The following is a 57,671-nucleotide window of genomic DNA, read 5'->3' as shown; positions in this document are numbered from 1 at the left end:
ATATTGCACATCTTTTACTATTCGTTCCATTAATTTTTCTTTTTGTATAGCATCTCTGATAGCTTTTCTTGTGATAGTTTCAATATCTTCGTTTTCTAGATTTAATGAAGCTACTTCAAATGAAATAGGTATTGTTATTTCCGCCTTATATAAATCTGTGATATCATACACAAATGCCAAATCATGTCCAGAGTGAACAAAACCTAGTCCTGGTGATATTCCAAGTGCTACTATTATGCTATGGACTAATCCATACAAAGCAACATTTGCTACCGATAAAGCTTTATTTACTTGATCTGAGTTGTCAAAATCATCTGGATCATAGACTCTACCTGACCATTCTACATTATATTTTTTTGAATTATCTTTGTATATTTTACGGACTCTTGTTCCTTCTTTACCACGCAATTGTTGGATTGTTAGATTGCTTACATCTTCATTTAAAAATCTCATCTGATACATTTTTCTAGCAACAGCCGCTCTACTTCGAGTATTCGAAACTAATTTCGCTTGTTTCTCTAAATATCTTGAAGAATGGCTAAGGCTCCTACCATGGGCATATTGTCTTACACCGTTTTCTCCTACCCATACCATTGCACAACCTGTATCTCCAATAAGTTCCACTGCCCTATGGCTAATATCCGTTCCTGGACCTAGGATCAAAACACCAATCATTGCACAAGGGATTTTTACTATTCCTCGACTATCTAAAAAAATAATTGCACTATCTTGTCTATTAATTTTTGCATGCTCTACATATATAAAGCTAACCCTATCTGATATTCTAGGAAGTTCATTTATTTCTGCCTTTTTTGCTCCAAATGATTTTTTCATATTACTTATCCAAAATTATTGTCATAAGACCAAATCCATATGCTTTTTTCTTTCCTATACCAGAAATAAGAGTCTCTATCATTTTTTCTTTATCCGCTATTTTTAGTTTTCCTTCATAAGTAACTTGATCTAAATTTATTTTCTTTGAATTATTTGAATGTTTAAAAGGCACTACTTTTCTTTCTGTTATCAAAAAATCATCCTCACTTAAAGAAAAACCATTTTTTAAAGATCTATCTAATAAATATTTAGCGAATTCTGATGCTTTTAGGGGAATTATCTTGCCTCTTTGAGACTTATCCATTTGATTTTTTACGGAAACAGTTGGATTTAAAACTACTTTAAATCGTGCTATATCCCCATTTTGAAGTTTATTTAAAAATGGATCATAATCCTTACTAGAAGCTGTGCCTTCTACACCATATTTTTCCAATTTATTTAAGTCTGGTTTTATTTCACTTACAAGTAATAAATAATTTTTGCCATTAAGTTGATCTATCCTCCAAAGCTTTCTGCTGCGAATTTTGTTTTTTATTTCGTCAGGAAAACTTTCTTCAATCCAACTATGATAAGCATTTAAATTAGATAATTTTTTGAGGTTCATTCTATTATTAAAATCAATTTCTACTCTTGACATATACATAATAAATCCTCCTAAAGGCTTCCATAAGCATCATGCTCATCATAAACGGTATTATTATTTTCGCTTGATGGATCGATTAAATTTATTATTAACTGGCTTTCATTTCTATATTGGTATTTTCTTTCTTTTTGAGAAAAAGATATAACCATATCTCTTCTTTTGGATACTTTTAAATTTTTTTCAATAGAAGCATTTATATAGCAAGATACAGCATTATCATTATATTTTTTATACCAATCTTTTGCCTGCCAAGGGTAATTTTTTAATGTATCTAAAATATTATCATCAAAAATTCCAAGTAAAAAATCTACTGGCGGTGGACATGACCTTCTGCCCATATATGTTTGAAAATATGGATTCTGAATATTTTTATATATCTCATCGATAAATCTATCATCATCATGACTTAAGGCTACTACAAATATTGCATCTTCCAGATAATAACGATTAGTAACATAAGTCCTTTCAAAATTTCCGTTATTTTTAAGTTTTTGTGCTATATGGTAGTCTCTTAACAAATTTCCCTGTTGATCTATTCTTACTGCGTATGTTAGTTCGTTTAATTTTTTAATTTTACTATCTTCGTCTCTTTTGTATCCAAAACTTGCAGCTATTAGACCTATTAATGCACTTTTTGACGGATATAGATCTGTTTGCCTTGTTTCAAAATGGGAATTAGTTCCCCGTGATTGAAGAGGTCCTGCAAATTTTAATAGTATTGTTTTCAAAAAATCACCCTACCAATTTGATAACTCTGTGTCTAGGAAATTACCTAAATCATCTATTAACTCATTTAATGAATTTTCATTTTCAATTTCATCAGAAGAAAAATTATAATTATTTAAGTCTAAGATAAATGTTTTCTGAGCTTTGTTTACAAATTTTTCTACCTTTTCATTTTCATTTAACAATGCATTTACAGATTTTTCTACATAACCTTCATTTGATCTTATCGGATTCTCAAAGGCTGAGACTAAGTTTACTGGTCTATCATCTCTTAACGTAACCATTACAAATTGAGGAAGGGTTTGATTGGCAAATGTATTTACTTTTCCTGTTGGAAGACTATTTGCAAATGACTTTACAAATAACTTGCTAGTACTTAGAACAGCTTCTTTATTTTCTAATTGTTTGTATAGTTCATGGACAGCTATATTTGCATATCTATATAGGGTTGATGAATTAAATTCTACTGTTCCAAGCATGCCTGCACCGGCATTTTCTTCTGGTGCGAGGTCATCTACTGCTGTAAAGAAGTCAAATTCTGTATCTACTGAGTGAGTTGAAATTGCATGAGCTACTTGGCTTGAGGCGTCTTCGTTCAATGATGGATCATCTGCAACCATTCTACCAAACAAGGCTATATCGACGGCAGGATTATTTCTTAATATTTCTTTTAAATATTTTTTATCATTATTTCCCCCAATAGCAGCTTTTGCTAATTCTTTAGCCTGACTATCTCCCAAAAAGAAAAGAGCTTTTGCTTTTCCATCTTTGGTTTTTACACCAGCATCATTTATTATTTTTTCTGCTAAGCTAAAAGCATCTTCTTCTTTGCTAGGTTCAATTTCAGTTATTTTATCAGCTACAAACTGTACAATATCTTTTGTTCTGACTCCCACATTTTCTTGCTCACTTTGTTCATAAAAATAAGTTCTCATTGCTCTTTTCCAAGATTGGGAGCTAACTCTAGCTCTTTTTACCCCACCATATTGGCAAGTTTTTGGACTTCCTGTATCATCTCTATTTATATTTGAAGGTGGCAATGTTTGTATTGCGTGAACATCTAGGAATAGTCTATTATTACTCATTTTCTTCTCCTTTGTTATCTTTTTCTTTGTTTGTGAATTTATAGTATTCTTTAGCCCAGCTAAGCTTAATATTTTCTCTCATACTTGGTATTTGGAAATAGTATAAGTCTTGGGCTAGTTTTGCATAGTTTACCTTTTGATCTGACCTAGACTTTAATAAAGAGATTAGTTGTCTTAAGTGAAAAGTAAACTCTTCAAAAGTATCTGCACTTATCATAGCATTAAATCTTCTATCCGTTGATTTTGCATTTTCATCAGTTCTTAAAACTTTTAATGCATATCCTATATTTTTGTATTTGTTTTCATCATTAGCTTCTAATAATACACTTTGACTATTTCCTTGTTGATGAACAGCAAATATTTGTAGGCTTGTAATTATAGCTTTTTCTTGGTATGACAAATCTCCATATTCACTAATAAATGAATCTGGTAAATACTTATAAAATGTGGAAAAAACTCCAATTGTTTGTGAATAAGGTTTTGATATAGAATTTCTAAGATTTGCTAATGTTGCTTTAGTAGCTGATGAATCTAGGTCATTTGCAATTTGATTTAAGATATTAGATGTAACTCCATAAATAGATGCTTTATTTATATCATTTTTATTAGACATTTAGACCTCCTTTCTTAATTGTTTATTTAAAAAGTAATTAAAAGAATTATAAGCGGTTATAATATTGTGAGTTTTTTCATCAATTGTTACACCTTTATAGTCTCTTAGATTAGCATTTGCTAAAATTCTATCGGCTTCAGTTCTCACAATTTTTTCTAATATATTTCTCCACTCTTCTATTTTTTTATCTTTACTATCATTTAGGGTAATAGATGATAGCCAATTCTTAAATGGATTATTTAGTAAAAAATATAGATTCTCTACATTTTGTTCTACAAAATTATCTGCCTGTTGATTTCTAATTAGTTTTATTTCTTTTAAAAATCTTCTGTAAGTGATATCTACGATCTCTTTTGTTTCATTTATAGTATCTTCAATGCGGATAACCCATCCATTTTCTGATAAATCTGTCACTATAAAATCGTTAATATTTAAATAGTCATATATTTCATTCACTGGAACCCAGCTTGTAGCATTGCCATCATCTTCCATACTTATAGAATTAATAGTAAATTTGTAATCTCCAAGAGTACTCTTTATACTTTCTAAATGATCCATTAAACCTACTTTCCAAATATCACTTGTATTTGGATTTAAGGCAAGCAAACCAAACGATCTCCATAAACTAACATCTCTTTTATGTTTTTTGGGTGTAAAAGACCCCTTATTTGATCCACTTTCATTTTTTCTCCATGTTGTCATAAGTTCTAGGCTTTGATTTTGATGTTCTAAATCTAATAGTTTTACAACTTCAAATGAGAATTCTTTATCCAAATCTGTGTCTGGATCAATATATATGGCTCTAGAATACCTAGTGTAAAGCTCTGACAAATTATTTACTAAAGACTTTGATAAATCCTCGTTTACATTTTCCTGTGGAGAATATTCCCAAGCTGGTTTTTGTTTATTAGCATTAAAATCTGCTGGATGAACCAAAATTAAATTAAGCATCAAAGTCTCAAACAAATTATTTCCAGTAAAATAAATACCACCAATATCGTATAGCCATCCCTTAGATGGAGTAAATTTATCGTCAATATCTGTAAATTTTGTCTTATCACCTGTCCCAGTGTATCCGTGATATGTGATTAACCACCTTGCTATTTCTGCTTCTGTAGTTAAGTTTTTGCTAGAAGCATCTTTTCCTGCAAATAATGAAATTTTATTATTACTTTCTGTTATAGTTCTATTTATATTCTTTATACTTATGTCGGTTCCTTTTTTATTTTTAGTATTATTCCTAATAATATCTTCACTCACTTGCATAAATGGATATTTATCATCAAATAGATAAAATCTGTCATGACATTTTTCAAAATATTCATTTACGATATATGGAAATTCTCCTGCTTTCCATAGATTTTTCCATGTTCTTTTCAAATCTTTTTTATAATCTTTTAGATCTTCTTCTTCAACATCTTCTAACTGACGATAGTCTTCATCTAATTCTAAATATTCATAAGAAATACCATCAGCATCAAATCTAGAAAACACAGTCTGTAAAATTGCGAGCAATATTCTAAGAACAGCAAAATCTTGTGCTTTCATTTCACCTGCTAGATCTTTATAATTGCTTGCATTAGAAAATAATTCTTTTAATGATATTTCTTTAGTATCTCCATCATTATCTATAACTAAAATCCAATTTTCATCTATTAAATTAAAACTTGCCACTATCTCCCTTCCTTTCATAAGATAGTCCGTATTTATTTGAGTATTTTAATATATAATCACCAATCTCAAAAAAACCGTTTTCATTAAAAATTATACCCAAAGAACCCTTTAGCCATGCACTCTCTTGAAATTTAGGTAAATATTCCAAATTATATTTTTCTAGAAAATTTATTGTTTTGTTTAAATTATAATTTTCTGTAAGAATTTGCGGTAACTTTAAGGTGTTTGCAGCTATAAGTTTTGATATGTGAGGATCATCCATTTTTTCGTAAATGTCATTATCATATCCAAATAATCCTATGCCATTTTTATTTTCTTGAAGAGCTATAACTTCTATAGTTTCTTTTGTATCTCTTACTTGGGCAAATGCCGCTTCTTCAGTATTTACCTCATTACTATTATTTAACCAACCTATTATAGTTTCACCTTCATCTTCTAAAAAATCTGTATCTGGATTTCCTATTCTAAATACTTTGGCTTTTTCCTTTTGTCGCTCAATTAACCTCATATGTTCATTTCTAAAGTTTTTATAAACACTATCTAAATTTTTATCTAATTTTATTTCACAATCTGAATAGACATTTTGTACAAGTTTTGATAAATCATCTGGAATTATTATTTCATCTGGCAAAAAGTATTGGCTACGTGCTAGAAGATATGAGCTGTATACAAATGATGAACCTTCATCAAATTCTAATTTTTCTGATGTACCTGTTATATATAAAGTAGGATTTTTGTAATATTCACTTCTTTTTATATTATGTCTTTGAAGTCTTCCCGATCTTTGTAAAACCAAGTCAATTGGGGCAAGTTCTGTTATCATAACATCAAAATCTATATCTAAAGATTGTTCTATTACTTGAGTACCTATATATATTTTCTTATCGGGTCTACTAGCATTTTTCCCTATTTGTTTTAATAGTTCTTCTTCTTTTTTTATTCTATGAGTATCTATAAATCTTGAATGTATCAATTCTAATGAGTCATTGCCAAAATTTTCCTCTACTACTTTTGCTAAATCTTGAGCTTTTTTTACAGTATTAACTATAATTCCTATATTTCCACCCTGCTTATATAGGGAGCTGATTAGATTTATTAAATTATCTTCATCTTCTCTTATAACTTTTATTTTCATTGTGAAATTTCTTTTAAATCTATCTTCATATTTAATTGTTGAGCCATCAATATAGGTGATTAAGGGGTAAGTATCTTTTGCTATTTGTCTATCTTGTTTTTGTTTTCGTGGCTTTATCCCTTTGCCTGATAAATATGATTTCACAAGTTCTTCTCTTTTTTCAGCTGGTAGGGTTGCAGATAATATTATGACTGACACATTATAAGCTCCCATCCATTTTAAAGCTTGATATAGATATTGATTCATATATGCATCGTAAGCATGTACTTCATCTATAACAACTACTTTTTTACTAAAACCTAAATGTCTTAGAAAAAGATGTTTTTGCTTTAGTGATAGTAGCAAAAATTGATCAATGGTTCCTACTACAAAGTCATCTAAAATTGCAGATTTTTTTCCAGAAAACCATTCATTTACAATTACACTAGGATGATCTTCATAGTTTGCATCTGTATTTATATTTTTGGCAAGCATTTGAAAATCTTCATTCAAATATGCTTTTCCATGTACTAATCTTAAAGATAGATTTTCATCAAAATCATCTACAATATCTGTTAGCCACTTTTCAACTCTTGGAAAAATCCCATTTGTCGTAGCCTGTGTTGGCAGGGCAAAAAATAATCCGCTATCTCCTTTTTTTTGAGCAAGTAATTCTACGCCATACAAAGCAGCTTCAGTCTTTCCCATACCCATAGGTGCTTCAAATATAAAAATACCCGGATCATTTGTATCCAAAATTGTTTCTATAAATCTTTCTTGGTGTTTGTTTGGATAAAAACCAAATCTTTTATTAAAACTTTCTTTATAATCAAAGTTATAATCTGCTTGCCAAAGCTCAGTTTTAAACCATTTTGTAAATCCTTCTTCAGCACGTTTTTCTAGATTACAGTCTATGCTATCATATATAGAAAATAGGGGAAAATATTTTGTATTACTTGCTATCCAATCTGCCATAATTAAAAGCCCAGTTAATATTACTTGACCAACTTGATTTATTTCTGGTAGATCACTAACACTTTTAAAGCCACTTGCTTGTAGGGCCCAGTCAAAAATATCTTTCTGCACTTGCTCCCACTTTTTATATATTGGATTTGTATTTTTTTCTTCTTGATAATAATTTGCTTCATAAGCAGCTTGATTTTTAATTATAGTGAATGAGTCAACAGGCTTCCCATGATGAGCACCGATAATAGCTGCTATATCTTCATTTACACCATATTTAAATAATATATATTGACTTGCTAAGCTATGATGGGATTTATTTATAGAAGAAAGGTGGGTATTTGCTATACCTAAAAATCCTGCTTGCTCTAATTTTTCTTTTAAGATTGTATCTAAATCATCTGAATTGGCAAAACTTTTTTTTATTTGAAAGGCTGGAGTAGCTTTTCCTAAATCATGGCTAGCTCCTAAAAACATTACAAGATTTTTTGCAAGGAATTCATCTCCATTTTCTATAGAGTTTATAACTATATTTTTTTGTGAATCACTCAGCCAATGTTCCCACAACATTGCTGATACATTTTTACTATCAGAAAGATGAATATATAGGGGCATCCATTCAAAATTTCCATTAGTTTCTTGTTTTTTTGCCCACAAATTTTTATAAGATTCCATTTATATTCTCCTTAGCTCCATATAGCAAGTTTTTTATTTTTTGCACTTTTCTCAATTTTTTTTAATTCATATTGATATTTTGTATCTGGTTTGTATGTTTTTGCTCTTGCATAACCATCTCTTACTAGTATTCCATTAATCATTAGATTTTCTATTTCTTCATATGTGGGATTACTCAGATCTTGTGGTGGTTCTAACCAAATATATCTTAATAATCTATTATATTTATCAGTTTCTGACACATCTTTTTCTAAGTATACTATTTGATCTTTTAATAAATTTTTGCTAAATTCTGATGCTTCTTTTCCCCAAGGCTGAGATATATTTCTTTTTGGATTATATTCTGGGGTGTCTACACCTATAAATCTTACTTTTTGATTTTCATTTTTTATTTTAACTACTGCCGTATCTCCATCTACAACTCTTACTATCCTACCTGTTTCATAATCACTATTCGTATTGTTAAAGAAATCTATATTATTTATTAATGCGATACCTAGTATTATAAAAATAGCTAGTATGTTAGAAATTTTTTTATTATTCTTCATTCTACTCTCCTTTTTTTGCGCATATATAGATTATAACTAAATAGACAGTAAAATGTAAGTAATACATTTTTTAGGAGGTTTTATGAAATATTCTGTAAAAGATTTTGATGAAAAAGCACAAAATATATATCAAAATGATAATCAAGTGGTGACTCACTTAAATATAAAAGCTGATCAAATAATACCTACCCATGATACTTCTATGTCTGTTGTAGTTGTAATTTATGAGGGAGAAGTAATATTTACTGAAGAAGATAAAGAATTTACTATAAAACCAGGGGATATCATCCAGTTAGATCCAGGTATTGCTCATAGTTTAAAGGCTATTAAGGATAGTAAGCTAATGGTTATAAAATCAGATTTAAAATAAAAAAACCAGGGAGTTATTCCCTGGTTTAAAAATTCTAGATTTATCTTCTAGACATGCAGCCTACTTTATTATCAGCATTGTTATTTTTTAAGTAGTTGCGGCACATATTATAAAGTTTTGCTTGATCTTTTAGACCAAATGTTTCTGGGTCTACATTATTTTCTAACATATAATTTCTGCAAGAATTATATAGATTGTTCATATCATCATAGGTAAAGTTATCAGTTTCAAAGCCTAGTTTATTCATAGCTTCTAGGCAAGCATTATAAATATATGATTTTTCCTCTTGACTTAGATCATCATATTCGTTTGATTTAACATAGGCTACACCAGTTTGGGCTATAGCATTTATATCACTCTTATCTAAGGATGTTAAATCAAAGTTTTCAAAGTTATTTTCATTTTTTTCTACTGTATTTTCAGCTTGTACATCTATAATTTGTGGGTTTAAGTCTTGCTCAGCCTTTTGAGAATTAACTCCAAAACCTGTAAATAAGGCACCTGATAAAATTATTGGTAATACTTTTCTCATATTTTCCTCCTTTAAGTTATTGGACTATTATACCATTTTTTTATTTTATTTTAAAGTAAAATAAAAATCGACCATGATTATGGTCGACTGCTTAATAGTTTTTTAGAGCTCTGTCTATCCTACGATCTACTTCTTTTCTTTTTATAGTTTCACGCTTATCATATTGCTTTTTACCCTTAGCTAGGGCTATTTCCATTTTAACTAGGCCATTTTTTTCATAAACACTTAGTGGCACTATAGTATAGCCATCTTGAGTTTTTTTTCCTATGAGGGTATCTATTTCTTTTTTATGAAGTAATAGCTTTCGGGTTCTGGTTGGGTCTATTTTTTGATCGTAAGCTTCCTTAAATGGAGTTACGTGCATACCGTATATATACATTTCTCCATTTCTATCTCCTACAAAACTTTCTTTTATGCTAACTTTCCCCTGTTTTATACTTTTTACTTCGCTTCCTTGTAATTCTATGCCTGCTTCATATTTTTTTTCTATAAAATAATCATGAAAGGCTTTCTTGTTGTTCGCTAACTGTTTCATTTTCCTCCAATAAATCAAAGTCAATATTTCTTTGGTAAATATCAACATCTAGTACTCTTATTTTTACTTCATCTCCAATAGAGTATATCTTCTTATTATCTACATTTATGGCTTTTAAGATTTCTTCTTGGTATTCAAATCTATCTGGTGAGAACTTATACATAAATAGTCCTTCTACCGTATTTTCAAGCTCAACGAAGATTCCAAAGTCTGTTACTGATGAAATTGTCCCCGTAAATTCATCTCCTATAAACCTACGCATATACTTACATTTCATCAAATCTTCTACATCTCGCTCTGTATCTTCTGAACGTCTTTCAGTCATTGACAAGTGTTCGCTTGATTTTTCTAGGCTCATTTCTAAACTTGCTTGATTAAACTTTGTCAATTTATTTTCAATGTATGATTTTAAAAGTCTATGAACAATGAGGTCGGGATATCTACGTATAGGACTAGTAAAGTGAGTGTAAAATTCGGTGGATAATCCAAAGTGGATATCTCTCTTTTTGCTGTATTTTGCTTTTTGCATGGTGCGCAGCATCAGCATATTTATAACATTTTCTTCATTTTCTCCTTCTACTTCCTCAAGGATTCTTTGAAAGTCCTTTGGGTGTAGTTCACTTCCTCGAATATTGTAACCCATGGTATTTAGTGCACGCTTAAATCCATCAAGCTTTTCTTTGGATGGCTGCTCGTGGATACGGTACATAAATGGAAAATCCATATATCCAAATAGGGTTGCAACAGTTTCATTTGCTGCAAGCATAAATTCTTCTATCATCTTATTTCCTGAACCACGCTCGTGAACAGAAATATTTAATACCTTACCATCATCTGTAACATCTATCTGGCTTTCTTTAAAGCTAAAGTCTATAGCACCCCTATCTTCTCTTTTTTCTCTTAAAATTTTGTGTAATTCATTGAATAATAGGAGTTTCTCTTTTAAAAGTTCATCTTCGTAGACACTTTGGTCTTTACCATCTAAAAAATTATTTACATCATCATAAACCAGTCTATAGTCTGAGTTTATAACTGCCTTGTAAAAGTCATTTGCTATTACTCTACCTCTTCTATCAATAGTCATTTTTAGTGATAAGGATAATCTATCTACATTTGGATTTAATGAACAAATGCCATTAGATAATTCTTTTGGTAGCATTGGTATAACAACATTATATAGGTATGTAGAATTTCCCCTGTCGTAGGCGTCATAATCTAGGGCTGTACCTTTTTTTACATAATGGGACACATCTGCTATATGGACATATAAATCGTAATTATCTCCATTTTTATCTATTGAGATAGCATCATCAAAGTCTTTTGAGTCCCTACCATCAATTGTTACTGTAAATAAATCTCTAAAATCTGTACGATTTTCTGTATCTTCATCTTTTACTTCCTTATCTATATATAAAACTTCTTTTTTGGTTTCTTTAGAAAATAGATAAGGAACCCCATGTTGGGCTGCAAGGGAATAGATATCAACGTTCTTATCATTTTTATGGCCGATGATGTCAACTATTCTCCCCTCAGGATTGCCTTTTTTAGGGAAGTTTATTATTTCTGCTACTACTTTATCTTTATTTTTTGCATTCTTGGAGAATTTTTTGTCTATATAAATATCTTGGCCTATGGATTTATTATCTGGAATTACAAAACCAAAACCTTTGGATTGTTGATAAGACCCAACTATTTTTGTATTGCCACGCTCTATTATTTCTAAAACACGACCCTCAGCATTTCTTCCTTTTTCTGCAGGTTTTGTAATTTCTATCTTTACCCTATCTCCATCAAAAGCCTTATTTAAATTATCTTTTGAAATAAATACATCTTTAAAATCTTTATTTTCAGAAATAAAAAAACCATAACCTGATTGAGCTAATTGTATCTGTCCTACTAAAGATAGTTCTTCATCACTTAATGGCATTATGCGTTTTTTATGGGAAATGCGTAGTTTATTTTCTTTTTCAAGTTCTCTTAATACATCATAAACAGCATTTCTTGTATATTTATCAGCTTGTAAATATTTTTCAAGCTCTTTTATTGTAATGGGTTCATAACTTTCTTCATTTACAATGTTTAGTATTAGTTCTTTTAGATTCATATCTTATCCTTTTCTACAAAAAAAGAGGCTAGATAGCTTAAGTCTATCTATAGCCCCTTACATAACTGCTAGCATTATGATACTTCCTAAGAAAAGTAATACTCCTCCAGCAATTACAACTTTATCTAACATTTCATTCTTTGTTCTATGAGCACTTCTACCAAATACGTTTGTTTCTTGGCCAGTTAGTGTTCCTAGTCCATCAGTCTTTGGATCTTGCATTGTTACAGACACTACTATAATTAGTGATGCAAGCATTAGAATAACTGCAAAGATATTTTCCATCTAGACACCTCCATTTTCATCACTCTATATGATACCACAGGAAATGTCTTTTCGCAATTTTTAGTTTATAGATTAAGCTAATATTATGATACCCAAAAATATGTAAATAAAAAAGCAGGGAATATTTTCCCTGCAATTATTATATTAGCCGTTGAATCTTTCTTTAAGGTTGTAGAATGCTTCTAGTCCTTTAAACTCAGCATTTTCCCAAAGTTCATCTTCGATTCTTAGTAATTGGTTGTATTTTGCAACACGATCAGTTCTTGATGGTGCACCTGTTTTGATTTGTCCAGCATTTACTGCTACTACAAGATCTGCTATTGTAACATCTTCTGTTTCACCTGATCTATGAGAAACTACTGCTGTGTATCCAGCTTCTTTTGCCATTTCGATAGCATTTAGTGTTTCTGTTAGAGAACCGATTTGGTTTACTTTGACAAGGATTGAGTTACCGACATTTTCTTTGATACCTTTTGAAAGTTTTTTGGTATTTGTTACAAATAGGTCATCACCTACAAGTTGAACTTTTCCACCAAGTCTTTCTGTAAGTTTTGCCCAACCTTCCCAGTCATTTTCATCTAGACCATCTTCGATTGAGATTATTGGATATTTTTCTACAAGACTTTCTAGCCAGTCTATCATTTCTTCTTCTGAGTAAACTGTTCCTTCACCTTCTAGGTGGTATTTACCGTCTTCTTTATTATAGAATTCTGAACTTGCACAGTCCATTGCTATAAATACATCTTTACCTGGTTCATATCCTGCTTTTTTGATAGCTTCTACAATGATTTCTAGGGCTTCTTCATTTGATTTTAAGTTTGGAGCAAATCCACCTTCATCACCTACAGCTGTGTTATATCCTTTTTCTTTTAGAACTGATTTTAGGCTATGAAATACTTCTGTACCCATTTGTAGAGCATGTGAGAATGTATCTGCACCTAGTGGGAAAATCATAAATTCTTGGATATCTACTGAGTTATCAGCGTGTTCCCCACCATTTAGTATATTCATCATTGGTGTTGGTAAAAGTTTTGCATTTGGTCCACCAATGTAAGCGTAAAGTGGTAGTCCTAGTTCATCTGCTGCAGCTTTTGCTACTGCAAGTGATACTCCAAGGATAGCATTTGCACCTAGATTTCCTTTATTTTCTGTACCGTCAAGTTCAATCATTCTATTATCAATGCCAACTTGGTCAGTAACATCATAAACTAATACTAATTCATCAGCGATTTTTTCATTTACATTTTCAACTGCTTTAAGAACTGATTTACCTAAATAGTAATCATTATCTCCATCACGTAGCTCTACTGCTTCCCACTCACCTGTTGATGCACCAGATGGTACTGACGCACGTCCGTAACCGCCTAGTTCTGTTTCAACTTCTACTTCTACTGTTGGATTTCCTCTTGAGTCTAGGATTTGTCTTGCGTATACACTTGTAATTAAGCTCATTATTAATTCTCCTTATCTTTTTATTATCTTTCGTATTTTTTAATAAGCATTATGAACAGATAACTCTATTTATTATTGTGTATTAATTCTTCAATTTCTTCTTTAGTAGATATTACTAGTTCACCATATTTATCTAATAGTGGAGTAATGGCAACCCCTTCACTAGATCTAGAAGCAATAATATAATTTACACCTGTCTGTGTATCTACTACTGTAGATAATGAAGTTGCAAATAAAATATTTTCATCTTCAATTTTTACAATAAATCTTTTATCTGCTTTCTCCATATTTAACCTCTATGATTTACTAAAGCTTCAAAATCGTCTGCTTTAAGGCTTGCTCCACCTACTAAGGCACCATCTATGTTTTCTTTTGCCATTAATTCTTTTACATTCGCTGGTTTTACAGATCCACCATATTGGATGCGTACTGCTTCAGCTGCTTCTTTTGAGTAAAGTTCAGCTACTAGATTTCTAATGAACGCACACATTGCTTCTGCATCATCAGCTGATGCTGTTTTTCCAGTACCTATTGCCCAGATTGGTTCGTAAGCTATAATTAATTTTTTAATATCACTTTCGCTTATATCTTTAAGGTCAGCTTCTAGTTGTGCTTTTACTCTTTCTTCCTGCTTATTAGCTTCTCTTTCTTCTAAAGATTCCCCGCAACAAAGTATTGGTGTTAGGTCATGGTCAAAGGCTGATAATAATTTTTCATTGATTAATTTATCATCTTCACCAAAGATATCACGACGTTCAGAATGGCCTAGGATAACATATGTTGCTCCAACATCTTTTAACATCGTTGGAGATATTTCTCCAGTAAATGCTCCAGATTCTTCAAAGTACATATTTTGTCCACCAAATCCAATATTGGTTCCTTCTAAAATCTCAGCTGCTATTGGTAGGTCTATAGCTGGCGTACAAACGCCTGCTTCTACTTCAGTATCTAATCGCTTTTCTTTTAAATCAGCAAGCAAATTTTTAGCTTCACTTACTGTCATATTCATTTTCCAGTTTCCAACTATTACTGGTTTACGCATTTTAACTCCTTATTTGTCTTCAATTGCTGAAATACCTGGTAGGTCTTTTCCTTCTAAAAATTCTAAGCTTGCCCCACCACCTGTTGATACATGGGTGATTTTATCTTTTAAGTCAGCCATTTCTATTGCAAGGGCTGAGTCACCACCACCAACAATAGTAGTTGCGTCAGCTTCTGCTAGGGCATGGGCTACTTTATTAGTTCCATTTGAAAATTCTTTAATTTCAAATACACCCATTGGTCCATTCCAAACTACTGTCTTAGCATTTTTAATTTTTTCTGCATAAATTTCTGCTGTTTTTGGACCAATATCTAAAGCTTCTTTGTCAGCTGGGATATTGTCAATATCTACAATCTCAGTTTCAACGCCTGGTGCAATATCATCAGCAATTACCACATCTACTGGCAATAGAATTTCTACATTATTTTCTTTTGCTCTTTCAAGTAACTCTAAAGAAAGATCCATCTTATCTTCTTCTAGTAATGATTTACCTATTTCTTTGCCTTGCGCTTTTAGGAATGTGTAAGCCATACCCCCACCGATAAGGATTGTATCTACTTTTGTAATTAGATTTTCAATTACACCAATCTTATCAGAAACTTTTGCTCCACCAAGGATAGATAAAAATGGATGTTCTGGATTTTCTAGAGCTTTTCCCATAACATCTATTTCTTTTTCTATTAAAAGTCCTACCGCCGATGGTAAAATACTTGCAACACCTACATTTGAAGCATGGGCTCTATGGCTAGTACCAAAAGCATCATTTACATATAGGTCAGCAAGAGAGGCTAATTCTTTTGCAAAGGCTTCATCATTTTTAGTTTCACCAGCTACAAATCTTGTATTTTCTAAAAGTGCTATTTCGCCATCCTTAAGCTCATTTACTTTTTCTTTAACATCTTCGTTCACTACTTCATCAGCAGCTATGAATTCAAATTTTTCGCCGTAATGGTCCGATAACCAATTTGCAACTGGTTTTAGTGTAAATTCTTGGTTTGCTTCTCCTCCTGGTCTACCCAAGTGACTTATTAAAATAACTTTAGCACCATTTTCTAATAAATAATCTATAGTAGGAAGAGCTGCTCTAATTCTAGAGTCATCTGCAATCTTGCTTCTATCTTCTTTTGATAAAGGAACATTGAAGTCTACTCTAACTAAAACTTTTTTGCCCTTAACATCTAAGTCTTTTAATGTTTTTTTGTTCATAATTCACTCCAAAATTAAAAGGGCAAGAGATAAATATCCCTGCCCCTTCTATCTCTTAAAGTTTAGCTAAATAATCTAATGTTCTAACTAAGTTAGATACGTATCCTGCTTCGTTATCATACCATGCAACTGTTTTTACTAATTGGTTGTCCCCATTTTCTACAACCTTTGTAAGTTGTGAGTCAAGTACTGATCCTGCTGGGTAACCAATGATGTCGCTTGAAACAATGTCTTCTGTTTCGTAAGCAAATGCATCATTTGAGTATTTTTTCATTGCTTCATTTACTTCTTCTTCAGTTACTTTTTTCTCAAGAACTGAGTAAAGTTCTGTAATTGAACCTGTGATAACTGGTACTCTTAAAGCTGTACCGTCAATTTTACCTTCAACTTCTGGAAGTACTTTACCAACTGCCTTTGCAGCTCCTGTTGAAGCTGGAATTGTGTTTTGAGCAGCTGCACGTCCACCTCTAAGGTCTTTTTTAGAAGCTGGTGTATCTTGGATAGCTTGTGTTGCTGTATATGCGTGGATTGTTGACATTTGTCCTGTAACAAAACCAAATTCTTTGTTTAATACATTTACCATTGGTGCTAAACAGTTTGTTGTACAGCTTGCAGCTGATACTACTGTTTCAGAACCATCTAAAGTTTCATGGTTTACACCGTAAACGATAGTTTTCATATCACCCTTACCTGGTGCTGAAATTAGAACTTTTTTAGCTCCAGCTTTTAAGTGAGCTTCTGCTTTTTCTTTTTCTGTAAAGAATCCTGTACATTCTAATACAACATCTACTCCAAGATCTCCCCATGGTAGGTCTTCTGGATTTCTTTCGGCAAAGATTTTGATTTCTTGACCATTTACTTTAAAACCATCATCAGTTTGTTCAAAGTCTCCGTTAAATCTTCCTTGTGCTGTATCATATTTGAAAGCATAAGCTAGACCTTCTTTATCAATAAGGTCATTGATTGCTACTACTTGGATGTCATCTTCTACTTCTGCTATTCTTCTAAGTGTTAGACGACCGATTCTACCGAATCCATTAATTGCTACTTTAGTTGTCATTGTTGCCTCCTTATTCTTCCTAAAAGTTATTACAATAACATTTTACTAAATTATAAGACATTGTCAATAGATTACCAGACTTGTCCTTCTAAGTATCTATTTGCTACAACAGCGGCTATACAACCATCTCCAGCTGCAGTGACCATTTGTCTTACAGACTTTTCACGGTTATCTCCTACTGCAAAAACTCCTTCGATATTTGTTTTCATATCGCTATCAGTAACTATATACCCATAATTCATTTCTATTTGATCTTTGAATATATCTGTTTGTGGAATATATCCTACAAATATAAATACCCCTATTGGGTCATTATTATCACTTTTTAACTCTTTTTTATCACCAGTTTTTACATTTTCTATAATAAGGGAGGTTGTTTCCTTATCTCCTCTGATTTCATTTACTACAGAATCTAGTTCAAATTTTATTTTTTCATTAGCACGTGCCTTATCTACAACTACTTGGCTTGCTCTAAATTCATCACGTCTGTGAATAATGGTTACAGATTTACCAAATTTTGTAAGATAAATTGCCTCTTCTACTGCACTATCTCCACCGCCAACTACAAAAATGTCTAATCCATTATAAAATGGCCCATCACAAGTTGCACAATATGACACACCCATGTTTGCAAATTCACTTTCTCCTGGGATATCGAGTTTTCTTTGGCTAGCACCTGTCGAAATAATAATTACCTTGGCTTCCAATGTTTTGCCATCTTCAGTATGAACTTTTTTAACTTCTCCTTCTAGCTCAACGCTAGTTACATTTGTAGTTAAAAATTCGCAAAATTCTTTGGCTTGCTCATACATTCTATCTGATAAGCCCATACCCGTAGCATCTTCCATTGATCCAGGGTAGTTGTCCACAAATGCAGTTGTTGCAATTTGTCCACCTGGTATATTTTTTTCAATTATGAGTGTTTTTAACTTTGATCTACCTGCATATAGCCCAGCTGTAAGTCCTGCTGGACCAGCTCCTAAAATTATAATATCGTACATATTCTCTCCTAAAAATTAAAATTATTTTGCCTTAAGGCTTCGTATAAAACTATATTTACTGAATTGGCTAAATTTAAAGACCTATCAATCTTTGTTGTCATGGGGATACTGATTATTTTTTCTCTAAATTTCTCCAAAATATCCGAGTCTATCCCTTCTTTTTCCCTACCAAATATCAAAAAATCACCATCTTTAAAAGAAACATCAGAGTATTTTGTATCTGTACCCGTTTCAACTAAATAAAAGTTTTTATCAATTATGAAGTCCAAAAATTCCTCAATACTATCATGGATAGTTAGATTTACCTTATCCCAATAGTCTATTCCAGATTTTTTTAAGGCCTTATCTGAGAAATCGAATTTAAAAGGCCTTACTAAATGCAAATGAGACTCGGTAAGGACACATGTTCTACCAATATTTCCAACATTGCCAGGATATTCTGGCGCGAGTAAAACTATATTAAACACTTGGATTTTCCTTGTTAAAATTTAAAATTATTTCTGCAGCTTCTTTTATGCCATTACCGTTATTATCAGCAACCACATAGTCTGCAACTGATTTTACTGTATCATTAGCATTTCCCATAGCAAAGCCTATTTTTGCATTTTCCACCATTGGCAAATCGTTGTAAGAATCACCAATTGCAGCAATTTCATCAAGTTTTATACCCAAAAAGTCGGAAAGTTCTTTTACCCCTTCCCACTTATTAACATGAGGCTCCATTATTTCTATCGCACCAGGACCTGATGATGTGACATAAAGCTTATCTTCAAAGGCTTCCTTGATAATTTTTACCGCTTTTTCTTCACCATAGGCATGGCTATTTAAACATCCTATTAAAATCTTATAAGCTGGTTTACCTCTTTGCTTTAAATCCTTATATGGATTTTCTGTAATAGAAATGTTGCATTGATAATTTAGCCCATAATCATTATTAATTTTTAAATGCTCTAATCTCTCTTCATCTAGCCTGTTAGAGTAAAAAGTATCTTCATCGTAAAAATGATAGATAAATTTATGTTCTTCACAAAACTTAACTAATTCTTTAATGTGACTATCTTCAAGCGGATGTTGACCTAAAATTTTATCAGCATTTGCCATAATTAAGGCTCCATTATTTGCCACCATTGGATTGTCTTCTCCAAGTTCTTCTATAGCAAATTTAATGGAAGACATTAATCTGCCACTTGTTAAAACCGTTTTTATTCCTGATGCATTTAATTGGTTAATGGCTTCTTTTGATGATGGATTAATCTCATGATTAGTATTTAAAAGGGTGCCATCCATATCAATTGCAAAAAGTTTAATCATTATCTCTCCTATAATATAAACATAACTTATTCAAATCACATTCTTCACAAAGTGGACCTCTTGCTTTACAAATTGCTCTACCATGGCTAATTAGTCTTTTATGGGTTATATTCCACTCATCTTCTGGCACATTTTTTGTAAGTTGTGCCTCGGTTTGACTAACGTTTTTTGCATCAACTAGCCCAATCCTGTTTGCTACTCTAAAAACGTGAGTATCCACTGCAAAGGCTGGAATATCAAAAGCATTAGCAAGTACAACATTTGCTGTTTTATTGCCAACTCCTGGCAATTTTATTAATTCAGCCTTATCTTTTGGGACCTCACTGTTAAAATCATCTACCAATATCTGGCTTGTTGCCTTTATATTTTTTGCTTTATTTTTATAAATACCGATTGATTTTATCCAATTTTCTAAGTCTTTTATATCCATATTCACAAAATCTTTTGGTGTATTTGCTACTTTAAAAAGCTCAGATGTGACCGCATTTACCCTTATATCTGTACTTTGGGCTGAAAGCATAGTTGCTATCAAAGCTTCAAATGGCGTTTCAAAATTAAGAAGATTTTTGTTTGGATCCTCATACATCCTAGATAAAATGTCTAATACCTCTCGGATTTGATTTTTATTTAAAATATTATCACCTTATCCTTTACTACTACTATACTATTTTTATACTATTTTTTATTATTTTATTTATCATATTTAATTAAAATGGTATAATAAATCATTAGATACGGAGTGATTTAATGTTTAATATAAAGAAGAAAAATTTAAAAGAATTGGATTTGATTTTGCTTTTTGCAACTCTAATCCTAAGTATTTATGGGCTGGTCATTCTCTACTCAGCCTATGGTGGAGACTTTGAGGCAATAAAAACTCAAATCGGAGCTACTGTTCTAGGTTTTTTATTGATTGCTGTTTTATGTACTATTGATTTAGAAGTTCTAAAAAGATTTTATCGATGGATTTATGGAATTGGTCTTGGACTTTTAATTATTACCCTTATATTTGGTAGAGGCCTTGATGAATGGGGTGCTAAATCTTGGGTTTATATTGGATCTTTTTCTTTTCAACCATCTGAATTTGTAAAAGTAGGATTAATATTTGCTTTTGCAGCTTATCTTGATAGATACAAATATGAAATCAATGAACCAAAAAGACTTATCCAAGCATTAGTATTTGTCGCAGTTCCAGTAGTCTTAATTTTATTACAACCAGACTTTGGTACTGCCATGGTATATTTGTTTTTCATAGCTGCAATGCTCTTTGTAGCAGGCTTATCTTGGAAATGGATTTTGTTTTTTGCAGTTGGTGGACTAACTGTTGGATACTTGGTTTTGACAAATCTATCTGGTTATAGGGCTGATAGAATAGAAAACTTTTTAAATCCTACAAGAGACACTTCTGGGTCTAACTGGCAACAACAACAAGGTATGATTGCAATTGGATCTGGCATGTTAAATGGACGTGGATATTTAAACGGGACACAATCTCAATATGGTTATGTTCCTGAAAAAGAGACTGACTTTATTTTTTCAGTTTTAGCTGAAGAACTTGGATTTATAGGTGCAGTATTTTTAGTCTTATTATTTACAATTATAATTTTAAGATTAGCAAGGTTAGCAAAAAAATCTAACAACACCTTTATTTCTCTTATGGTAACTGGTATTGCAGCCATGCTTTTTATCCATATTTTTGAAAATATAGGTATGACAATTGGCCTTATGCCAGTAACTGGTATTCCCCTTCCATTCTTATCAGCTGGGGGTACTTTCCAGTTAATATGCTTATCGATGGTAGGACTTGCCTTATCAGCATCTATGCAAAAATCTTACAAAGACGATGATGTTTTAGACTATGAAACTATAAAATTTATCGATCCAAATAAATTAAGAGCATCAAAGAAAAGAGAAATTAAAAACACCGCAACAAATTAATTTGCGGTGTTTTTTTCATCTCGAATTTTTTTATCCTTAACCATCTTTGTTTTAGAAAATTCTTCTCTTTCCTTTTCTTCTATCAAGGATGATATTGTTTTTATTCTCTCCTCAGTTTTTGGTATCTGAACTTTTTCTAGAGAATTTACTTTTTTGCTAGTTTTTTTAATTTGCCTATCAAGGTTATTAATTGTAGTATCTAGCTCAGCTAGTTTATAAATTTTATATTTTAATTCATTAAATGATAGCAATGCAATGTCAAAAGCCTCATTTGTTTCATAAAATGAATAAGACAGATTTAGCATCGTTGGTACAAAATTTATATCATAAACCTTTGTTTGCATGAATTCATTTTCTTTTAGCTCAATGCTATTATCGACGGGTACAATTCTTGAAATATCATCAAGCTTTGACTCTCCCATAGTGATCATGGCTTTTTTGAAGTTTTTTGATACTTTTTTTATTGTATCATTAACATCATCATTTAATTCATCTCTTTGTTTGATTTTACTATCGTGAGCTTGGATTAGTGCTTTTCTTGATTTATCAAGGATATCAAGACCACCATTTAATAATTTTAAGTGGTCTTTTGCTGCAATTAAATTTGCCTTGGTAGGAGCAGTTGATTTAATTTCCATCTTTATTTCCTATGAATTTATCAAGATTTTCAGGACTTACTCTGTGTAACTCTGTTCTAGGTAAGATATTTAAAATCTCCCAACCTAAATCTAAAGACTCATCAAGCTCTCTATTTTCAGTTGGATCTTGAGATAAGAATCTTTTTTCGAATTCATCCCCAAATTCTAGGTATTTTTTATCAATATCAGATAAATCATCCTCACCAACTATTTGAGCAATATTTCTTACTTCACCTACGTGAGAATAAGATTCATAAATTTGATTCATCAAGTCTTCGTGGTCAGCTCGTGTATATCCTTCACCAATCCCATCTTTCATAAGACGAGAAAGTGATGGCAGTACATTGATCGGTGGGTATATTCCTTTGTTAAATAATCCCCTATCAATTACAATTTGCCCCTCTGTGATATAACCTGTCAAGTCAGGAACTGGGTGGGTTATATCATCATTTGGCATTGTTAAAATCGGAATAAGAGTTACAGATCCATTTCTTCCACGAATCATACCGGCCCTCTCATATAAAGTAGCTAAGTCAGAATATAAGTATCCGGGATAACCCTTACGTGATGGAACTTCTTGTCTAATAGATGAAACTTCACGCAAAGCTTCTGAATATGATGTCATATCAGTGATTATTACTAAAACATGGTAGCCTTTTTCATAAGCCAAGTATTCAGCTGCAGTTAAGGCACATTTTGGCGCTATTAATCTTTCCATAATTGGGCTATCGGCTAAGTTTTGATACATTACAACCTTATCGCGGACTCCTGCTTTATTAAAGGCGTCCTCAAAAAACATAGCCTCATCTTTTTTAATCCCCATTGCTGCAAAGACAAAGGCAAAGTCTTCATCTGTTTTAAGTTTTGCTTGTCTAACTATTTGAGCTGCAATTTGATTATGAGATAAACCATAACCTGAAAAAATAGGTAGTTTTTGTCCACGGATTAGGGTTGTTAGAGTATCAATGGCTGATATTCCTGTTTGGATAAAGTCCCTTGGATACTCACGAGCTACAGGATTTAGCGGTTCACCTTCAACTGAATATGATTTTTCAGCATATATTTCACCACCATTATCGATTGGCCTGGCAAGCCCATCAAAGCTACGACCAAGAATTTTTTCGCTTAAAGGGATTGCAAGTGGTTTTTCTTCAAATGAAATTACTATATCATCTAAAGAAAAATCTTGGGTATTACCAAAAACTTCTATATATATAGTTTCTTCATCTATTTTTACAACTTGTCCTACAAAATCCATTCCTAGGGCATTAACAGAAACTACGGCGTTGTATGTTACATCTGCTACGTTTTCTATTTCAATGATTGAGGATTCGATTCTTTTAACTTTTGTATATTCTTTACGCATTAATATTCGCCTCCTCTAAGTCCTAAGAAATGAGATTCTAGTTTGTTATTTAAAATAGTAAATTTATCTAGTTCATCATTTTTTATGGTGTATTTCATTTGTGTAATGTCATTTATAAGTTCTGAGTCATAGGCCTTGTTATATGGCACACCATTTACAATTGCTTCTGCTGATTTATGATAATAATTTCTAATTACATTTAGCATTTCAATTTGTTTTTCTAATGGTACGTACTTATCAGTATCGTTATAGGCATTTTGTTGTAAAAATCCTACTCTAATCAGTTCTGATACATCTAAAATATTTCTTTGAGCATCTGATAGAGCATCCTTACCTACAAGCATAAGGATAGAACGTACCTCATCTTCTTGTAATAGAACATTCATAAGTTCATTACGAACTGCAATGATATCTTCTCCAGTTTTTTCTTGGTAGTAAGATCTCATAGTATCAACGTAGTTTGAGTATGATGTTAGCCAGTTAATCGCTGGGTAATGGCGTGAGTAAGCCAGTTTCCTATCAAGCCCTAAGAATACATTTACAGATCTTCTTGTATTTTCAGTAACTGGTTCTGAGAAGTCCCCACCTGATGGAGAAACTGCACCGATAAGAGTAACTGATCCTTCAGATCCATTTAAGTTTGTAAAGTATCCTGCTCTTTCATAAAATTGAGATAGTCTTGATCCAAGATATGCTGGATATCCTTCTTCAGCTGGGATTTCTTCCAAACGACCAGAAATCTCTCTTAAGGCCTCTGCCCATCTAGATGTAGAGTCAGCCATTAGGGCTACGTGATAGCCCATATCTCTAAAATATTCAGCAATTGTAATTCCAGTATATATCGATGCTTCACGGGCAGCCACTGGCATGTTTGATGTATTTGCTATAAGAATTGTACGCTCCATCAAACCATAACCAGTATTTGGGTCAATAAGTTCTGGGAACTCTTCTAGTACTTGAGTCATTTCGTTTCCACGTTCACCACAACCGATATAGATAATGATATCAGCATCTGCGTATTGGGCAAATTGGTGTTGAAGCATAGTTTTTCCAGTACCAAATCCGCCTGGGATTGCTACTGTACCACCCTTAGCTACTGGAAAAAAAACATCAAGGACTCTTTGTCCAGTATTTAACAATAGCTCAAGTGGTCTAACCTTTTTAACTGGACGTGGATTTCTAACTGGCCAATATTGGTAAAGTTTTAATTCTTCTTCGCCCTTATTTGTTTTTACTTTTACAATAGTATCTTCTAATTTATATGTGCCTGATGGTTTTACTTCTGTAATTTCACCATCCACAGTAGACATTAGTCTATGTTCGATAGTTTTTGTTTCCATAATTGTGGCGTATATATCACCTACATTTATAGTATCACCCACCGCTACTTTTATATCTACTTCCCATGACTTTTCTTCATCCAGGTTTTCAAAACCGATCCCCGATGGAATAAAAGCACCATTTTCATCCATAATTTTTTTAAGTGGTCTTTCGATACCATCAAACATATTTTTAAGTAGTCCAGGCCCAAGTCTTACTGAAAGTGGTCTACCTGTTGAAATTATTTCTTCATTTGCAGCAAGTCCTGATGTATCTTCATAAACCTGGATAGTAGCATTTTCACCATCTACAGAAATGACTTCACCAATAAGTTTTAATTTTCCTACTGAGACCATTTCTCGTATTTTTAGCGAGCTTGCATTTTTTGCTACAACTACTGGACCATTTATTGTTTTAATTGTTGGATTCATTAAAACTCTCACTTTCAAACAGATTGTATAAGGTTTTTCCTATTTCATATTGTTTCTCTTCGATTTTTTTTAGATAAGTTTGGTTGTATTGAAATGATTCATCTTTTGCTTTTAAGATAAATCCACCAATATACTTATCATCTAAAGTTTTTATATTAGGATAGTTTACTAAATCCTTATCAGTTTCTCTTAATAAAATATCAAAATTATCTGCACTTTCATTTAATTCACTAAGCGCATTCTCAATCTTTTCTCCTAGAGAATTTTTATATCCATCTGTTTTTGTATAATCATTAAGCTTATCTTTAATTTCTCCTACTAGGTCATTTAGTAAGAGTTCTTTGTGAGCATAAAAATTTGTTTTCTGTTCTTCTTCAAGTTTTGATACTCTTTCATTGCTACGAATAGTTGCAAAACTTTTACGGTTTTCTAAAGTTGATTTTAGCTCTTTTTCCAGACTAGCTTTTTTTTCATCAATTTGTTCACTATTTATATTTGTAGAATTATATAATTCTTCGTTACTTCTTGCTTTTTCTTCATCCCAAACCATTTTTCTAAAGGTTGTTAGTTTTTGATTTATATCAAGCATAATACCTCCAATTAACCATCAATGACTACAATTAAAGGAGTTGCCTCAGCTTCCCTATGAGTTCTGACTTCTTCCTCAATCCAAGATTCTACTGTTTTAGTCAAAATTAGAACCGCAAGATTATTATCTTTTAATGAAGCCTTAAAGTCTTCATCGGCCTCATCAGGGTCAGCAACTAGCTTTCCTTCAATAGACCCAAGTCTAAACATTACAATAAGACTTGGGTCGTTAGTTAATATTTTTGCCTTCATTTTATGCGTATAAAATAAGGATTGAGATGATAACACCGAAGATTGCTATACCTTCAGCAAGACCTACGAAGATGATTGTACGTCCTAAGATTGATTGGTCTTCTGAGATTGCTCCAAGTGCTGCAGATCCTACTGTACCTACTGCATAACCAGTTCCTATTGTTGCAAGACCTGTTGATAAGGCAGCACCAATGTATTTTAGTCCTTCTACATTTGAAGCAGTTGCTGATGCAGCTTCACTTGCAGCTGCTTTTGCATTTGCTGGTAAAAGTAAAACTATTATCATAGCCATAAGTGGCACAAATGTTGTTAAGTTTATTTTAAGTGCTTTTTTTATTTTATCTTTTGATGGGTCATCATTTGTTTTTAATAGGTAAATACCTGAATAAATTGTAATTACTACTACTGCTAGTGCTAATAATCCTATGTTTTTAATCATAACTTTTCCTTTCCAATTTAGTTATTTGATTTTTTTCCGATTGGTTTAAATAATCGACCGTTACCTTCATAATACTTGCTAAACATTTCATAAAATTCTAGTCTTAAGCCCTGAATGAATACTATCATTCCTTCAAGACCGATAATTAAAGCATTACCTAAAACTAAAATTATGAAACCAATTATGCCTCCGCCCGCAAGTTTGGCCATAACTTCAAAGGCCATGTATAAACCAACGTGGTTTATAGCAAAGGCACCTACTCTAGTAAAGGATACTAGGTTTGAAAAAACTGAAAGAAGTGCTTCTATAATAGAAAATGAACTTTCTACATAGTAATCTCCTTTAGATTGCTCATATAGACGTTTTTTACCTTCAAGTTTTCTCGCTATAGGTTGTTTAAATATCATCATAACAATAGATAATATTAGTAAAACTAGTCCGACTGGCATAGGTATTGGGCTAATGTTTACTATATTTAAAACAATGATGATAAAGGAAAGCATCATCATAAGGCCTGCTAAACCTTCCTTACCAAATATACCTTCTTCAATATTGTGTTGTTTAGAAACCTTATTGTAAATACCTATTAGATAAGAAATTACCATAAGGCTAACACCGAAGGCAACGGATGCTATTAAAACAGTCATAATATTATCAAATGGTTTGATAAGTAAGGCTGGAATTAAGTCCTCACGACCAAAAAATGAACCATACATAAGTCCAAAAATTGATGCAGAAATGCCTATTCTTTTTATCAATCCACCAAATATTTTATTTTTCTTTGACAACCACAAACCTATAGCTATAAATACTAAACCTTGTCCCAAATCCCCAAACATTAATCCATATAAAAGTAAATAGGTGATTGCAAAAAATGGTGTAGGATCAATCTCATCGTAGTTTGGAGCACCATACATATTAACCAAAAATTCAAAAGGTCTAAATAGTGAATTGTTTTTCAACCTAGTCGGTGGTGATTGGCTAATACTTTCAACGTCTTTTGTATTTAAAATTGTATTATCATATTTGTTTTCTAAAGCCTTAAATTTGTTAACTTCAGATTCTGGAACCCAGCCTGATAGGTAAAAGTATTTATCCCCTTGAGCCATTGTAGTTTTTAATTCTTCTGACTTTTGCGCATAATTTAGTGAATAAGAAATATTATCCATTACATCTTCATATTGTCTGTTAATTTCGTTAATTTGCTGATTGATGCTTAAAAGTTCTTTATTTACATCTTTATATTCTTGATCAATACTATTTATATTAGCATTTTCAGGAATTTCATTATCAACAAATCCCAAGGTATTTATAGAACGAGATACGTCTTTTTTTACCTTTTCTGGATAAACAAGCAAATAACTTTCTTCATTTTTGTTTGTTTGCTTATTATCATTCTTTTTGTCATCATTTTTTTTCTTAGAGAAATCATTCATTAAGTCTTTTGAAATAATATTAGTGTCTGAATATTTTTTCTCTATAGCTTCCATATTTTTAAGTTTGGATTGTCCAACAATGGCAGAAAAATAAAAATATTTTTCACCAAAAGCCATGCTATTTTGATAGTCACTAGCTTCTTTTTCGTAAGCTATATTATAAGTTATTGAATCAATCAGATTCTTATTATCGGCCATTAAATTATTTATTTCATCATTTATTTGCTCAATTTTATTTTTTGTATTATCTATTTCAATGTCTATATTGTCTAGATTAATTTCTCTTGGAACTTGGTTATCTACAAAACCTAAAGTATTTATTGTTCTAGTTAAATCTTTATTAACTTTTTTAGGATATACTAATAAATAGCTTTGATTATCCAGTAAATCATAATTATTAATTCTTGGATCATGAGATTTTTTTGAATGATTATTATTTATAGAATTTGATTTCTTATCATTATCAATCAATTCAGCATCTATGTAACTATTCTTACTTGTATTTTCTAAAGATTTACTCAGGTGTATCTTAGATTTTTCGTATATTTTAAAATTTTCTTTGATATTTTTAGCCCTATTCTGTAGATAATCTTTACCATTCGCTAATTTAATGTTATCAAGTTTTTGATTACCTTCCATTTTCATTCCTTTTGATTAACTCTCAGCATCTACTAAAAAATCAACTATTTTTTCTACAACTTCATCTTTATATTTGCTATAAATCTTATCCATATTATTAATTCTAGATTGATAATCTACATTGATTTTATTTTCTCTTTCTGAAGCAGCTTGCATAATTTCGTTATAAATGAGATTTGATTCATTTTTTGTTCTTAATGAGTACTCTTGATCAAGTTTTAGCGAAACATTTCGAGTGTTCTCTCTCTCATTTTCTAAAATTGCATTAGTTTTCTCATTTAAACTAAAGGTTGCTTCATCTATTGCGTAGATTTCATTTAGTGCATTCAAACTTGCTTGATCAACATCTTCATCTAAATGGATGATTAAAGATGGGATATTTTCGTAATTATTTTTTAATATGAAACGTCCATCTTCAGTAACTTCTCCAAATCTATACTCAAAATATTTAAGATTTTGAATTTTTTCTATATCAATATTGTGCTTTTTAAGTGTATCTAGATTTCTCTTATAAACTTCAAGTTGTTTTGATTTTTCTTCTAGTTCTGCTTTTCTGTCTGATAAAACCTTAAGTTTGTTATAAAGTTCATCGACTCTGTCATGGTCAAGCAATTGGCCATTTTTTGGATTATCATCAAGACCTAAAGTATTTTTGATTTCTTCAAGTTTTGCTGTATATCCATCATCATCTCTACTAAATCCTGATAATTTATTAATATCTTCGGTTATTCCAACATTTTCAGCGCTTGCTTTTATGTTAAAAGTTCTGTTTGTAATTTGGTTAAATGAATCAAGTGGCTCAATATCACCAATATTAATTACATCTTCCAAAAAACTGTCCAGATTTTTTTTATCGGATATCATATTTACCAGGTACATTTTTTCTACTGCCATTATTACCTCACTATTAGATATTCCATAGCTTCCTCAACTGTGAAAGACTCATCAACTTCCAAAAGTGCATCGATGTTTTCATCACTTATAAACAATATATTCATTGCAGAAATCACATATAGGATGTCAGACTCTTGCTTGGTTATTTCACCATAATAAAGTTTTAATTCCTTTTTTCTGATTTCTTTATGAGTATGGGTATATTCATTGAATATATTTTTATATTTACTAGCACTCATTTTCTCAAGGAAATCTATCTTGGGCATTTCAGCCAATTCTTTTAGCCTCTGCCCGTTAAAGTTATTTCCTCCTTCAATGAGGTAGTTAAAAACATCTCCATCATTCCTATTATAATAGGATTTTAGCCTATAAAGCATCTCAAAATTAAGTAAATTAATTTCTTCACCTAAAAATTTCTCTATTTGCTTACGCTCTTTACTATTAAATTTTTTAGCCAGTTTTAGTAAACTACGATAATAAAATTTGATTAAAGCGTTTGAAGATAAAAATATTATAGACTCTGCTTCCATATTTTCATTTAAAAATGGAAGCAGCACTCTATAATATTTACTAGCTTTATTTGCAATTACAAAAGATTCTAAGGCCATATCTTCATCTAGAATAAAATTTTTAGATAGAAGGTTAACTTTAAAACTTTGATAATTTCTTTTGTAATTTTTATTTACAAGTGATTCAATAACTTCTTGCAAAAATAATATTTCATATTTTGAAAAGTATAAATTAAAAAATTCACTTTCAATTCCATGCAAGAAATAGTCAATGCTTTTTAGTTCACCAAAGATCCAGTTGAAATTTTCATCTTCCAGGGATCTTTTATCTTTCCTATTGTCAACTTCAGGATAAGCTTTTGAAAGAATATCAATTTTTTTGTCTATGTCACCTTCATTTGCTAAGGCAAGATACAAATCATTATCTGGCATTCTGCCCATCTTTGCCTTGGCTTTTACTAATACATCTCTCATTTATCGCCTCTTTTCTCCCTACAGAAAAATAATATCACTTATAACCTTTCTTTAAAAGGATAATAAATAGTTTGTATTATCCATAGTTGATTTGATAATTAATTTACCAAGTCTCCTGATATAGTAAATGATGTATGGTCGGTGATTTTTACATTTACAAATTCACCAATTAATTCTTTTGGTGCTTTTACGTGAACTAATTTAAATGTATCGGTCCTTCCGGTTAAGATTTCAGGATTATTTTTTGATTCTGATTCTAATAATACTTCTACAGTTTTACCTACATATTCAGCATTTTTTTCATTAAACATTGGGTAGAGCTCATCTAAAAGTCTTTGGAATCTGTCTTGGACTATATCATCATCTATTGTTGGGTATTTTGCTGCAACTGTTTTTGGTCTAGGTGAGTATTTAAAGGTGTAAGCTGAGTCAAATCCAACTTTTTTACAAGCTTCAACTGTTTTTTGGAAATCTTCTTCTGTTTCTGTAGGAAAACCTACTATAATATCTGTTGAAAGGGCAATGCCTGGAATTTCTTCTTTTAGTTTATTGGCTCTCTCCAAATATTTTTCTATTGTATAATGACGGTTCATTTTCTTTAATACTTCATCTGAACCTGACTGCATCGGAAGGTGGAAGTAATTACAAATGTTGTCATTATCACGCATAACTTCTATAAGTTCATCTGATAAATCTTTTGGGTGGCTTGAAGTAAATCTTAGTCTTTTTACACCTGGAATTTTAGCAACTCTTGCTAATAATTCTGGGAAAGTAAAATCATAGTCTGTGTTGTTTCCGTATGAGTTTACGTTTTGTCCAAGCAAGGTAAATTCTTTAAAACCTTGAGAGACTAAATATTCAACTTCTTCAATAATTGAATATGGTCGTCTAGATTCTTCACGTCCACGTGATTCTGGTACTATACAATAAGTACAATAATTATCGCATCCTCGCATGATATTGACATAGGCTTGGAAATCATTTGTGGAATTGTATTTTTCAAAATCATCCTTTACTGCATCTGTAGAAATATCAATAACCCTTTCACCCGTTTCTAGATATCTAAATATCAAATCTCCTAGAGAGTTTATATTTTTTGTTCCAAATATGATGTCAACTTCAGGATGCTTATCGATTATTACCTGACGAGCTTCGCTTGTTTGCATCATGCATCCAGATACAGAAATAATTTTTTCCGGATGTTCTTTCTTAAGTTTTTTTAAGGATGAAACTTGACCATATAGTTTTAATTCTGCATTTTCTCTAACCAAGCAGGTATTAAATATAATAAAGTCAGCTTCTTCTCTATTGCTTGTGTAAGTGTATCCCAAATCCTCTAGTATATAAGAAATACGTTCAGAATCGTGTTCATTCATCTGGCAACCAAATGTGGTTATATTGTAAGTTTTACCTTCAAAATAATCTTTATATTTCTCTTTTTGTAAATTTTGCATTGTATCCTCATTTAAAAAAGAAGATGACCGAAATCATCTTCTTTAGTTTTTAATTTTATTTTATAGATTAATATTCTATTTCTTCTTCATCAGAATCAACATCGTCGATTTCTTCAACTGGTTGATCAAGGTTTTCTTCATCTTCAAGTGTTACGATATCTTCATCAGCTACTTCATTGTCAAGTTTTTCAGCTTCTGTAGCTAATTCTTCGTTAACTTCTTGGTCTAAATTTTCTTCTGGAGCTTCAGCTGAATCAAAATCATCGATTACATTATCAACTTCTGATTCTTCTCCGATTAGATCAGATGAACCTTGTGCAAATAGAGCTTGTTCTAATAGGTTACCAAGGTTGTTGTTTAAGTCAGCATCTGAGCTAAAGTTATCTGTTTGTGCTCTTTCTGCTTTTCTTCTTGGTCTATTATTATTTGTATTTTCTCTTTTTTCGCGTCTTGGTTTTCTTTCTGGTCTTTCTGGAGCTTCTTCTAATTGTTTGATTGATAGACCAATTTTTTCTTCTTCATTGTCTAATGAAATAATTTTAACTTGGATATCATCTCCAACATTCAATTCATCAGATGGTTTTTCAACGTGATCCCAAGAAATTTCTGAAACGTGTACTAGTCCTTCCACACCATCAGCAACTTCTACGAAAGCACCAAAGTCAAGTAAGTTTACAACTTTACCTGTAACTACATCACCAACTTCGTGTTCATTTACAAATGAATCGAATGGTTTGTCAAGAAGTTGTTTACGACCAAGAGAAATTCTATTTTTTTCTTTATTTAGTTTTAAAATTTTAACTTCGATAGTATCTCCAACGTTTAATACATCAGATGGAACTTCTACTCTTGTCCATGCAATGTCTGATACGTGTAGTAAACCATCAAGCCCATTTACTTCTACGAAAGCACCAAAGTCTGTAAGTCTTGCTACTTCACCTTCAAGTACTTGGCCTTCTTCTAGTTCATCCCATCTTTCGTCTAATTCTTCTTCAAGAACATCTTTACGAGATAAAACTAATCTATTTTTTCTTTCATCGATTGAAACAATTTTTAAATCCCATGTTTCACCAACGAATTTTTTGAAATTTTTAACAAAGTATGTTGCAACTTGGCTTGCTGGTACAAAACCGCTTACTCCCTCAACATCAACTGTAAGTCCACCTTTGTTAAAGCCTGAAACTGTACCTGTAACTAATTCTTCGTTTTCGAATTTTTCAGCAAGGTCTTTCCAAACTTTCATTCCTTGAACTCTTCTTGTTGATAGAGCTACGTTTCCTTCACCATCATCTAGTTTGATAACATAAACATCGATGTCTGTACCAACTTCAAAATGATCTTTAGGATTTTCTTGTTCTTCTTCTGTCATTTCGTCAAGTTTTATGATACCATCTGCACGGTATTGGATATCAACAAAAACTTCATCATCTTTCACATCGATAACTGTTCCTGTGATAACATCTTTTGGATATACCTTTTTTAAACTATCCTCAAGACTATTCATAAAATCTTCTTTTGTAAATTCGTCCATTTTACTAACTACCTCCTCAATAATCTCATCAGGTGTGGATGCACCTGCGATTATTCCAATTTTTTTAAATTCCGAGAGCTTTTGCAAAGGTAGATCTTTAACAGTCTCAATCCTAAAAACATTTTTGTTATACAAACTCACTACTTGATATAGCTTGTTAGTATTAGAACTATTAAAACCACCAACTACAATCATACAATCAACTTCTTTAGACAAGTCTGCTGCTGATTCTTGTCTAAGCTTAGTTGCATTGCAGATTGTGTTTTCTATCACAACACTACCATTATTTTCTTTGAGCGTATTTGCAATATCATAGTAAAAATCAGCTCTATTTGTAGTTTGACTTACAACATAGAGGGGTTTTTCACATTTAATATTTTTTGCTTCAGTCTCATCACTTACTATTATACCATTTTTTAAATAAGAGTCCATAGCAATTATCTCAGGATGATTAGGATCTCCCACAATAATTACTTGATAACCTTCCTCTTCTTTTGCAAATATTTTTTTATATATATTTGATAGGACTGGACAAGTTGCATCCAGTATTTCATTTCCATTTTCTAGTAAGGCTTGTTTAAATTCAGCACTTTCTCCATGGGCACGGATCACTATTAATGAATCCTTTATTTTAAGAGCTTGCTCTTTTGTTAATACTTTTAAGCCCTGTCCTTCTAATTTTTCTACCAATTGTGGATTGTGAATTAAGGGACCCACTGTATATTTTTCCTTATCACTGTCTAGGGCTTCGTGGGCAAGGTCAACAGATCTTTTTACCCCAAAGCAAAATCCAGAATTTTCAGCTATTATAATTTCCATTATATCTCTTTCTTTTCTTCTAATTGTCTTTTGTAAATATCTAAATATACCTGATCAGTCATTTTTGCCATGGCTTCTTTAGATTTCATATTTAAGTATTTATCAACATTAATTACTTCATTTATATAAACATAAGATTTTCTAAATGGTTTATAAGTAGAAATAATTTCTACTGGCAATATATCTTTTTTGGCCTTTAAAGCAATATAGGCAACGCCATCTTTCATATTTTCACGGGCAATATTATTAGTTCTAGTTCCTTCAGGAAAAATCCCTAAAGTTTTTTCTTCCTTAAGTAATTTTATGGAATTTTTTAAACTAGCTAAGTCACGGCGCTCTCGGTCTACTGGAAAAACTCCAAAAGCTTTTAAAAGTACTGCTAAAAATTTATTTTCAAACAATTCCTTCTTACCCATAAAATTTATTTGTGGCGGGAATGCTATTGCTAAAAAAATTGGATCGAACCCAGATTTGTGATTGGCACATAAAATGTATCCCTCATCTTTTGGAATATTTTCTATGCCAACTACATGAACTCTATAAAGTGGCCAAATAATTATTTTGGCAATTATTCTAAAAATCCTATAAAACATCTATCTTTTCCATATTTTCAAGTATTAGATTGATAGTCTGATCTATATTTAAATTTGAATTATCAATCTCTATTGCATCATCGGCTTTTTTTAAAGGTGAAATCTCACGTGTAGAGTCATAATTATCTCGGTCTATAATGGCCTGTTCAATTTCTTCAACTGTTAGTTTTGATTCATTTTGTTCAAATCTTCTTATGGCCCTCTGCCTAGCATTGGCAGTTAAATAAAATTTGTACTTGGCATTTGGAAATACAACTGTACCTATGTCTCTGCCATCAAGTACAAATGATTTTTCTTTTGCAATTTCTCTTTGCATATTTACTAATCTTTCACGTACTAGACTATTTGCAGAAACCCAAGACACATTTTTTGTCACAATATCTGACCTTATTTCCTTTTCTACATTTACCCCATTTAAAAATATTTCGTTATCCCTAAAATCAATTTTGATATCATCTAGGGCCTTTTTAATTTCTTCTATTCTAGAGTCTTCATTTAAGAGATGTTCTAAAAAGTAGAGGGTTGCTGCCCTATACATGGCTCCAGTGTTTAGGTACTGAATATTTAAAATTTTTGCCAACTTATTTGATATGGTAGATTTGCCAGAACCACTAGGCCCATCAATGGCAATTATATATGTCATATTTTCTCCTTTATAGCACTTGCTGCTGCAAATGCACTTGTAAATGCTATTTGTAAATTAAATCCTCCAGTTAGACCATCTAAATCAAGGACTTCTCCAACAAAATACAAATCAGAAACTAGTTTAGATTCCATAGTCTTAGGGTCAATATCTCTGACATCAACCCCACCCTTGGTAATGACAGCAGTGTTAAATCCACCAAATTTTTCAAAGTCCAAGGTGAAATTTTTAATATTTTTTACAATCCTACTTCTCTCTTCTTTTCTTATTTGATTACATTTTTTATCTAGATTTATGTCCGATCTTTTTATTATTACTGGAACTAAAGTATTTGGAATAATTTGGTCTAAGACATTTGATATATCCTTATTAGGATTTTTATCAAATATATCTATAAAATTTTGATCAAGTTCTTTCTCATCATCTTTAGACAAATTTAGTGAGACATTTTTTATATCTTTCCCAACTACAAACGATGATAAACTTAAAGTACTGGGTCCTGATATAAAGTTTTTTGTTAATAAAACTGGTCCTCTTTGATAAAAAATACCTTGATTCGTTTCTATTTTTATATCTATATTTTCAAGTGACAAGGCCTTTATATGTGATAAGTCCTTATCCTTAAAGAAAATTGGTACTAAAGAAGGGAGGGTTTTTGTTACTTTATGTCCAAAGTTTTTTGCAAATTTATAACCATCTCCAGTCGATCCAGTATTTGGGTATGATAATCCACCTGTTGCTATGATTAGATAGTCAAATTCGTAATCTTTTCTAGCAGTTTTAACTTCAAACTTTTGATCCTTTTTTATACTCAACACTTCAGCATTGGTGACAAGTTTTATGTTATTTTTTATAATTTCATCCTCAAAAAATTTTATAACATCACTACTTTTTTGAGATTTTGGAAATACTCTATGGTATCCTTCGGTGACTAATTCTAAGCCCTTACTTTGAAAAAAATCCATACTGGCATAGTTGTCGTGAAGGTTAAATGAAGAATATAAAAACTTTTGATTGGACACAATGTTTTCTAAAAATTCATCATAATATTTTGCATTTGTTATATTGCATCTACCATTTCCGGTCATGAGAATCTTTTTACCAATCCTATCGTTTTTCTCAAGGATAGTCACATCTGTATTTTTATTTTTTAAATTAATTGCAGCATAGAGCCCACTTGCTCCTGCTCCAATGATTCCTATTTTTTTCATATACTATAAAAATTTTACCATAAAAAAAAGAAATAGATAACTATTGCTTCCATAAAGAAACAAATTCCATTTCTTTTTCATCAAATTTTTTGTATTGACCTTCTTTTAAGTCATCAAGATATATAGCTCCAATTTTTGTTCGTTTTAAATCTATTACAGTTGATCCAAAAAAATCAAACATTCTTCTGATTTGGCGATTATACCCTTGGCGAATGACAACTATGTAGGTGTTATTTTTTAAGTATCTGATATTTGCCTCTCTAGTTATCTCACCATTTCCTATATCAAGGCCACTTTTAAATTTTTCTATTTGATTCTCATTTAATAACTTATCGACTTTTACTATGTATTCTTTGCTAACCCCGGATGAAGGATGGATTAATGAGTTTGTAAAATCTCCATCATTTGTAATTATTAAAAGTCCGTGGCTATCCTTATCAAGCCTACCAGCTGCAAAAAATCTTTCGTCAATATCTATTAGATTATTTAAATCTTTGTCATTATGAGGGTCAAAATTACTTGTGATATATCCAACTGGCTTATTAAGCTTATAATAAAAATACTCTTCTAATTGAAGTATTTCCCCATCTATGCTTACAATATCATCATCCTTAACATCATAACCCATTTCTTTTAGGATTTTCCCATTTACTTTAACTTTTTCATCTCTAATCAAATCATCAGCTTTTCTTCGAGAAGTATATCCTGCTTGGGCAATAAATTTGTTAATCCTCATAAATTTCCTCTTCTAATTCTTTTATCTCTGGCAATTCTTCTAGAGAAGATATATTAAAATATTGTAAAAATAAGGTCGTTGTAACATAAATAATTGGCTTGCCAATTTTATCCAAACGGCCATTCTCTTTTATAAGTCCACGATCCAAAAGATTATCAATTGTGGTTTGAGAATTTATCCCACGGATCTTATCAACTTCTGCTCGAGTTATAGGTTGTTTATAGGCAATAATTGATAGGGTTTCAAGAGCTGATGATGTTAGCTTTTTCTCGGTTTTCTTTACTAGAGAAGAAAAATATTTATCGTGTTTTACCCTAGTTACAAACTGGTACTCTCCATCGAAGTTATTAATCAAAAGCCCACTTTGATTTTGTTTTCTTTCGGCTACCATTTCATCAATTGCTATTTTTATTTGTTTTTTATCTGCGTCGGTAATTATTGCTGAAAGGTCATTTATATTGATTGGCTCTCCCCAAATGTATAAAACCTCTTCAATAAGTCCCTTAAGATAAATTTTATCCATCTTTTCCTACATTCTTTTTTTTATATGAAATTTGTTACCTTGATTTTGCTCTAGGTATATTTCTTTTAGTTTGCAAAGTTCCAATAGTGCTAAAAAGCTTGCTATACACTCTGCCTTTGTGTGAATTTCATTGATTATTAAATCAAGTTTCAAATCATTTCTAATCTTCAAGGCTCTTCTATAACTTGATAAATAATCATTTACATCTGGCATTTTGACTTGAGAAATAATATTATGAGGCTTTTCTTCTTTTTCTAGTCTTTTTAGAAGTTTTTGAAATTGATTGGCTAGAATTTTCACATCTTTGGTAATTATTTCTTCTTCAGCTTCAAATTTTGCCAAGTCTTCTCCATATTTACTGTGGATTTTTCTTGCTTCCTCTTCTAATAATTTTAAATCATTTTGGACAGATTTTATTTTTTTATACTCGATTAAGTAGGCAATAAAATCTTCTTCCAAATTTTCATCTTTTTCTTTTGGTAAAAGTTTATTTGATTTTATATTTAAAAGTACTGAAGCAATATAAATAAAGCTACTCAAATCTTCAATAGCTGGATCTAACTTTTCAACTTCTGATAGATAATCCTTGGTCAAATCCTCTAAGTTTATATCGTATATATCTATTTTTTTCTTTTCAATTAGTTTTAATAACAAATCAAAAGGGCCTGTAAAGCCCTCTAGTTCAATAGTAAATTCCATTAATTATTTCTATTCATCATTGCATATTGGATAGCAATTATTGTTTTAGCATCTGTGATTTCGCCGTTTTCGACCATATTATAAAGCTCATCAATTGGATATGAATTAGCTTCTAAGTTTTCGTCCTCATCTAGATCTAGTTTTGATTCTACTAAATCTTTTGCTACAAAGAATAATAACTTATCATTTGTAAATCCAGGAGATGAGTGCATGGTAAATAAGAAATCTATTTGTTCTGGAAGAAATCCTATTTCTTCTTGTAATTCTCTTTTTGCAGCCTCTATTGGTGCTTCATTTGCATCAACTAGTCCCGCTGGGATTTCTAGCATAACTTTATCAACAGCAATCCTGTACTGGCTTACCATCCATAATTTGTCATCTCCATCATAGGCAATAATGCCTACTCCCTTTTGGTGGTCCACAATTTCTCTTTTTGAATATTTTTTATTTTGTAATTCTACTGTCTCTACTCTGAGTTTTAAAATTTTGCCATCGTAAATAGTGTCTGATTTAATAGACGTTTCGTAAAATTTATTGTCGCTCATTTCTTAATTCCTCCGCCATTTCTAGCATTTCACCTGCTGAATTTATGGTTATTTCTGTAATGTTTACTCCACCTATTAGTCTAGCTATTTCTGAAATACGTTTTTCGCCTTCAATTTTTTGGGTCGATGAAATTGTAAAATCTCCCACATCTTCTTTGTTAATTAGTATATGGTTGCTAGCTAAGGATGCAATTTGTGGCAGGTGGCTTATAGCTATTACCTGTCTTTTATTTGATAAATCTAGGATTTTTTCTCCCACAATTTGGGCAGTTCGTCCTGATATTCCAGTATCAATCTCATCAAATATCATAGTATCTACATCATCAAAGTCAGCAAATATTTCCTTAAAAGCTAGCATGATTCTGGATATTTCACCGCCTGATGCAGTTTTGGTAAGTGACTTTAAATCCTCTCCCTTATTTGTCCTTATTAGGAAATCTAGCTCATCTGCACCAGTAGTATCAATGTTATCTTTTTTACTAAATTCTATTTTAAATAAACCATTTTTGATATTTAAGTCTGCAATAGATTTATTTATATTTTCCTCTAGGATTTTACTTTTTTTAATCCTAATATCATGGAGCTTACTAGCATTTTCATTAAGTTTTTGGTCAATGTCAGATAAGATACTATCCAAATTATCTCTTAAGTCTTCAATCTCATCCAGTTCCTTAATCCTAGCCGAGATTTCATCATAATAGGAAATTATTTCATCTATATTTGAACCGTATTTTCTTTTTAAATTGTAAATGTGTTCTATAATGTCCTCGAGTTCTTGAGCTCTTTCTGGATCTCCTGTTAATGATTCTTGGTAAATATCCATTTCTGAATATATATCATTTACCTCATCATTTAGGGCAGATAAGCGATCATAAAACTCACCTATCTTACTATCGATATCAGAAAAAGAATTAATTTCACTTAATATTGCACCAAGCATTGAAGAAATAGAATTTACATCATAATCGCTATTATCCAAAATACCCTTGGCTGCCTCTATTGACTCACGCATGGCATTGATATTATTTAGCTTTTTGTATTCCTCATCAATTTCTTCTTCATTTATAGAAAATAAATCTATTTTTTCAATTTCTTCGATTTGGTATTTTATCAAATCTCTTTCCCTACTTATTTCTTCATCCGATAAATTTAGATTGTTATATTTTACTAAATATTCGTTTTTTTGATTAACTAAGGCCTTAATCATTTTTCTAAGATCGATAGTTTCTTGGTCGTTAGAATAATTATCGATAAGGTAAATATAGTTTGCCTTGTTCATAAAGGCATTAGAATCACCCTGATTGTAAATATCAATAAGTATCGGTGATATTTCTCTAAGTATAGTAAGGTTTGCAACTCTACCATTGATACGTAAAGTAGATGACTTTTGAGAAATGGTTCTATTAACTATTAGTTTATTATCATCCTCATCAAAGATTACACCGTTATTTATTAATATATTTTTAGCTTTTTCATCCAGCTCAAAAACTCCTTCAATAACAGTTTTTGGCGCAAAACGACCTACTATGTCTTTATCAGCTCTTTTTCCTAAAAGCAAATTTATAGATTCGAGGATTAGTGATTTTCCAGATCCAGTTTCACCAGTTAGTACATTAAATCCCTCTTCAAAAAATATATGATTTCTTTTTATAATTACAAAATTATCTATAAATAGCTCAGAAAGCATTATCTAACCATATCCCTTATTTCTTCTATCAAATCATCGAGAGTATCAAAATCTCTTGGTGTTATAAACATGGTATCTATTCCTGTCACTATTCCCTGAATGTTTTCAAGTTTTGCGTTTGTAATATATTGACCACATACAGTTGCACAGTATGAAATAGTTTTAATTACGCAAAATTGCCCACTTTTTTCAACAGAAAGTACAGATTCCTTAAAAATCTTTTCCATACGTTCATTTAAAGTGTCATAAACTGTATCAACTACTGTATATTTGTATTCATAATCATCAGTTTGAACTTTTGAAATACGAAGTTCCTTGATGTCCCTAGATATGGTAGCTTGTGTTGCATCAACCCCTTGGTCTCTTAACATTTGAGAAAGTTGGCTTTGAGTTTTTACTTCGTTATTCTGGATAATATCAAGAATCAATCTTTGTCTGGTATATTTTTTCATAATTTTTCCTTATTTCTCGCGCACTGATAGGTAATCTATCAAAAATAGTAAAAAATCGTTGTTAGTAAAATTTGATATAGCTGTCTTTGCTTTTTGATTTATCTGATTTAACAATTCTATAGCTGCATTTTTTTCTAAAACATTTAAAATATTTAGTTCATCAGCATATGTTTCTTCGAGTAAATCATCCTGAATTTGATAAGCTAGACCTAGATTATAAGCATATTCTTCTAGTTTCTTTATTCCCTCATTTGAACAACCACAAACAATTGCAGCACATATTATAGATGCTTTAAATAAATCAGAAGTTTTTTTATCGTAAACATTTAAAAGATAGTCTTTATCGTAAGCTTCTGGGCATCTTAAATCTAAAACTTGACCTTCTATCATGCCCTTGTACCCACTATGGTCAAAAAGATATTTTCCAGCCTCTGCATACATCGGATTTTTACAAGCTAGATTAAAAATAAGAGAGCTTGCTTCATTAAGGAGAGCATCTCCACTTAATATTGCAATATCTTCTCCAAACTTTTTATGTAAGGAAGGCTTTCCGCGTCTCATATCATCATCATCCATTGCTGGCAAATCGTCATGGACTAAAGAATAAGCATGGACCATTTCTAAAGCAAGGGCAAAGTCAATATCAGTTTCTGTAATTTCTTTATCAAATAATTTCAAACTTTCTAAATATAGATTAGCCCTGATTCTTTTTCCTGAATCCATTGCATAGCTAAGAGCATGAGCTATCCTATAATTATTATCAAAATAAGTTTTTGCTTTTTGATCTATTAAATTTTTATTACTAGTTAATGTTTTTTCAAAAATTTCATTATTCATGGTTGCCTATTACTTCAATTTTCGCTTGATAGTCTGAAAGTTGAGATTTAAGTTCCTCGTAAAGACCGTTAGCTTCTTCATAAATTTTTATACTCTCATCCAAATTTTCCTTATTTTCTTCTAATTTTTCTAAGAGTTCTTCAATTTTTTTATAATTTTCTTCAAATGATTTATCCATCAGTTACTACTGCTTTTATCCTTCCATCACTAAAGTTGATTTCTATCTCTTCTCCCACTTTTACTGAATATTTAGAAAATATTTGAGCATCGTCGACACTTTTTATAACAATATTTTCTTTTCTAGCCTCTATTAATGTTTTTGCCGCCTTAAGTCTTGTTTCTAATAAATTTATCTTGGATTTATTAAAAGCAAGATTGTTTTTTATCGCCTTATCAATTGCTAATTTAAGACTTTTGACATCCTTATTTTTTTGTTCAACACTATTTTTTGGATTAGTTGCTTTTAATTTTTGTTTTAGAATAGCTAGCTTATATTCATTTAGTCTAATCTGGCTTAGAATTATATCTTTCATTAGCGAGATGTTTTTCTTTATTTCGCTTTCTAGATTTGTATAATTCGCAATAATATATGATCCAGCCTCTGTTGGTGTTTGTAGTGATAAGTCAGCGACTAGATCCAATAATGTAGTATCAATTTTGTGTCCGATTGCTGAAATAATTGGTGTTTTCGCTTTAAAAACTCGCTCGATTATTTCTTTGTCGTTAAAGACTGATAAATCTTCGTTAGATCCTCCACCACGAGTTATTACTATTACATCAAGGTCCAATTTTTCCAAATCATCAAGGCCTTTTAAAATCAATTCCACTGCATCGTTTCCTTGAACCTTTACTGGAAATAACTTTATTTTGATGTCATTTGGTTTTTGGTTTATTACTGAAATAAAGTCGACTATGGCAGCCCCGTCTTTTGATGTTATTAGCCCCACATTTTTCGGAAGTTTTGGAATCTCTTTTTTATTTTCCAAGTCAAAGTATCCACGATTTTTAAAGTCTTCTTTCATTTTGATAAACTTTAAATATTCCTCAGATACTCCATTTTTATTTATTTCATTTGTTATTATGACAACCCTTGATGAAAAATTATTGTAGGAAAAGTTACCACGAACTAGGACATCCATCCCTTCCTTAAAGTCAAAATCAATATCCTTATCTACGTAATAATATATTACACAGTCTATAATATCGTTTCCTTCTTTCAAAGAAAAATATAAATGGGCACCATTAAACCTTATATTGGCAAGGCTTCCATTTATATATACTCTTGTTAGGATGGGATCATGTTTTATGCTAGTTTTAAAATATTCGTTAAATTGTTTTACAGAAAGTGCCTTTAACATATTATTTTCTTACAATTTTCCCTAAAACTGAATTTATCATCTGATAGTCATTGTCATCAGCATAGATTTTTGCAAGTTCAACAGCTTCATTTATAGAAACCGAAACTGGAATGTCCATATATTTCATCTCATTTAAACTTAGGAATAATATTGCTTTTTCAACTTTAGATAAGCGATTATATCTCTTTTTTAGAGATTCTTCTAAGGTTTTTTCTATATTTTCATAATTCTCATTATATGAAATGATAGAATCTTTTATAAATTCTTCATCAGCTATTCCGTGATTTGATAAAGTTTTTTCAACGTCAGATATTTTATTTATACTATCTTCATAGATGAGTTTAAAAACCCATTCTCTTTGCTCAGTGCGTTTCATTAGATTATTAATTTATCCACAGAAACGTTCACACGAGCAACGCTTAGGCCTGTCATAGATTCAATAACTCTTACTACGTTTTCTTGAATATCTTTTATAGTTTTTCTAACATTCACATTCTTATCAAGACTTACATTTAAGTCTACTAGTAGTTTTCCATTTGCTTGAGTTACTGTACTTTTTGGACTGTTTTGTGAAATATTTATTTTGCTTTCATTTTCACTTTTAGCGCAAACTCCATTTATTTCTTCACTTGCTCTTATTGCTAGCTGGTCTAAAATTTCATTTGCTATTTTCACTTGTCCATTTCTAAAATTATTAGCCATTATTTCTCCTTAAACTCTGGATAGATAATCTCCAGTTCTTGTATCAATTTTAATTGTGTCCCCTTCATTTACGAAAACTGGAACGTTAATAATTGCGCCTGTTTCTACTGTAGCTGGTTTTGTAACGTTTGTTGCTGTATCACCTTTGATAGCTGGTTCTGTTTCTGTAACTTTAAGTTCAACAAAGTTTGGAGCATCAACGCTAAATGGATTGCCGTCATAGAATTTGATTTGTACTGTGTCGTTTTCTTTTACATATTGGATAGCTTCTTCTACAGCCTCGTATTCAATACCAATTTGTTCAAATGTTTCAGGATCCATAAAATAATAAAGTGTACCATCATTGTATAAATATTGCATTTCTTTAGTGGAAATAACAGCGTTTTCAAATTTTTCATTTGGGTTAAAAGTTACATCTTTTGTTCCTCCACCCATAACTGATCTTATCTTTGCACGAACAAATGCAGCACCCTTACCTGGTTTAACGTGTTGAAAATCAACTACTTGGTAAACATCATTGTCATATACAAAAGTAACACCTTTTCTTAAATCATTTGCAGAAATCATAATTCCTCCTATGTAAATTTAGTTTACATTATTATACCATATTCTGTATTTTTTTGGAAATTTTATTAGGATTATATTTCAAATATATATAAAATATTCCTTAATAATGAAATATAATTCAATAATGAAATATAATTCATTTGGGGTATAACGATTTTATGAAAACTTTAGCAATAATTTCCGAATTTAATCCCTTCCACATGGGACATAAGTATCTGCTTGACGAGGCAAAAAAGCAAACAAATGCAGAACTTTCTTTAAGTATTATGAGTGGTGACTACGTCCAAAGAGGAGAGCCTGCAATTATCGACAAATTTTCAAGGGCAGATAGTGCTATGAAAGCCGGTTTTGATATGGTTGTTGAAATGCCATCATTTATAAGCCTTCAATCTGCAGAATACTTTGCAATAGGATCTATTAAAATATTAGAAAAGATAGGTATAGATTACCTATCTTTTGGTATTGAAAAATTAAACCCAGATGAATTTTTAGAAAAAGTTGATATTTTAATTGAAAAATCTTACGAACTTGAAGAATTAACTAAAAATAATCTCCACAACTCATCCTTTACAAAGGCACGTTATGATTCCACCTGCCAATTGCTTGGGGAAAATAATTTTATTACTTCAAATAATATCTTAGCTCTTGAGTATATTAGAGCTATTAGAAAAATAGATTCAAAAATAAAACCTGTTCCTATAAAAAGAATTTCATCTTTAAATAAAGAAAGTGAATTAAAAAAAGAAAATATCTCATCTTCAACTGCTATTAGAAAAAATATTTTTAATGATTACAAGGACCATGTACCTAATTTTTCTTATGAAGTCATTGAAGAAAGTATACAAAAATTTGGAATTCCTAGTATGGATTATGAATATGAGATTTTTAAATATTTGCTCCTAATAGAGCAAAAGCCAATGGATAATATTTTGTGTTATGAAGATGGTATTGAAAATTATCTTAGGAAAATAGCTCTTAAAAACCAAAATTTTTCATCATTTATAGAAGAAGCTACTACAAAAAGATATACTTCATCAAGGATTAAAAGACTTATGTTAAATTTTATCCTTGAGAATGATAGTTATATGAATGACTATGATATTGATTTTTACAAAGTCTTGGCCTTTAATAAAAAAAGTGAGTATATATTTAGAAATTCAAAAAGTATGCCAGTACTTACAAAAAAAGATATGGATAGGTTAACTGGAACTGATAAAAAAGTTTTAACACAAATGCTTAAGGCCTCAAATTTATATAATATTTCTACGGGGCGAGATTTAAATCAAGATTTTACAAAAAAAATAAGACGCTATTAGAAAGCTAATGGCGTCTTTTTTATTTATCTTGATTCTAAAATAGATCTTCTATTTTTTTCTAATTGTTGAGCTAATTGACTGAAGTTTTCAGATGATGATGAGAATAATTTATCGATATACTCATATGATTGTTGTCTAATTTTGTTTGCTTCTGTTGCTGCTTCTTGAAGGATTCTGTCAGCTTCTGTTCTTGCTTGTAGAGTAATTTCATGTTCTGAAATCATTTTTTGGTATTGAGTTTTTGCTTGTTCTTTAAAATTTTGAATTTCTTTGTCAGCTTGAGCTAATCTTTCATTTGCTTCTGCATTTGCTTCGCCGATAATTCTATCTTTTTCTTGGTAAGTCCATTCTGCTTGTTTGATTTCTTGTGGTAAAGAATCTTTCATTTCATTTAATATTTCATAAATTTCGTCTGGATCTACTGATACCTTTCTAGAAAATGGAACAGCACTTGCTTCATCCATTACATCTTCCATTTCATTAATTAATTCTGTGATTGTGCTTGCCATATGTTCCCCCTTAATAATTAAATTTTTCTTTCATTTTACATTCAACATCTTTGCTTACGAAGGAAGATATATCTCCCTCAAAACTTGCAACTTCTTTTACCATGCTTGAGCTAATGTGCGAATAATCAGGATTACTTAAAAGATATACTGTTTCTAGTCCCTTGTAAAGCGCTTCATTTACCCTAGCAAGATTTCTTTCATATTCATAGTCCGCCATTCCCCTAAGACCTCTTGCAATTATGTGTGCATCTTCTTCTTTTGCAAAGTTTACCATTAAACCATCAAAGGTTTTTATACTTACATTCTTAAGGTTATGGTCATCCACTTCTGATTTTATCATTTCGATTCTTTCGTCAAGGGTAAAAATCGGATTTTTATTTCCATTTATCAAAAGTGCAACTACTACTTCATCAAACATTTGGCTAAGTCTTTTTATAATATCAAGATGGCCAAAGGTTGGTGGGTCAAAGGTTCCTGGATATATTACTTTCATTTTATATAAATTTTAACTATTTTCCTTCCATAAGTTTTCTCTTTAATGAGATATAAATCATATGTATCAGAAAACTCAATGTTTCTATCTGATTCTGTTATTACTATACCATCGTCATTTAACAATTCATAATTTAAAATTAATTCCACCGATTCTGTGATGTATTCTTCATCATAGGGAGGGTCTAGGAGAATATAATCAAATTTTATGCCTTTATTTTTATAATTTTCCAAGGCAGCCCTATAATCTAGCTTAGAAATTTCATAATTTGGATCATTTATTTTTTCTAAATTTTCCTTTAAGGATTTTAAACTTATCCTATCTATTTCATTAAAATAAACAAAGTTTAAGCCTCTAGATAAAAATTCTATACCCATTTGCCCACTTCCAGCAAACAAGTCTAGGGCATTGCCATTTGTCTTCATTGGATAAAGCATATCAAAAATAGCTTCCTTGATTTTATTATCAGTAGGTCTAGTATTCTTATTTTTTGGTGCAATTAGGTTAAAACCCTTATATTTTCCTGCTACAACTCTCATTAATTTAAAATTATCCTTTTGTCCGTTTCAAAAAACTTTTCTATATAAGAAAAATTTACACCTTCAAAATTGTTTGATTTTAGATAATCAAATATCTCAAAGCCTTTATCAATTTCTTCTTTTTCCATATTTAAAAACTCTATTTGGCTGATATTTCTTCCATGTTGGATGGATGATAAAATTTTGCCACCGCCACGGAGGTCGAAGTCTTTCTTTGCAATATCAAATCCATTTTCATTATTCACTAAGATATTTAATTTTGCCATACCATCTGCATTTTTACTTACCAAATAACAAAATGAATCATAGGGCCCTCTACCAACTCTTCCACGCAATTGGTGGAGAGATGAAAGTCCAAAATGATTTGCATTATAAATTACCATAGTATTTGCATTTGCTACATCAATACCAACTTCAATTACAGTCGTAGATATTAAAATTTCGATTTTCCCATTCGCAAAATCCTTTAGGGTCTTTTCTTTATCGGTAGCTTTCATATCTCCATGTAGTTTTTTTACTATGCGATTTTTAAATTGTTTTTTATAACGCTTGTATAGATTTTCTACACTGTTTTGATCATCGGCATCTATATTATTAGAAACTATATATATTTGCCTACCATCATCTAGATTTTTATTTATCTCATAAAATAAAGTTTCTTCCATTGGCTCAGTTACAACACTGGTTGCAATTGCTTTTCTGCCCTTAGGCAACTCATTTATCATTGATAGGTCTAAAATCTTTGACAATCTTAAGGAAATTGTTCTTGGAATTGGTGTTGCAGTCATGGTAAGGTAATTAACTTTTTCACCCTTTTGACCAAGTGCTTGCCTTTGGCCAACACCAAATCTATGCTGCTCATCATTTACTACAAAACGTAAATCCTTAATAACTACGTCTTCCTGTATGAGTGCATGAGTTCCAATTACAATGTCAATTTCACCATTGGCAAGTTTTTCCTTAATCTCATCTTTATTTTTTTGAGATCCTGTTAGCAATCCTAAATTTAAACCAAATTTTCTGATTAAATCTAAATTTTTTTCGTATTGTTGGATAGCTAAAACCTCTGTTGGTACCATCATGGCAGCTTGGTAGCCATTTATTGCAAAAATAATCATTGCAATAAGCGCAACAATAGTTTTTCCGGAGCCTACATCCCCAATTAAAAGCCTATTCATTAATTGGTTTTTATTGGAGTCCTCAAGTATTTCTTTTAATGAAATTAATTGTGATCTAGTAAGTTTAAAATCTAAATTATTTAAAATGTAATCTAAATCATATTCTAAGTTCAAATTTTGCTTTCTTTGAAGCCTTTTATTGATATAGTCAATATAAATTAGCTCTTTTACAAAATCCATAATTTTAATTTGTGATTTTGCTGCCATCAAATTTTCTTTTTTGCTAGGAAAATGAATTTGATTGAGATTTTCTAGTTTTCTATTAAAATAAAACTTTTTTAAAATATTATTATCAAATATTTCTTCATCATTATCAAAATTTTTTAGACCTTCTTTAATAAATCCAGATAATTGTTTTTGGTTAATACCTTTAGTAAGTGGATAAATTGCAATTATATTTCCAATTTGATCATCATCTAGTTCACAAAAAATAGGATTGATTGTCTCATACACCTTATTTTCATAATTCACCTTGCAATAAAACTTATAGGTCTCTCCCATTTTTAATTTCTGGTGGGAAAATCTATCATTAAACCAAATAATTTTTATTTTTTGATTGGTCGATTCTTCTAAGGCAAACAAGTAAGTTATCATCCCAACTCGTGTGCGATTTTGAAATGATTTACTTACTATCTTCCACTCAAAATAAGATTTTTTATTTGGATTTGCTTTTAAAACATTTGTTTTATGACTCCTATCCTCAAAACTTGTAGGATAGTAATTGTACAAATCGGAAACAGTATAAATATTTAATTTTCTAAGAGTTTCTTTTTTCTTTTCTCCTATGCCTTTTAGGTCTAGTAGGTCCATTATTCTAGAGTGATTGTGTAATAATAAACTGGTTGTCCACCATATACTAGCTCAACATCCACATCTTTGTGTTTTTTGCTGATTTTTTTAACCAATTCTTTGGCATCTTTTTTATCAACTTCTTCACCATAATATAGGGTGATTAATGATAAATCTTCGTCGTTTTCTAGGGCAGTTTCGATTGTTTTTAAGGCTGTATCAACAATCTTTGAATTTGATGTTACTATATTTCCATCTAATATTCCTAGATAATCATCTCTTAAAATTTCAATCCCATTGATAGATGTATCTCTGATAGAAATTGAAATTTCTGCCACGTGCATTTCTTTGATAGATTCATTCATATTTTCTAAATTTGTTTCAATATCGCTATCTTCATCAAATTCAAGCATTGCAGCAAATGTTTCAGGAATAGACCTTGTTTCTACAACCACTGCATTTTTTTCTGTAATCTGAGCTGCTTGTTTGGCACTCATTATAATATTTTTATTATTTGGGAAAATAATTATATTTTCAGCATTTACACGATCTAGAGAATTAAAGATATCTTCTGTAGATGGGTTCATAGTTTGTCCACCTGAAATAATCTCATCTACATTCATTGATTCTAAAATCGCATCATAACCTTCTCCACGGCTGACTGCTATAAAACCATATTTTTTGGCCTGACTAGCTTTTTTCTTAGCTATTTTTTCCAAATTTGGTTTTAAGTTTTTAAACTCAGCTTTTAAGATTTCACCATCTACTGTTAGCATTTGTAAAAGACCGTATGGATTATCTGTTTTTAAGCTAGCTTTTAAAATACCTTCTTCAAAAGATTCTTCTATTTCATCTGCTATTGTCCCAAGATTATTCAAAATAGTTTTATAAGACTCTTCTGTAGTTGCTATCTCAAAACTTAATTCATATGGCAGGTCCTTTTTTTCTGCTTGGGATTTGCTATGGATATCTTCGATTTTTATATCACTATTTAATGCAGAAAAAGCACCTTTAAGTAGAGTAATTAATCCTTGACCACCAGAATCTACAACACCTGCTTCTTTTAATACTGGAAGTTGATTTGGTGTATTATCAAGGGCTATTTGTCCAGCCCTGATAATTTCAAATAAATATTGATCAATTTCAATGTCTTGGCTATAAATTTCATTTGCTTTGTCAGTCATTTTTTGGCTAACTGTTAGAATTGTCCCTTCAGTTGGTTTCATTACCGCTTTGTAGGCAGTTTGATTTGCAATTTGGAAAATTTCTTTTATATCTAAACTTTCAATTACATCTTTTCCTTTAATAGCCTTTGAAAAACCTCTTACAAGTTGGGATAAAATTACCCCTGAGTTACCACGTGCACCCATCAGAGTACCTTGGGATAAGGCTTTTGCAATTTCATAGCAACTATTGCTATTTAATTGGTTAACCCTATCTACACCTGATTTCATAGTCATGGTCATATTTGTCCCAGTATCTCCATCTGGAACTGGAAAGACGTTTAATTGATTAACCATCTCTCTATTTTCATTTAACAATTCATAAGCTCCAATAATCATTTGTTGGAGTTTATTTGCATCAATTTCTCTCATATTCACCTACTGTCCTATTCCTTGCACCAAAATATTAACATCAGAAACTCTAACATTTAAAGATTTTTCGACTGTGTATTTTACATTGTCGATTATATTTTGTGCTACAACTGAAATTCTTACTCCATAAAGTATAAATATTGAAATATTAATTGTAAGAGTTCCATCGTCTCTTCTATGTATTTCTACACCCTTGCTCATATTTTCTAGTTTTAATAATTGATAAATATCATCTTTTGCTGATTGTGATGCAAGGCCAACTACACCATATGATTGCATAACTGTGACAGCAACAATATTGCTTAGCACTGAATCATCTATAGTTACCTTACCTAAATTATTTACGTATTTTATAGACATTGTATCCTCCATCATTTGGACTAATTATATCATACATATTTGTTATATTATACTATAAGTGTTTTTGCTTTGCCTTATAATTATTGACAATAAATTAATTTATGATAGTATATTATACGAATATATGATAACAATTTCATAATTGCAATTGCAATAAGTACACTATGATGTTTGATTATATTAATAAGCTAAAATAATTATTTTAAGATAAGCATTTCGCTTTAGTACACACTTAAAATATGAAAATAAAAAACTATGTTAGGAAGATAATGAATTACCTAAAATTTGTAGAGGACAATTGTATTGAGTGCGGACTTTGCACAAAAAATTGTCCATTTTTAAGTAAATATAATATTAATTTATTAGATTTTACAAAAAAGGAAGATTTAGCTTATTCCTGCTTTATGTGCAATAAGTGCAGTCATGTTTGTCCTAAAAATTTAAATGGCAAATATATCTCACTCTTATTTCGTAAAAATAATCCAAAATACAAACTTGTAAAACTAAACAAGGAGTCTTATCCTTTCAGAAACTTACCTAAAAAAACTAGAAAATCAAGTGATCTTTTGTATTTAGGATGCAATTTTCCAGCCTTTTATCCGGAAACATCTAAGGCTTTGATTGACTTATTTAAGAAAAATGGATTTGTTTTTTCCATAGATTGCTGCAGGAATCCTGTTTATAATACTGGTTTTAACGAAAATCCTAGTACGCGTTTAGAAAATCAGATTAATAATCTTAAAATCAACAGAATAGTGACAGCTTGTCCTAATTGCTATCACCACTTAAAAAATAAATATAAGGTTGAAATAATTTCTGTATACAAATGGCTTGAAGAATATAATTATATAAAGGATATCGAAAAACCTTATAATGTATTTTTCCCATGTTCTGATAGGTACAACCGTGAAATTTTTAGTGTTATTAAAAGGCATGCTCCAAATTGGAATGATAAGTTTAAAAACACCAATTGTTGCGGAGCTGGGGGCCTGGCTGTAAAAAAAGAAAAAGATATTGCTGATGCTATGACAGCTTCCATTCAAAATGAAGAAATATATAGCTATTGTGCAACATGCTCCATGCGTTTTTCTAAATACAATAAGGTCCACCACTTTGCCTCAGCATTCTTGGACATTGATGAAGAGGTCAAAACGGATTATTTAAAAAATGCACTTAAAGCGAAATTTTTTAAATAAACAGGAGAATAAATGAAAAAATTAAATATTAATCAAATCATTAAAAAACTTGGCCTTTCATTTTTTACTTTGTTTTTTGTTTTAAGTATTACAGCTTGTTCAAATCAAAATGCAAATGAAAATACTGCAGAAAATGAAAAAGTAAGCGAAGAAACATCTGACAGCAAAGAAGTATTAGAATCGAATGAAGAATCAAAAAATGATGAAAAAAAAGAAATTGCATCTGAAACTATCAAAGATTCTGATGACGGTGAAATACTTGATTGCTGTGGAAGGGCTAAAAACAAGGATATTTTTGTTACAGCTGACTATGTAAAAGATGTAATTGATGGCAAAGAAGATGTTGGTGATTATGTAATAGCAGAAGTTACTTGGGGTGAAGCTGATGCCAGCGAGGATTATTTAAAAAATCATATTCCAGGAGCTATTCATATAAATACTGATACTATCGAAGAGGGCCCAGTTTGGAATTTAAAAATCGATGATGAAATTGTAAAATCAATGCTAGATTACGGAATTGATAAAGATACAACAGTATTTTTATACGGTCCTGATTCTGGAGCACCAAGAGTAGCTTTAGCTTATCTGATAGAAGGTGTTGAAAACATAAAGCTAATTGATGGAGGCCTTAAAGTTTGGATGGATAAGGGTTATGAAACTGAAGAAGGGGAAAATAAAGCGGTTGCTAAGGATGACTTCAAAGGTGAATACCCAGCCCACCCAGAACTAATAGTGAGCCTAGAAGAAGCTAAAAAAGACATTGAAGATGAAAATGACGATGTTCAATACATTTCTACTAGAAGCTACGAAGAATATATCGGTGAAACCAGTGGATATTCCTATATTCCAAAGGCATGTGAACTGCCAGGTGCAATATACGGCCATGATGAAGCGGACTATAAAAATCCAGATGGAACATATATCAGCTACACAGATATGATAAAAATGTTAGAGGCTGAAGGTGTAGACACCAGCAAAGAAATGGTATTTTACTGCGGAACTGGTTGGAGAGCTGCCCTGCCAATCCTAAAATTCTATGAAAAAGGAATTACTGCAAAATTATTTGATGGTGGATGGAACGAGTGGCAAATGCATGATGAACTTCCTGCCCAACTTGGTGATCCAAAAGATGGTGCAGAAATAAAAAAAGTTGGCGAATTATCTAATGATAAAGCCACAGAATAGGAATAAGATTTTAAAAATCTTCCAAATTATTTTCTTAGTGGGGATATTTTTAATCCAATACTATTCAAAGAAAAAAATGGGAGTCCAGAGAACATTAGTTTTTTATAATTACAATTTAGAAAATAATTATAATATTAAAACCATATTTAAACTAATTGCCCTAGTATTTTTTATTTTTATAATCTATAGTTTTATAAAATATAAAAATCTAAAGGCAATCAGTCTATTGTGTATACTAGCAATATTAATTTTAATGACTATTGATATTTCAATATTTAAGCTTACAAAGTATGCAATATCATTATTATTGCTAATAATAAATATTTTAGAATTTAACAAAATAGGAGAAAAAAATGAAAAGATCAAATAAATTACTTACACTTATGCTAATCGGTACATTCGCACTTACAGGTTGTGGAAATAACACAACAACAGCTCCAGAAGAAACAAAAACTGAAGAAGCTGCTAGTAATGAAGCAACCACTCCAGAAAATACAGAAACTGAAGAAGGTGCTAAAGAAGAAGCTGCTGAAACCGAAGTTAAAACAATAGCAGGCGAAGAATTAGATAAAATTCAAGAAGATAACGACGAAAAAGAAAAATACCTAGTTATCGACACAAGAAAAGCTGATGATTACAAGGAAGGTCACGTTAAACACGCTATCACACTTCCAGCTGATGAATTAGCTGATAGAATTGACGAACTTGCTGATTTCAAAGACAAAAACGTAGTTGTTTATGGTGAAACTGCTGAAGAAGCTGAGGAAGCATACAAAACTTTAGTTGATAATGGTTTTACAAATGTACAATCTGCTGGTGGATACGCAGACTTTGATTATACAACAAAAACAAAGGTCACATCTGTACCAGGACCAGAATTTATAGAGTTAGTAAATACTGGAGATTATACAATCATCGATGTTAGAGATGAAAAAGACTATAATAAAGGTCACTTAGCAGGAGCTATCAATGTTCCAGTTGATCAAGCTGAATCATTAATCGAAACACTTCCACAAGATAAACCATTCCTAACTCACTGCTATTCAGGAAACAGATCTTTCAAAGTTGCTGATATGCTAGCTAACCAAGGACACGAAGTAATCAACGCCCTTGATGGTACAAAAGAATACGACGGTTACGACTTATCTAAAAAATAAGAGCAAATAAATGGATCAGAAAAATCTTGAGAAATCCCAGACTAATGAAAAAAGTCTAAATAAATCAACAAAACTTCTGATTTTACTACCACTTATAGGGCTAATTTTGGCATACTTCTTAATACCATCATTCAAAAGTGCTATTAGTAGTGCCATATCGGCATTAAGTACAGGAGGCCTAAGTGGGGTTATTGAATACATCCGTGGATATGGCAAACAAACGGCTGTAATTTCATTTTTACTAATGATTTTACAGTCTATCATATCCCCTATCCCAGCTGTTATGATTACCCTAGCAAATGCTGTTATTTTTGGCTGGGTAAAGGGAGCTATCCTATCATGGTCATCAGCCATGGTTGGTGCAGCACTTTGCTTTTTTATAGCAAGAGCCCTAGGACGTGATGCGGTTATAAGACTATCTAGCCAGGGAGCCCTAGAAAATATCGAAGACTTTTTTGAAAAATATGGTAAACACACTATTCTTATAGCAAGATTGTTACCATTTATATCCTTTGATATTGTAAGCTATGCTGCAGGTCTTACATCAATGGGATTTTGGCCATTTTTCTTAGCTACAGGCCTTGGCCAGCTACCAGCTACAATTATCTACTCCTATACAGGTGGTGAATTGGATGGTGGCGCACGTGGTATATTTATATTTGTAATCGCAATATCAATACTTGCAGTAGTTGTTGCATTTTTTAGGAAAAGATATAATGCAAAACACAAAACGAATTTTTAATGTCTTAAAAGCTATCCTTGTGATAGCTTTTATAATTTGGATAAATAAATCTGTTAATATAGATATATTGCAAGAAAAAATATCATCTTATGGAGCCTTAGCACCTATAATATATATAATCGCATTTACAATCCTACCTATTTTCCTATTCCCTACCTTAAGTATAGTAATCGTAGGAGGAACGTTATTTGGATTTGTAAATGGACTAGTATATACAACAATTGGCGTTGCAGCAAATACATCACTAATGTATCTAATCTCACACAAATATGCTAAAGATAAAGTCTACAATATCCTAAAAGATAGGTTGTCAAACCAGTATTTAAATTTGATTTATACCAAAGATCAAAAAAAGCTGATAACTACCTTTATTATATTTAGATTAGTTCCTGCAGTTCCCTACATTTTTGAAAACTATCTAGCTGGTTTGACTGAAATAAAATTTGTGCCATATTTACTAACAACTATTGTCTCTGTTATCCCTGGCACCTTGGTTTATCTTAATGTAGGTACTAACATAACTGATATTGGCAGCAAGGAATTTATCTTATCAGTGATAATTCTATTAGCCTTTACAGTATTGACACTATTAGCCAAAAAAATTTATGATAAAAAACATGGTAACCATAATAATTCCGACTTATAATGAAGTCAAAAATATAAAAAAATTTGAAAAAGTATTAGCGAATATAAAGGGAAATTTTGAAGTAATTTTTACCGACGGTTTTTCCAGGGATGGGACCTATGATTTAATCTCTTACCTAAAAATTAAGGAAGCAAAGTATAGGTCAAATCAAATGAATGCTGCAGCAAAATACGCTAAGGGTGATTACTTACTTTTTCTACATTGTGACTCATTAATAAGTTCGGATTGTATAAATTTAATTGAAAGATCAAATCTTGATGCAGGGTGTTTTACTTTGAAATTCCACCCAAGCAACTCTCGCTTGAAATTCATAGAATTTTTCTCAAATCTAAGGGTAAAAAGAAAACATATCGCCTTTGGTGATCAGGGAATATTTATAAAAAGGGAAATTTTCGAAAAAATTGGTGGATATAAGGAAATTCCTCTGATGGAAGACTATCAATTATCGATGGATATTAAAGAAGCTGGATATAAACTAAAACAAATTGATTATCCAATATACACATCTTCCCGAAGATTAGAAAAACATCCTTTAACAACAGGTTTATTTATGAAAATCTTGCAAAATTTATATAAAAGTGGATATAGTGTAGAAAAAATAGCTGAATATTACAAAAAGATTTAAAAAGACGAGGAGTAAACCTCGTCTTTTTTAATTATTTTTTATCAATCACATCTACTATATAATCCATAGCATTTATATTTTCTTTTATTTCAGGTAGATTTACTTTTTTATCATCTCCATCTACTAGATATCCATTTAGCAAATGTTCATCTAGAACAATATTTTTTTCGTAATCTATGAAAAATTCAGGATTTGTAATATAAAGGGCAGCTAAAGCATCCCAAACTACTAATTTACTTTCACCAAACTCGTCTAAAAACTCCTCCGTAACCCTTTTTAAAGATGGT

General features: G+C 31.1%; 63 protein-coding genes (2 of these 63 cut by a window edge). 9 read left to right on the top strand and 54 right to left on the bottom strand.

The features are described 5' to 3' along the window. The 8 genes in view from cas1e to OC526_RS03280 are tightly spaced (at most 11 nt apart) and all read right to left on the bottom strand, a layout consistent with a single transcriptional unit that may run on beyond the window. Positions 1 to 834, bottom strand: the 5' portion of a protein-coding gene (cas1e, locus tag OC526_RS03315) for a type I-E CRISPR-associated endonuclease Cas1e (RefSeq protein ID WP_262122170.1). It extends 105 nt beyond the left edge of the window; 834 of the gene's 939 nt are visible here — the first part of the coding sequence; the start codon lies at positions 832 to 834; the stop codon falls past the left edge of the window. 1 nt (position 835) lies between these two features. Beyond that, the gene (gene cas6e / locus OC526_RS03310) at positions 836 to 1,477 is read right to left on the bottom strand and encodes a type I-E CRISPR-associated protein Cas6/Cse3/CasE (RefSeq protein ID WP_262122169.1); all 642 of its coding nucleotides are present in this window, start codon (positions 1,475 to 1,477) and stop codon (positions 836 to 838) included. A gap of 11 nt (positions 1,478 to 1,488) precedes the next feature. After that, positions 1,489 to 2,205, bottom strand: a complete 717-nt coding sequence (gene cas5e, locus OC526_RS03305) for a type I-E CRISPR-associated protein Cas5/CasD (protein ID WP_262122168.1) — start codon at positions 2,203 to 2,205, stop codon at positions 1,489 to 1,491. A gap of 9 nt (positions 2,206 to 2,214) precedes the next feature. Then, positions 2,215 to 3,288, bottom strand: coding sequence for a type I-E CRISPR-associated protein Cas7/Cse4/CasC (cas7e, locus tag OC526_RS03300; protein WP_262122167.1), 1,074 nt, complete (start codon positions 3,286 to 3,288; stop codon positions 2,215 to 2,217). Next, positions 3,281 to 3,901 carry a type I-E CRISPR-associated protein Cse2/CasB gene (gene casB / locus OC526_RS03295; protein WP_262122166.1) on the bottom strand — a complete coding sequence of 207 codons (621 nt, stop codon included), beginning with the start codon at positions 3,899 to 3,901 and terminating at the stop codon, positions 3,281 to 3,283. Before casB ends, cas7e begins: the two co-directional genes overlap by 8 nt. Continuing rightward, positions 3,902 to 5,575 carry a type I-E CRISPR-associated protein Cse1/CasA gene (locus tag OC526_RS03290; protein ID WP_262122165.1) on the bottom strand — a complete coding sequence of 558 codons (1,674 nt, stop codon included), beginning with the start codon at positions 5,573 to 5,575 and terminating at the stop codon, positions 3,902 to 3,904. After that, a complete protein-coding gene (gene cas3 / locus OC526_RS03285; RefSeq protein WP_262122164.1) occupies positions 5,562 to 8,327 on the bottom strand; it encodes a CRISPR-associated helicase Cas3' in 2,766 nt (921 codons plus the stop codon). The genes OC526_RS03290 and cas3 overlap by 14 nt, the downstream gene beginning before the upstream one ends. An 11-nt stretch (positions 8,328 to 8,338) precedes the next feature. Next, positions 8,339 to 8,875, bottom strand: a complete 537-nt coding sequence (locus tag OC526_RS03280; protein ID WP_262122163.1) for a thermonuclease family protein — start codon at positions 8,873 to 8,875, stop codon at positions 8,339 to 8,341. Between the two features lie 82 nt (positions 8,876 to 8,957). Between OC526_RS03280 and OC526_RS03275 the strand changes: the two genes are divergently transcribed. Beyond that, positions 8,958 to 9,245, top strand: coding sequence for a cupin domain-containing protein (locus OC526_RS03275; protein WP_262122162.1), 288 nt, complete (start codon positions 8,958 to 8,960; stop codon positions 9,243 to 9,245). Positions 9,246 to 9,285: 40 nt separating this feature from the next. Here OC526_RS03275 and OC526_RS03270 read toward each other — a convergent pair whose 3' ends face one another. The 13 genes from OC526_RS03270 to nth all read right to left on the bottom strand — a co-directional run bounded on the left by OC526_RS03270 (position 9,286) and on the right by nth (position 20,407). Then, positions 9,286 to 9,777 carry a hypothetical protein gene (locus OC526_RS03270; protein ID WP_262122161.1) on the bottom strand — a complete coding sequence of 164 codons (492 nt, stop codon included), beginning with the start codon at positions 9,775 to 9,777 and terminating at the stop codon, positions 9,286 to 9,288. Positions 9,778 to 9,868: 91 nt separating this feature from the next. Next, complete coding sequence (smpB, locus tag OC526_RS03265; protein WP_262122160.1) at positions 9,869 to 10,312, bottom strand: SsrA-binding protein SmpB; 444 nt, start codon at positions 10,310 to 10,312, stop codon at positions 9,869 to 9,871. After that, the gene (gene rnr / locus OC526_RS03260; RefSeq protein ID WP_262122159.1) at positions 10,275 to 12,416 is read right to left on the bottom strand and encodes a ribonuclease R; all 2,142 of its coding nucleotides are present in this window, start codon (positions 12,414 to 12,416) and stop codon (positions 10,275 to 10,277) included. The genes smpB and rnr overlap by 38 nt, the downstream gene beginning before the upstream one ends. A gap of 57 nt (positions 12,417 to 12,473) precedes the next feature. After that, a complete protein-coding gene (secG, locus tag OC526_RS03255) occupies positions 12,474 to 12,701 on the bottom strand; it encodes a preprotein translocase subunit SecG (protein ID WP_262122158.1) in 228 nt (75 codons plus the stop codon). A 144-nt stretch (positions 12,702 to 12,845) separates the two neighbouring features. Next, the gene (eno, locus tag OC526_RS03250; protein ID WP_262122157.1) at positions 12,846 to 14,153 is read right to left on the bottom strand and encodes a phosphopyruvate hydratase; all 1,308 of its coding nucleotides are present in this window, start codon (positions 14,151 to 14,153) and stop codon (positions 12,846 to 12,848) included. Positions 14,154 to 14,218: 65 nt separating this feature from the next. Further along, entirely contained in the window at positions 14,219 to 14,440 is a 222-nt protein-coding gene (locus OC526_RS03245; RefSeq protein WP_262122156.1) for a DUF6440 family protein, read from the bottom strand. A gap of 2 nt (positions 14,441 to 14,442) precedes the next feature. Continuing rightward, positions 14,443 to 15,195: a triose-phosphate isomerase gene (gene tpiA, locus OC526_RS03240; protein WP_262122155.1), complete on the bottom strand. Its 753-nt coding sequence runs from the start codon at positions 15,193 to 15,195 to the stop codon at positions 14,443 to 14,445. Between the two features lie 9 nt (positions 15,196 to 15,204). Beyond that, a complete protein-coding gene (locus OC526_RS03235) occupies positions 15,205 to 16,401 on the bottom strand; it encodes a phosphoglycerate kinase (protein ID WP_262122154.1) in 1,197 nt (398 codons plus the stop codon). 55 nt (positions 16,402 to 16,456) lie between these two features. After that, positions 16,457 to 17,461: a type I glyceraldehyde-3-phosphate dehydrogenase gene (gene gap / locus OC526_RS03230; RefSeq protein WP_262122153.1), complete on the bottom strand. Its 1,005-nt coding sequence runs from the start codon at positions 17,459 to 17,461 to the stop codon at positions 16,457 to 16,459. 71 nt (positions 17,462 to 17,532) lie between these two features. Next, positions 17,533 to 18,462 (bottom strand): thioredoxin-disulfide reductase, encoded by a 930-nt coding sequence (trxB, locus tag OC526_RS03225; protein ID WP_262122152.1) that lies wholly within the window; start codon positions 18,460 to 18,462, stop codon positions 17,533 to 17,535. Positions 18,463 to 18,470: 8 nt separating this feature from the next. After that, on the bottom strand, positions 18,471 to 18,929 hold the full coding sequence (locus OC526_RS03220; RefSeq protein ID WP_262122151.1) for a tRNA (cytidine(34)-2'-O)-methyltransferase: 459 nt from the start codon (positions 18,927 to 18,929) through the stop codon (positions 18,471 to 18,473). Beyond that, complete coding sequence (locus OC526_RS03215) at positions 18,922 to 19,773, bottom strand: Cof-type HAD-IIB family hydrolase (RefSeq protein WP_262122150.1); 852 nt, start codon at positions 19,771 to 19,773, stop codon at positions 18,922 to 18,924. Before OC526_RS03215 ends, OC526_RS03220 begins: the two co-directional genes overlap by 8 nt. Further along, complete coding sequence (gene nth, locus OC526_RS03210; RefSeq protein WP_262122373.1) at positions 19,766 to 20,407, bottom strand: endonuclease III; 642 nt, start codon at positions 20,405 to 20,407, stop codon at positions 19,766 to 19,768. The genes OC526_RS03215 and nth overlap by 8 nt, the downstream gene beginning before the upstream one ends. A 113-nt stretch (positions 20,408 to 20,520) precedes the next feature. Here nth and rodA point away from each other — a divergent pair, with 113 nt between their 5' ends. Beyond that, positions 20,521 to 21,711, top strand: coding sequence for a rod shape-determining protein RodA (gene rodA / locus OC526_RS03205; RefSeq protein WP_262122149.1), 1,191 nt, complete (start codon positions 20,521 to 20,523; stop codon positions 21,709 to 21,711). Here the strand turns inward: rodA and OC526_RS03200 are convergent. The 26 genes from OC526_RS03200 to efp form a co-directional block, all read right to left on the bottom strand. Beyond that, positions 21,708 to 22,349, bottom strand: coding sequence for a V-type ATP synthase subunit D (locus OC526_RS03200; RefSeq protein WP_262122148.1), 642 nt, complete (start codon positions 22,347 to 22,349; stop codon positions 21,708 to 21,710). The two genes, rodA and OC526_RS03200, sit on opposite strands and share 4 nt — an antisense overlap. Continuing rightward, the gene (locus tag OC526_RS03195; protein ID WP_262122147.1) at positions 22,339 to 23,715 is read right to left on the bottom strand and encodes a V-type ATP synthase subunit B; all 1,377 of its coding nucleotides are present in this window, start codon (positions 23,713 to 23,715) and stop codon (positions 22,339 to 22,341) included. Before OC526_RS03195 ends, OC526_RS03200 begins: the two co-directional genes overlap by 11 nt. After that, a complete protein-coding gene (locus OC526_RS03190; protein ID WP_262122146.1) occupies positions 23,715 to 25,466 on the bottom strand; it encodes a V-type ATP synthase subunit A in 1,752 nt (583 codons plus the stop codon). Before OC526_RS03190 ends, OC526_RS03195 begins: the two co-directional genes overlap by 1 nt. Next, positions 25,450 to 26,055, bottom strand: a complete 606-nt coding sequence (locus tag OC526_RS03185; RefSeq protein WP_262122145.1) for a V-type ATP synthase subunit E — start codon at positions 26,053 to 26,055, stop codon at positions 25,450 to 25,452. The genes OC526_RS03190 and OC526_RS03185 overlap by 17 nt, the downstream gene beginning before the upstream one ends. Positions 26,056 to 26,066: 11 nt before the next feature. After that, the gene (locus OC526_RS03180) at positions 26,067 to 26,306 is read right to left on the bottom strand and encodes a V-type ATP synthase subunit F (RefSeq protein ID WP_262122144.1); all 240 of its coding nucleotides are present in this window, start codon (positions 26,304 to 26,306) and stop codon (positions 26,067 to 26,069) included. Position 26,307: 1 nt separating this feature from the next. Further along, a complete protein-coding gene (locus tag OC526_RS03175) occupies positions 26,308 to 26,745 on the bottom strand; it encodes an ATP synthase subunit C (RefSeq protein WP_262122143.1) in 438 nt (145 codons plus the stop codon). Positions 26,746 to 26,762: 17 nt separating this feature from the next. Beyond that, the gene (locus OC526_RS03170; protein ID WP_262122142.1) at positions 26,763 to 28,820 is read right to left on the bottom strand and encodes a V-type ATP synthase subunit I; all 2,058 of its coding nucleotides are present in this window, start codon (positions 28,818 to 28,820) and stop codon (positions 26,763 to 26,765) included. Between the two features lie 15 nt (positions 28,821 to 28,835). Further along, complete coding sequence (locus OC526_RS03165) at positions 28,836 to 29,714, bottom strand: hypothetical protein (RefSeq protein WP_262122141.1); 879 nt, start codon at positions 29,712 to 29,714, stop codon at positions 28,836 to 28,838. 2 nt (positions 29,715 to 29,716) lie between these two features. Further along, positions 29,717 to 30,697: a V0D/AC39 family V-type ATPase subunit gene (locus tag OC526_RS03160; protein ID WP_262122140.1), complete on the bottom strand. Its 981-nt coding sequence runs from the start codon at positions 30,695 to 30,697 to the stop codon at positions 29,717 to 29,719. Between the two features lie 98 nt (positions 30,698 to 30,795). Further along, positions 30,796 to 32,151, bottom strand: a complete 1,356-nt coding sequence (gene miaB, locus OC526_RS03155; protein WP_262122139.1) for a tRNA (N6-isopentenyl adenosine(37)-C2)-methylthiotransferase MiaB — start codon at positions 32,149 to 32,151, stop codon at positions 30,796 to 30,798. A 67-nt stretch (positions 32,152 to 32,218) separates the two neighbouring features. Continuing rightward, entirely contained in the window at positions 32,219 to 34,501 is a 2,283-nt protein-coding gene (locus tag OC526_RS03150) for a bifunctional 4-hydroxy-3-methylbut-2-enyl diphosphate reductase/30S ribosomal protein S1 (protein WP_262122138.1), read from the bottom strand. After that, positions 34,501 to 35,094, bottom strand: a complete 594-nt coding sequence (locus OC526_RS03145) for a lysophospholipid acyltransferase family protein (RefSeq protein WP_262122137.1) — start codon at positions 35,092 to 35,094, stop codon at positions 34,501 to 34,503. Before OC526_RS03145 ends, OC526_RS03150 begins: the two co-directional genes overlap by 1 nt. Continuing rightward, positions 35,084 to 35,737: a (d)CMP kinase gene (gene cmk, locus OC526_RS03140; RefSeq protein ID WP_262122136.1), complete on the bottom strand. Its 654-nt coding sequence runs from the start codon at positions 35,735 to 35,737 to the stop codon at positions 35,084 to 35,086. The genes OC526_RS03145 and cmk overlap by 11 nt, the downstream gene beginning before the upstream one ends. After that, positions 35,734 to 36,948, bottom strand: a complete 1,215-nt coding sequence (locus tag OC526_RS03135; RefSeq protein WP_262122135.1) for an NAD(P)/FAD-dependent oxidoreductase — start codon at positions 36,946 to 36,948, stop codon at positions 35,734 to 35,736. Before OC526_RS03135 ends, cmk begins: the two co-directional genes overlap by 4 nt. Positions 36,949 to 36,988: 40 nt before the next feature. Continuing rightward, the gene (locus OC526_RS03130; protein WP_262122134.1) at positions 36,989 to 37,684 is read right to left on the bottom strand and encodes a pseudouridine synthase; all 696 of its coding nucleotides are present in this window, start codon (positions 37,682 to 37,684) and stop codon (positions 36,989 to 36,991) included. Further along, complete coding sequence (scpB, locus tag OC526_RS03125; protein WP_262122133.1) at positions 37,674 to 38,207, bottom strand: SMC-Scp complex subunit ScpB; 534 nt, start codon at positions 38,205 to 38,207, stop codon at positions 37,674 to 37,676. Before scpB ends, OC526_RS03130 begins: the two co-directional genes overlap by 11 nt. A gap of 6 nt (positions 38,208 to 38,213) precedes the next feature. Continuing rightward, a complete protein-coding gene (locus tag OC526_RS03120; RefSeq protein WP_262122132.1) occupies positions 38,214 to 38,906 on the bottom strand; it encodes a segregation and condensation protein A in 693 nt (230 codons plus the stop codon). Continuing rightward, positions 38,906 to 39,451, bottom strand: a complete 546-nt coding sequence (locus tag OC526_RS03115) for an NUDIX hydrolase (protein WP_262122131.1) — start codon at positions 39,449 to 39,451, stop codon at positions 38,906 to 38,908. Before OC526_RS03115 ends, OC526_RS03120 begins: the two co-directional genes overlap by 1 nt. Beyond that, positions 39,438 to 41,138: a DNA repair protein RecN gene (recN, locus tag OC526_RS03110; RefSeq protein WP_262122130.1), complete on the bottom strand. Its 1,701-nt coding sequence runs from the start codon at positions 41,136 to 41,138 to the stop codon at positions 39,438 to 39,440. The genes OC526_RS03115 and recN overlap by 14 nt, the downstream gene beginning before the upstream one ends. Next, a complete protein-coding gene (locus tag OC526_RS03105; protein WP_262122129.1) occupies positions 41,138 to 41,590 on the bottom strand; it encodes an arginine repressor in 453 nt (150 codons plus the stop codon). The genes recN and OC526_RS03105 overlap by 1 nt, the downstream gene beginning before the upstream one ends. Before the next feature lie 9 nt (positions 41,591 to 41,599). Further along, positions 41,600 to 42,427: a polyprenyl synthetase family protein gene (locus tag OC526_RS03100; RefSeq protein WP_262122128.1), complete on the bottom strand. Its 828-nt coding sequence runs from the start codon at positions 42,425 to 42,427 to the stop codon at positions 41,600 to 41,602. Continuing rightward, the gene (gene xseB / locus OC526_RS03095; protein ID WP_262122127.1) at positions 42,420 to 42,605 is read right to left on the bottom strand and encodes an exodeoxyribonuclease VII small subunit; all 186 of its coding nucleotides are present in this window, start codon (positions 42,603 to 42,605) and stop codon (positions 42,420 to 42,422) included. Before xseB ends, OC526_RS03100 begins: the two co-directional genes overlap by 8 nt. Beyond that, on the bottom strand, positions 42,598 to 43,785 hold the full coding sequence (gene xseA / locus OC526_RS03090) for an exodeoxyribonuclease VII large subunit (RefSeq protein ID WP_262122126.1): 1,188 nt from the start codon (positions 43,783 to 43,785) through the stop codon (positions 42,598 to 42,600). Before xseA ends, xseB begins: the two co-directional genes overlap by 8 nt. A gap of 1 nt (position 43,786) precedes the next feature. Further along, entirely contained in the window at positions 43,787 to 44,161 is a 375-nt protein-coding gene (gene nusB / locus OC526_RS03085) for a transcription antitermination factor NusB (protein WP_262122125.1), read from the bottom strand. Further along, on the bottom strand, positions 44,161 to 44,487 hold the full coding sequence (locus tag OC526_RS03080; RefSeq protein WP_262122124.1) for an Asp23/Gls24 family envelope stress response protein: 327 nt from the start codon (positions 44,485 to 44,487) through the stop codon (positions 44,161 to 44,163). The genes nusB and OC526_RS03080 overlap by 1 nt, the downstream gene beginning before the upstream one ends. Positions 44,488 to 44,496: 9 nt before the next feature. Continuing rightward, on the bottom strand, positions 44,497 to 45,054 hold the full coding sequence (gene efp / locus OC526_RS03075) for an elongation factor P (protein ID WP_262122123.1): 558 nt from the start codon (positions 45,052 to 45,054) through the stop codon (positions 44,497 to 44,499). Positions 45,055 to 45,212: 158 nt separating this feature from the next. Here efp and OC526_RS03070 point away from each other — a divergent pair, with 158 nt between their 5' ends. After that, on the top strand, positions 45,213 to 46,370 hold the full coding sequence (locus OC526_RS03070) for a nucleotidyltransferase family protein (RefSeq protein ID WP_262122122.1): 1,158 nt from the start codon (positions 45,213 to 45,215) through the stop codon (positions 46,368 to 46,370). Between the two features lie 23 nt (positions 46,371 to 46,393). Here OC526_RS03070 and OC526_RS03065 read toward each other — a convergent pair whose 3' ends face one another. From OC526_RS03065 to OC526_RS03040, 6 genes are read right to left on the bottom strand one after another with little or no spacing between them, the layout of a single operon-like run. Continuing rightward, the gene (locus tag OC526_RS03065; RefSeq protein WP_262122121.1) at positions 46,394 to 46,879 is read right to left on the bottom strand and encodes an ATPase; all 486 of its coding nucleotides are present in this window, start codon (positions 46,877 to 46,879) and stop codon (positions 46,394 to 46,396) included. A 10-nt stretch (positions 46,880 to 46,889) separates the two neighbouring features. Then, complete coding sequence (coaD, locus tag OC526_RS03060) at positions 46,890 to 47,372, bottom strand: pantetheine-phosphate adenylyltransferase (protein ID WP_262122120.1); 483 nt, start codon at positions 47,370 to 47,372, stop codon at positions 46,890 to 46,892. Beyond that, entirely contained in the window at positions 47,369 to 47,911 is a 543-nt protein-coding gene (gene rsmD, locus OC526_RS03055; protein WP_262122119.1) for a 16S rRNA (guanine(966)-N(2))-methyltransferase RsmD, read from the bottom strand. The genes coaD and rsmD overlap by 4 nt, the downstream gene beginning before the upstream one ends. Further along, positions 47,911 to 49,899, bottom strand: a complete 1,989-nt coding sequence (locus OC526_RS03050) for an ATP-dependent DNA helicase RecG (protein WP_262122118.1) — start codon at positions 49,897 to 49,899, stop codon at positions 47,911 to 47,913. The genes rsmD and OC526_RS03050 overlap by 1 nt, the downstream gene beginning before the upstream one ends. Continuing rightward, positions 49,899 to 51,473 carry a DAK2 domain-containing protein gene (locus OC526_RS03045; protein ID WP_262122117.1) on the bottom strand — a complete coding sequence of 525 codons (1,575 nt, stop codon included), beginning with the start codon at positions 51,471 to 51,473 and terminating at the stop codon, positions 49,899 to 49,901. Before OC526_RS03045 ends, OC526_RS03050 begins: the two co-directional genes overlap by 1 nt. Before the next feature lie 6 nt (positions 51,474 to 51,479). Beyond that, the gene (locus OC526_RS03040) at positions 51,480 to 51,833 is read right to left on the bottom strand and encodes an Asp23/Gls24 family envelope stress response protein (RefSeq protein WP_262122116.1); all 354 of its coding nucleotides are present in this window, start codon (positions 51,831 to 51,833) and stop codon (positions 51,480 to 51,482) included. Between the two features lie 269 nt (positions 51,834 to 52,102). Here OC526_RS03040 and OC526_RS03035 point away from each other — a divergent pair, with 269 nt between their 5' ends. From OC526_RS03035 to OC526_RS03010, 6 genes are all read left to right on the top strand, one after another. After that, entirely contained in the window at positions 52,103 to 53,029 is a 927-nt protein-coding gene (locus OC526_RS03035; RefSeq protein WP_262122115.1) for a (Fe-S)-binding protein, read from the top strand. A 12-nt stretch (positions 53,030 to 53,041) separates the two neighbouring features. Beyond that, entirely contained in the window at positions 53,042 to 54,214 is a 1,173-nt protein-coding gene (locus tag OC526_RS03030) for a sulfurtransferase (RefSeq protein WP_262122114.1), read from the top strand. 353 nt (positions 54,215 to 54,567) lie between these two features. Next, positions 54,568 to 55,371: a rhodanese-like domain-containing protein gene (locus tag OC526_RS03025; protein WP_262122113.1), complete on the top strand. Its 804-nt coding sequence runs from the start codon at positions 54,568 to 54,570 to the stop codon at positions 55,369 to 55,371. A 10-nt stretch (positions 55,372 to 55,381) separates the two neighbouring features. Continuing rightward, positions 55,382 to 56,113, top strand: a complete 732-nt coding sequence (locus tag OC526_RS03020) for a TVP38/TMEM64 family protein (protein ID WP_262122112.1) — start codon at positions 55,382 to 55,384, stop codon at positions 56,111 to 56,113. Beyond that, positions 56,088 to 56,759 carry a TVP38/TMEM64 family protein gene (locus OC526_RS03015; protein ID WP_262122111.1) on the top strand — a complete coding sequence of 224 codons (672 nt, stop codon included), beginning with the start codon at positions 56,088 to 56,090 and terminating at the stop codon, positions 56,757 to 56,759. Before OC526_RS03020 ends, OC526_RS03015 begins: the two co-directional genes overlap by 26 nt. Then, positions 56,719 to 57,384 (top strand): TIGR04283 family arsenosugar biosynthesis glycosyltransferase, encoded by a 666-nt coding sequence (locus OC526_RS03010; protein WP_262122110.1) that lies wholly within the window; start codon positions 56,719 to 56,721, stop codon positions 57,382 to 57,384. Before OC526_RS03015 ends, OC526_RS03010 begins: the two co-directional genes overlap by 41 nt. 31 nt (positions 57,385 to 57,415) lie before the next feature. On the opposite strand, the gene OC526_RS03005 is transcribed toward OC526_RS03010, so the two are convergent. Further along, positions 57,416 to 57,671, bottom strand: partial view of a nucleoside hydrolase gene (locus OC526_RS03005; RefSeq protein WP_262122109.1) — the final stretch only. It continues 563 nt past the right edge of the window; the window shows 256 of its 819 coding nt (coding positions 564-819); its start codon lies beyond the right edge, outside the window; it ends in the stop codon at positions 57,416 to 57,418.

Origin of the sequence: Anaerococcus sp. Marseille-Q5996, assembly GCF_946893725.1 — a bacterium.
Lineage (GTDB): Bacteria > Bacillota > Clostridia > Tissierellales > Peptoniphilaceae > Anaerococcus > Anaerococcus martiniensis.
Note: the sequence above shows the minus strand (reverse complement) of the source record. Positions and strands in the feature narration are given on the sequence as shown.

Bases quoted from the DNA above. Each gene is read 5' to 3' on its own strand.
- cas6e (WP_262122169.1), bottom strand. From the start codon at position 1,477: ATGTATATGTCAAGAGTAGAAATTGATTTTAATAATAGAATGAACCTC.
- cas7e (WP_262122167.1), bottom strand. From the start codon at position 3,288: ATGAGTAATAATAGACTATTCCTAGATGTTCACGCAATACAAACATTG.
- casB (WP_262122166.1), bottom strand. From the start codon at position 3,901: ATGTCTAATAAAAATGATATAAATAAAGCATCTATTTATGGAGTTACA.
- cas3 (WP_262122164.1), bottom strand. From the start codon at position 8,327: ATGGAATCTTATAAAAATTTGTGGGCAAAAAAACAAGAAACTAATGGA.
- OC526_RS03280 (WP_262122163.1), bottom strand. From the start codon at position 8,875: ATGAAGAATAATAAAAAAATTTCTAACATACTAGCTATTTTTATAATA.
- OC526_RS03275 (WP_262122162.1), top strand. From the start codon at position 8,958: ATGAAATATTCTGTAAAAGATTTTGATGAAAAAGCACAAAATATATAT.
- OC526_RS03270 (WP_262122161.1), bottom strand. From the start codon at position 9,777: ATGAGAAAAGTATTACCAATAATTTTATCAGGTGCCTTATTTACAGGT.
- smpB (WP_262122160.1), bottom strand. From the start codon at position 10,312: ATGAAACAGTTAGCGAACAACAAGAAAGCCTTTCATGATTATTTTATA.
- rnr (WP_262122159.1), bottom strand. From the start codon at position 12,416: ATGAATCTAAAAGAACTAATACTAAACATTGTAAATGAAGAAAGTTAT.
- secG (WP_262122158.1), bottom strand. From the start codon at position 12,701: ATGGAAAATATCTTTGCAGTTATTCTAATGCTTGCATCACTAATTATA.
- eno (WP_262122157.1), bottom strand. From the start codon at position 14,153: ATGAGCTTAATTACAAGTGTATACGCAAGACAAATCCTAGACTCAAGA.
- OC526_RS03245 (WP_262122156.1), bottom strand. From the start codon at position 14,440: ATGGAGAAAGCAGATAAAAGATTTATTGTAAAAATTGAAGATGAAAAT.
- tpiA (WP_262122155.1), bottom strand. From the start codon at position 15,195: ATGCGTAAACCAGTAATAGTTGGAAACTGGAAAATGAATATGACAGTA.
- OC526_RS03235 (WP_262122154.1), bottom strand. From the start codon at position 16,401: ATGAACAAAAAAACATTAAAAGACTTAGATGTTAAGGGCAAAAAAGTT.
- gap (WP_262122153.1), bottom strand. From the start codon at position 17,461: ATGACAACTAAAGTAGCAATTAATGGATTCGGTAGAATCGGTCGTCTA.
- trxB (WP_262122152.1), bottom strand. From the start codon at position 18,462: ATGTACGATATTATAATTTTAGGAGCTGGTCCAGCAGGACTTACAGCT.
- OC526_RS03215 (WP_262122150.1), bottom strand. From the start codon at position 19,773: ATGATTAAACTTTTTGCAATTGATATGGATGGCACCCTTTTAAATACT.
- rodA (WP_262122149.1), top strand. From the start codon at position 20,521: ATGTTTAATATAAAGAAGAAAAATTTAAAAGAATTGGATTTGATTTTG.
- OC526_RS03200 (WP_262122148.1), bottom strand. From the start codon at position 22,349: ATGGAAATTAAATCAACTGCTCCTACCAAGGCAAATTTAATTGCAGCA.
- OC526_RS03195 (WP_262122147.1), bottom strand. From the start codon at position 23,715: ATGCGTAAAGAATATACAAAAGTTAAAAGAATCGAATCCTCAATCATT.
- OC526_RS03190 (WP_262122146.1), bottom strand. From the start codon at position 25,466: ATGAATCCAACAATTAAAACAATAAATGGTCCAGTAGTTGTAGCAAAA.
- OC526_RS03185 (WP_262122145.1), bottom strand. From the start codon at position 26,055: ATGCTTGATATAAATCAAAAACTAACAACCTTTAGAAAAATGGTTTGG.
- OC526_RS03180 (WP_262122144.1), bottom strand. From the start codon at position 26,306: ATGAAGGCAAAAATATTAACTAACGACCCAAGTCTTATTGTAATGTTT.
- OC526_RS03175 (WP_262122143.1), bottom strand. From the start codon at position 26,745: ATGATTAAAAACATAGGATTATTAGCACTAGCAGTAGTAGTAATTACA.
- OC526_RS03170 (WP_262122142.1), bottom strand. From the start codon at position 28,820: ATGGAAGGTAATCAAAAACTTGATAACATTAAATTAGCGAATGGTAAA.
- OC526_RS03165 (WP_262122141.1), bottom strand. From the start codon at position 29,714: ATGGCAGTAGAAAAAATGTACCTGGTAAATATGATATCCGATAAAAAA.
- OC526_RS03160 (WP_262122140.1), bottom strand. From the start codon at position 30,697: ATGAGAGATGTATTAGTAAAAGCCAAGGCAAAGATGGGCAGAATGCCA.
- miaB (WP_262122139.1), bottom strand. From the start codon at position 32,151: ATGCAAAATTTACAAAAAGAGAAATATAAAGATTATTTTGAAGGTAAA.
- OC526_RS03150 (WP_262122138.1), bottom strand. From the start codon at position 34,501: ATGGAAATTATAATAGCTGAAAATTCTGGATTTTGCTTTGGGGTAAAA.
- OC526_RS03145 (WP_262122137.1), bottom strand. From the start codon at position 35,094: ATGTTTTATAGGATTTTTAGAATAATTGCCAAAATAATTATTTGGCCA.
- cmk (WP_262122136.1), bottom strand. From the start codon at position 35,737: ATGACATATATAATTGCCATTGATGGGCCTAGTGGTTCTGGCAAATCT.
- OC526_RS03135 (WP_262122135.1), bottom strand. From the start codon at position 36,948: ATGAAAAAAATAGGAATCATTGGAGCAGGAGCAAGTGGGCTCTATGCT.
- OC526_RS03130 (WP_262122134.1), bottom strand. From the start codon at position 37,684: ATGAGGATTAACAAATTTATTGCCCAAGCAGGATATACTTCTCGAAGA.
- scpB (WP_262122133.1), bottom strand. From the start codon at position 38,207: ATGGATAAAATTTATCTTAAGGGACTTATTGAAGAGGTTTTATACATT.
- OC526_RS03120 (WP_262122132.1), bottom strand. From the start codon at position 38,906: ATGGAATTTACTATTGAACTAGAGGGCTTTACAGGCCCTTTTGATTTG.
- OC526_RS03115 (WP_262122131.1), bottom strand. From the start codon at position 39,451: ATGAGCGACAATAAATTTTACGAAACGTCTATTAAATCAGACACTATT.
- recN (WP_262122130.1), bottom strand. From the start codon at position 41,138: ATGCTTTCTGAGCTATTTATAGATAATTTTGTAATTATAAAAAGAAAT.
- OC526_RS03105 (WP_262122129.1), bottom strand. From the start codon at position 41,590: ATGAAAAAATATACCAGACAAAGATTGATTCTTGATATTATCCAGAAT.
- OC526_RS03100 (WP_262122128.1), bottom strand. From the start codon at position 42,427: ATGAATAATGAAATTTTTGAAAAAACATTAACTAGTAATAAAAATTTA.
- xseB (WP_262122127.1), bottom strand. From the start codon at position 42,605: ATGGATAAATCATTTGAAGAAAATTATAAAAAAATTGAAGAACTCTTA.
- xseA (WP_262122126.1), bottom strand. From the start codon at position 43,785: ATGTTAAAGGCACTTTCTGTAAAACAATTTAACGAATATTTTAAAACT.
- nusB (WP_262122125.1), bottom strand. From the start codon at position 44,161: ATGAAACGCACTGAGCAAAGAGAATGGGTTTTTAAACTCATCTATGAA.
- OC526_RS03080 (WP_262122124.1), bottom strand. From the start codon at position 44,487: ATGGCTAATAATTTTAGAAATGGACAAGTGAAAATAGCAAATGAAATT.
- efp (WP_262122123.1), bottom strand. From the start codon at position 45,054: ATGATTTCTGCAAATGATTTAAGAAAAGGTGTTACTTTTGTATATGAC.
- OC526_RS03070 (WP_262122122.1), top strand. From the start codon at position 45,213: ATGAAAACTTTAGCAATAATTTCCGAATTTAATCCCTTCCACATGGGA.
- OC526_RS03065 (WP_262122121.1), bottom strand. From the start codon at position 46,879: ATGGCAAGCACAATCACAGAATTAATTAATGAAATGGAAGATGTAATG.
- coaD (WP_262122120.1), bottom strand. From the start codon at position 47,372: ATGAAAGTAATATATCCAGGAACCTTTGACCCACCAACCTTTGGCCAT.
- rsmD (WP_262122119.1), bottom strand. From the start codon at position 47,911: ATGAGAGTTGTAGCAGGAAAATATAAGGGTTTTAACCTAATTGCACCA.
- OC526_RS03050 (WP_262122118.1), bottom strand. From the start codon at position 49,899: ATGGACCTACTAGACCTAAAAGGCATAGGAGAAAAGAAAAAAGAAACT.
- OC526_RS03045 (WP_262122117.1), bottom strand. From the start codon at position 51,473: ATGAGAGAAATTGATGCAAATAAACTCCAACAAATGATTATTGGAGCT.
- OC526_RS03040 (WP_262122116.1), bottom strand. From the start codon at position 51,833: ATGTCTATAAAATACGTAAATAATTTAGGTAAGGTAACTATAGATGAT.
- OC526_RS03035 (WP_262122115.1), top strand. From the start codon at position 52,103: ATGAATTACCTAAAATTTGTAGAGGACAATTGTATTGAGTGCGGACTT.
- OC526_RS03030 (WP_262122114.1), top strand. From the start codon at position 53,042: ATGAAAAAATTAAATATTAATCAAATCATTAAAAAACTTGGCCTTTCA.
- OC526_RS03025 (WP_262122113.1), top strand. From the start codon at position 54,568: ATGAAAAGATCAAATAAATTACTTACACTTATGCTAATCGGTACATTC.
- OC526_RS03020 (WP_262122112.1), top strand. From the start codon at position 55,382: ATGGATCAGAAAAATCTTGAGAAATCCCAGACTAATGAAAAAAGTCTA.
- OC526_RS03015 (WP_262122111.1), top strand. From the start codon at position 56,088: ATGCAAAACACAAAACGAATTTTTAATGTCTTAAAAGCTATCCTTGTG.
- OC526_RS03010 (WP_262122110.1), top strand. From the start codon at position 56,719: ATGATAAAAAACATGGTAACCATAATAATTCCGACTTATAATGAAGTC.